This is a genomic window from Pseudomonas sp. AB39(2026) (assembly GCF_059831485.1).
Window position 1 is genome coordinate 397,417 of the sequence record NZ_CP195212.1, and the last position, 56,444, is coordinate 453,860.

Consider the following 56,444-nt stretch of genomic DNA (forward strand, 5'->3'; position numbering starts at 1 on the left):
CTCCAGCGTATTGCCGTAGCCACTCGCAACCAGTACAGGAATATTTGGGCGCAGAAGCAGTGCTTCGCGGGCCAGGTCCAGGCCTGTACGGTCTGCGGCATCGCACAACCCTACGTCTGTCACCAGCAGGTCGACAGGGTTGTCACCTTGAAGCGCCGCCAAGGCCGGGTCCCACCCATCGGCCTCCAATACTTGGAAATCGAGCTCTTCAAGCACGTCCACCATCAGCATGCGAACGATATCATCGTCCTCGACCACGAGGATGGTAGGGGTGTCGGATGAAGACATGGATACATTCCGTAGGTTAGGTAAGGTGCAGGCGACGCAATCAGGGGCAATGGCCTATGAGCCTGGACATTGTCGCGGTGCCTGTGAAGCCTGGCGCGCGTCGCGGGCGCTATCCTACGTTAAATTATGTTGTCTACTAAGCTATTTTAGCCATTCGGCGCCCAGAAAGCGGTGTAGATGAGGACCGCGCACGAAATTTCCGGCAAACTCGCGCCGTTGTCCTCCAACCAGGCCATGGATATGACCAAAGCGTTTTCCCTCAATGAGTTTGCTTTCCGCAAGATTCTCCTGCGCAACGTCGCGCTGCCGCTGGGCGTTGGGTTGCTCAGCATGTTGGTGTTCGCCGGATTGCTGGCGTATCTGTTGAATGTCATCGGCTGGGTGGACCATACCGACAGGGTGATCAATAACGCCAATCAGGCTGTCAAGCTGTCGGTGGACATGGAAACCGGCATGCGCGGGTTTTTGCTGACAGGTGACGAGCATTTCCTGGACCCTTATGAGGTGGCCAAACCGCGTATCACTGCCGAACTCGAAGGGCTCAAGGAGCTGGTCGGTGATAACCCGCAGCAGGTGGACAGGCTGAACCGCCTGCAGGGTTTGCAGAATGCCTGGAACGCGTTTGGGGCAGAAATGATTGCCATGCGCCGGCAGAGCCAGGACTACCGCAGTGCCATACAAGCCGGCCAGGGCAAACGCCTTACGGATGAGATCCGCGTCGAATATGAGGCGTTTGTTGCGACTGAACAGCAACTTCGACTTGAGCGCAGCCAGGAGGTCACGCATACCACCTGGACAGCGATTGCCCTCTACCTAAGCTTTGTACTCATACTCAGTGGGCTACTGGCCTACCGGGGCCGCCGTGATCTGATCAACCTGTCCCACCAGTACGGCGAAATTCTCGATGCCCAGAGCCTGAGCGCCGAACGCCTTGAAGCCCAGGCCTGGTTGCGCAATGGGCAGACCGAGCTGGCCGAAGAGGTGCTTGGCCAGCTTACGCTGCAGGCCTTGGGCAGTAATGTGCTGAAATTCTGCTCGCGCTATCTGGGCTCTGTGGTGGGCGCTGTGTATGTACGGGATGAGCAGAGCAATCTTCGCCGGGTCGCTACCTATGGGTTTTCCCGTGAGCAGGAAGGGCGAGACCATGTCATACGGGGAGCTGAGGGGATTGTAGGGCAAACTGCCCAGCAAGGCCGCCTGCATCGCCTGGATGACGTGCCGACGGATTATTTCAAGGTTAGCTCTGCCTTGGGCGAGGGATTGCCGCGCGCTGTGGCTATATTGCCAGCCTTGGACGACGGTCAGGTCAATGCGGTGCTGGAACTAGGCTTTCTTCGCCCCCTCACGGACCGTGATATTGCCTTCCTAGAACAGGTCAGCGGGAATATCGGCACTTCTGTGGAAGCAGCGCGCTACCGCCAACGCCTTCAGGAAGTGCTGGCCGAAACCCAGCAGCTCAACGAGGAACTGCAGGTTCAGCAGGAAGAACTCAAGACCGCCAACGAAGAGCTCGAAGAACAGTCTCGGGTACTTAAAGAGTCCCAGGCCTACCTGGAGACCCAGCAAGCCGAGTTGGAACAGACCAACGAGCAACTGGCCGAGCGTACCGAGGCGCTGGCCAGCCAGCGAGATGCCCTCAAACATGCTCAGGTACAGTTGGAGGAGCGGGCCGACGAGCTTCAGCGTTCCAGCCGCTACAAATCCGAGTTCCTGGCCAATATGTCTCACGAGCTTCGCACGCCGCTCAATAGTTCGCTGATTCTGGCCAAGCTGCTGGCTGAAAACCCTGATGGCAACTTGAGTGCGGACCAGGTGAAATTTGCCGAGTCCATTTATTCGGCGGGTAATGACCTGCTTAATCTGATCAATGACATTTTGGACATTTCCAAGGTCGAGGCTGGCAAGATGGATGTACGCCCGGAGACGACCAGCGTTAATCGGCTGGCCGACAGCCTCAGAGGGCTGTTCCAACCCGTGGCGGCCAACAAGGGCCTGGACTTCCAGGTGGTGGTTGAAGACGATGCGCCGGCGTCCCTGTTCACGGACCGTCAGCGCGTAGAGCAGATTGTCAAGAACCTGCTTTCCAACGCCATCAAGTTCACCGAACAAGGGCAAGTGCGTCTCACCATTGCGCGGGAAGGCGATGACAGTGTCGCGTTCAAGGTACGCGACTCTGGTATCGGCATTGAACCTGGCCAGCAACAGGTCATTTTCGAAGCCTTTCGCCAAGCTGATGGCACTACCAGCAGGCGTTACGGTGGCACGGGCCTGGGGCTCTCCATTTCCCGCGACCTGGCGAAGCTGCTGGGCGGGACCATTAGCGTAACTAGTACGCTGGGCGGGGGAAGCACCTTTACACTGGTACTGCCTGTCCAGTATGAAGCGGGCAGTACGCCGGCTATTGCCGCCCCCAGCATCGCCGCCAACCGGCAGGCCAGCGCGCCTGCATCCGTTGCCCCGGTACGCCTGCCGGCACCCACCCCTCCGCCGCTCAATATTCCTCGTTTTCCGGACGATCGCGAGCTGGAGTCGTCAGCACAGCGCTGCATCCTGGTAATCGAGGATGAGCCCAGCTTTGCGCGCATTCTGTATGACTTGGCCCATGAGCTTAACTACCGATGCCTGGTCGCCCATGGTGCTGACGAAGGCTACATGCTGGCGGAGCAATTCCTGCCCGATGCGGTATTGCTGGACATGCGCCTCCCGGACCATTCAGGCCTTACCGTGCTCCAGCGGCTCAAAGAGCAGGCCACCACCCGGCACATTCCGGTTCACGTGATTTCCGTGGAAGACAGGGTGGAAGCGGCAATGCACATGGGAGCTGTGGGCTATGCCGTGAAGCCGACATCGCGTGAAGAGTTGAAGTCTGTCTTTGCCCGGCTTGAGGCCAAGCTCACACAAAAGCTCAAGCACATTCTGTTGGTAGAAGATGATGATCTTCAGCGCGACAGCATTGCCCGGCTGATCGGCGACGAAGATATCGAAATTACAGCCGTCGGGTACGCACAGGAGGCGCTCGACCTGCTACGTGACAATATCTATGACTGCATGATCATCGACCTCAAGCTTCCTGACATGCTGGGCAACGATTTGCTCAAGCGCATGTCTACGGATGAGATTCGATCATTCCCGCCCGTTATCGTGTACACCGGCCGCAACCTCACGCGTGAAGAGGAGGCCGAGCTGCTCAAGTACTCGCGCTCGATCATTATCAAGGGTGCGCGCTCTCCGGAGCGCCTGCTTGATGAAGTCACCTTGTTCCTGCACAAGGTCGAGTCGCAACTGTCCCACGAGCGGCAGAAGATGCTTAAAACCGCTCGCAGCCGTGACAAGGTATTTGAAGGCCGCAAGATACTGGTGGTAGACGACGACGTGCGAAACATCTTTGCCCTTACTAGCGCACTGGAGCAGAAAGGGGCAGTGGTCGAAATAGGCCGCAACGGCCGTGAAGCCATTGAGCGCCTGAATGCGGTGGCTGAAATCGACCTGATACTGATGGACGTGATGATGCCGGAAATGGACGGTTTCGAAGCCACACGGGAAATCAGGAAGGACCCACGCTGGCGCAAGCTGCCCATTATCGCTGTCACGGCCAAGGCCATGAAAGACGACCAGGATCGCTGCATCAATGCGGGTGCCAACGATTACCTGGCCAAGCCCATTGAGCTTGACCGTTTGTTCTCGCTGATACGGGTGTGGTTGCCTCAATTGGAGCGCATTTAAGTGTGTATGAGCGGTGATGCGTTCAAGGGGGTACTTCGTTGACAAACAACGACCGTACCCTGGATATCGAAATCAAACTGCTGATCGAGGCGATCTACCTCAAATACAGCTACGACTTCCGGGATTATTCGGGGGCGTCGGTCAAACGGCGCCTGCTCCACGCCTTGCGCCAGTTTAAATGCGAGACCGTGTCCCGTTTGCAGGAGCGAATGCTGCATGAGCCTGGCATGTTTTCCGAACTGCTTCAGTACCTCACTATCCCGGTCAGCGAAATGTTCCGAGACCCGGAGCACTTCCTGGCCATTCGCCGTAATGTGGTACCGGTGCTGGAAACCTATCCTTCCCTCAAGCTCTGGATTGCTGGCTGCAGTACAGGGGAGGAAGTGTACTCCCTGGCCATTCTGCTACGTGAGGAAGGCTTGCTGGAGCGTTCGCTGATTTACGCCACAGACATCAACCCTACTTCGTTGGAGCGGGCCAAGCAGGGTATCTATTCCCTTGAGGCCATTCGGGCGTATACCGAAAGCTACCACCGTGCCGGCGGAAAACGTAGCTTCTCGGACTACTATACGGCCGCTTATGATCACGCGATTCTCGACAGCTCGCTTCGTGAGAACGTGACCTTTGCCGATCATAGCCTGGCTACGGACAGCGTTTTTTCCGAAACCCACATGGTATCCTGTCGCAATGTATTGATTTACTTTAATAAAAAACTTCAGGATCGAGCCTTCGGGTTGTTCCACGAGTCTTTGTGCCATAGGGGCTTTCTAATGCTGGGCGCCAAGGAAACCCTTGATTTCACTGCCTATGCCGGCCGGTTCGAAGCGCTTTCGCGGCCCGAAAGAATCTACCGCAAATTGTGAGGGCTGCAAGCGTGAGACAAGCTTGTGAAGCTGTAGTGTTAGGCGCGTCCGCCGGCGGCGTTGAGGCAATGCTGAGTGTATTCGGCTATCTGCCTGCTGCCTTTGGTCTACCGATCGTCGCAGTATTGCACTTGCCCGAGAACCAGCCCAGCCAATTGGCCAGTGTGTTCGAACGCCGCCTGCGCCGACCCGTTCAGGAGGCCCAGGACAAGGCGCCCCTTGAGCCCGGTATGATCTACGTGGCAGGCCCCGGCTATCACCTCTCCATTGAGCAAGACCGAAGTTTTTCGCTAAGCCAGGAGCCACGAGTGCATTTTTCTCGACCTTCGATCGACGTCCTGTTCGAGTCGGCCGCTGATGCCTATGGGGCTGGCCTAGTGGGGGTGCTTATGACAGGCGCAAGCCAGGATGGCGCGAGCGGGCTGTCATGCATCGCGCAGGCGGGCGGGCTCACCGTGGTGCAGGACCCTGCCGAAGCCAGGATTGCAACCATGCCCGAAGCTGCATTAAACCTTTTTCGCCCCGATCATGTGCTTACCTTGGACCGTATTGGAAACCTGTTGGCCGGCCTGGAAGCGGCCGAATGTTGAGCCAGGAGCCCGCCAAGTTGCTGATCGTGGACGATCTCCCTGAAAACCTTGTGGCTCTGGAGGCACTGATCAGTCGGAGCGACCGCCAGGTGTATAAGGCTCTGTGCGCGGATGACGCCCTGCACCTATTGCTGCAGCATGAATTCGCCTTGGCCATTCTGGATGTGCAGATGCCTGGCATGAACGGCTTCGAGTTGGCAGAGTTGATGCGCGGCACTGAAAAAACCAAGCATATTCCGATCGTGTTCGTGTCTGCGGCGGGCAGAGAACTCAATTATGCGTTCAAAGGGTATGAGACGGGCGCGGTCGATTTCCTGCAGAAACCACTTGATACGTTGGCAGTAAAAAGCAAAGTCAGTGTATTCGTGGACCTGTACCGCCAGCGAAAAACCCTCAACGAGCAGTTGGAAGCGTTGGAGCGCAGCAGGCAACAGCAGGAAGTGCTGCTAGGGCAGTTGCAAGCCACCCAGAAAGAACTTGAACACGCAGTTCGCATGCGTGATGACTTCATGTCCGTGGTTTCCCATGAAGTGCGTACGCCGCTCAATGGGCTGATCCTGGAAACCCAGTTGCGCAAGATGCACCTTGCCAAAGGTAACGCTGCGGCATTTTCCCTGGACAAGATGCAGGGCATGGTGGAGCGGGATGAGCGCCAGATCAAAAGCTTGATCCGGTTGATCGAGGACATGCTCGATGTGGCTCGCATACGTACGGGCAAACTGTCTATTCGCCCCCAGGCGTTTAACTTGTGCGAGCTGGTGAGCAGCGTGGTTGACCGCTTCATACCCCAGGCCACTGCCGCTGGCATGACAATCGACTGCCAAACCCCGGCTGACGTACAGGGTCACTGGGACGAATTCAGGATAGAGCAGGTGGTGGCCAACCTGTTGACCAATGCGTTGCGCTACGGCGGCCAAGGCGCGGTGGACGTCTGGGTCGACACCGATGTGGAGTGGGCGCGGGTACACGTACGTGACCACGGTGTGGGAATCAGTGAGCAAGACCAGCGCCGGATTTTCCAGCAGTTCGAGCGTGCGTCAAACCGTCATGCGATCGCGGGTCTAGGGCTGGGGCTGTTCATTTCCGAGCAGATCGTTGCCGCGCATGGTGGCCACATCAGCGTACAAAGCACTCTGGGCCAGGGCGCTGTATTCACCGTCCATTTGCCACGCGCCGGCCAGTCTGCGTAGCAACGCAACCTCTCTTGGGGGCTGAGGTCACATGGGCAGCCCGAGACAATCTTACATAGGCAATGCAATGAGTGGAGATGCGCAAGACGTAGTGCTGATCGTTGAAGACGAGGCGGTGATACGCCAGATCCTTCGCGACTATCTTCAGGGGGAGGGGTATCACGTTCTGGAAGCAGAGAATGGTGTAGAAGCCTTCGACATTCTGGCACGCAAGCCGCACCTGGACCTGATGATCACCGATTACAGGCTGCCAGGCGGAATCTCGGGCGTCGATATTGCCGAGCCTGCAGTAAAGCTACGGCCTGAGCTCAAAGTGATCTTTATCAGTGGGTATCCCAAGGAGATCCGGGACAGCGTACATCCTATCGCTCAGCGTGCGCCCGTACTTGCCAAGCCGTTTGAGCTGGATGACTTACAGGTCGCTATTCGCAAGGAACTGGCATAACGCGCTGCCACGTGCGATGCCTTGCTCGCAGTTAGAGCCCTTGATCAAGCGCCGGATCATCTGGGTTCTGTTGCTCTAGCTCAGCCAGCAGAACCTGAACATTCTGTAACTGGCCTGCTTGTTTCCAGTAGTCAATCAACAGCACCCTGGCTTTGCGATTGGCCGGGTGGCGCCTCACCAACTGGTCCAGCTGAGCCTGTGCCGCTTCTGGCTGATCCAGGCGGTGCAGGCTCAAGGCCAGGTCCAGGCGGTAAGTGGCGTTCTGGGGGGCACGTTCTACGGCTTTGGTAAGCGCGAGCAAGGCGTAGGCAGGCTGGTCATGGCTGAGTAGCCACAGCCCGAGCTCGTGTTGCAGGAACGCATTGTCGGGCTGCTCTCGCAAGGGCTCGGCCAAGGTTTCCCGGGCTTCATCAGGGCTGCCCAAGCGATCAAGCGCTTTGGCTAATATGACCCGTGCCTGCAGGTTGTCAGGTTGCAAGGCTAATATGGCGCGTGCGCAGGCTTGAGCCAGTGCAGGCTTCCCCTGCTGCAGGCGTAGCGTTGCCAGTTGCAGTTGTGCAGTGGGGTCAGCTGTCTGGCTTTCAAGGTCTCTGGCGAAGCCCTCCAGCACTTGGTCAAGCCTATCACCGTAGGCGCCCAATTGCTGAACGCCAAAGGTTAGCAGCTTTATAGCTGCAGCCTGTCGAACGCCTTCGTCTGCATCATCGAGCAAGGGGCCAAGCACTTGCGGCTGTTCGGCAACCGGCATCAAACTTACCACCGCTTGGGCGGCCGCGAGCCGGACCATGGGGCTGGAGGCCTGCAAGCCCGCCCGTGCGAATGCCAGTGCCCGTGGGCTGGGGTAATCTGGCAATACGGCAAAGAGAGCAGCTCGGCCGGAAGGCGTAAGGTCTGCTCGGTCCAGTTGCTGATACAACAGGCGGGCTGCGCCGGGGCCACCTGCGCGTGCCGCATGCAGTGCACTGGCGTAGCCATGCTCGGCAGCTGCAGGTATTGACACCGGTGCAGGTGTAGAGGCATACCAAAATCCTAGCCCACTGACTATGGCAATGCAGGTTGCTATCAAAAGGCGTGTAACGCGGGTCATTCGAACGTCCGCTGCGGCAAGGCCGACAGCTTCGGCTACATCTACCATCGAGTCAAACCCGGAGGTAGGCCTGCCTGTGTTGCCAATGCCTGTTCACTTCAGGGTATTCGTCGCAATTCATCCAAGTGTGCTCCGGCTGGTTTAACCTTCTATCACCCATTGGGCCCAGGCTCCTTGGCTGTGACGGAGGTTGCGATGGACAATACCCAGGCCGATGAGGTCCTTTCAGTGCTGTGCGAGCGCCTTGCAGGCCAGCCCATCGTGTTGCTAACGGGTGCTGGCATCAGCACGGCTTCCGGTATTCCGGATTACAGGGACGCCGAAGGCGTCCGCCGTGGCAATGCGCCAATGATGCACCAAGAGTTTTTGAGTTCGGTTCAAGCGCGTAAGCGTTATTGGGCACGCGCCATGGTGGGGTGGCAGGGCGTTGATGCTGCTCGGCCAAATGCCGCACACGTTGCAGTGTCACGCCTTGAAGCGGCTGGCCATATCGTTGCGGTGGTCACCCAAAATGTGGATGGCCTGCATGACCGGGCAGGGAGTCGCCATGTCATTGAACTTCACGGCAACCTGCACCGTGTGATGTGCCTTGACTGTGGGGCAAGGCTGCCGCGTACCTGCATGCAGGAAGCATTGGAGGCTGCCAACCCTGCGCTTCAAGAGGTACATGCCGTACTGGCCCCAGACGGAGATGCTCACTTGGCCGCGCATTTTCTGGAGCGCTTCACCTTGCCCGGTTGCCCAGCGTGCGGCGGGGACCGGCTTAAGCCGGACGTAGTCCTGTTCGGCGACGGCGTGTGCCCCCGCGTTGCTCAGGCTGCCTGGCAGGCAGCCGAGCAGGCCGCCCTCATGCTGGTGGTGGGGTCATCATTAATGGCCTATTCAAGTTATCGTCTTTGCCTGGAAATGTCCCGGCAAGGCAAGCCTCTGCTGGCGATCAATCTGGGGAGGACCCGGGCCGATGCCTTGCTGGCACTCAAAGTGAGCCAACCCTGCGAAACCGCCTTGCCCTGGATTGCCGATCACCTGGGCGTACTGTGAAGCACTCGCCTGGCTGGCTCGGTATCTGAGGGAATGATGCCTTCTTTCATGCCGAGCAATACAGCCACTTTATGCGCCTCCCCGCGCCGTCCCTTTTTGCGCCCTGACAGCACCTGATAGGTGGTGGCCGCATCCACATTGTGCTCCCGTGCAAACTGTTGAACCGATTTTCCTTGCCGATCCAGCCAGGCTCTGGCTTGTGCGGCAGTCCGTATACCGTGCATAGTTCAAGTCCGTTTTGTTTGATTTAATAGCGTTTTGGTAAGAAACCCAAACGGATGTTACGAAAAGGATTATACATTCAAATGACTTCAATAGGTCCCCGGATCCGGGAGGAGCGTGAGCGTTTGAAACTTACGCAGCGGGCGTTTGGTGAAATCGGCGGGGTTGAGCCCAATGCACAGGGCAAATATGAAAGTGGCGAGCGCTGGCCAAGGGCGGATTACCTTGTGGCAATTGCAGGCCATGAGGTGGACGTACTCTACGTGTTGACTGGCGAGCGCCACGTTAATCGGGGTGGCGGGCTGGCCGATGATGAAGTTCGCCTGCTGTCCGGTTTTCGCACGTTGCCATCCAAGGTCCGTGCAGCAATGGTGGTCATGGTTGATGCAATGGCAGCGATAGCGCCGGGTGCTGGTAGTGAGCGCAAGCGTGGCCGCTAAGGTTGGCAGCGTTGTTTTCGTTTAGGCCTAGGTAGGACGGATGGATCTTTGTTAATGTACCGTTCTGAACGTAAAGCGTAACGAGAGGTGTCTGCTTGATTAGGGTGCTAGTGGTCGATGATCACGATCTGGTACGCACAGGCATTACTCGAATGCTGTCCGATATCGACGGGCTTCAGGTGGTCGGTCAGGCGGAGTCAGGCGAGGAGGCGCTCAAGGCAGCGCGAGACCTGGGGCCGGACGTCGTGCTGATGGACGTGAAAATGCCGGGAATAGGCGGGCTTGAAGCAACGCGCAAAATGTTGCGCAGCCATCCTGATCTGAAAGTGGTGGTGGTAACGGTATGCGAGGAAGATCCGTTCCCTACGCGCCTGCTGCAGGCAGGTGCGGCCGGTTACCTTACCAAGGGCGCAGGCTTGACTGAAATGGTCCAGGCGATCCGTCTGGTATTTGCCGGCCAGCGCTACATAAGCCCACAGATCGCCCAGCAGTTGGCGCTCAAGTCGTTCCAGCCGCAAACCACGTCATCGCCTTTTGATCTGTTGTCCGAGCGCGAGATCCAGATTGCGCTCATGATCGTGGGATGTCAGAAGGTACAGAACATCTCTGACAAGCTATGCCTTTCTCCGAAGACCGTGAATACCTACCGGTACCGCATCTTTGAAAAGCTTTCCATTACCAGCGATGTCGAACTGACATTGCTGGCCGTTCGCCACGGCATGGTCGACGCCAACGCGTAAACATGACTCTACTCTTTGATCCAGCCGCTTTTCTGTCGACCTGTAGCGGGCGCCCTGGCGTCTATCGGATGTTCGATGAGGGCGGCCGCCTGCTGTATGTGGGCAAGGCGCGCAACCTTAAAAAGCGCCTTGCCAGTTACTTCCGCAAAACCGGGCTAGCGCCCAAGACCGCTGCGCTCGTGGGGCATATCGCCCAGGTGGAAACGACGATCACTGCCAATGAAACCGAGGCGCTGCTACTTGAGCAGACTCTGATCAAGGAGTGGCGCCCCCCGTACAACATTCTTCTGCGCGATGACAAGTCCTACCCTTATGTGTACCTCTCCAATGCCGAGTTCCCCAGGCTCAGTATCCATCGCGGTGCAAAGAAGGGAAAAGGCCGGTACTTTGGGCCTTACCCCAGCGCAGGGGCGATTCGGGAAAGCCTGAGCCTGCTGCAGAAAACCTTCCAGGTTCGCCAGTGCGAAGACAGCTACTTTAAAAACCGCACCCGGCCGTGCCTTCAGTACCAGATCAAGCGGTGCAAGGCACCCTGTGTACGGGCCGTGGAGGGCGCTGAATACGCCGAGGATGTACGCCATTCGATCATGTTTCTGGAGGGGCGCAGCCACCAGTTGACCAACGAGTTGTCCGGCAACATGGAGCGTGCAGCGTTGGATCTGGATTTCGAGAAGGCAGCCGAGCTGCGTGATCAGATCGCTGTGCTTCGTCGCGTCCAGGATCAGCAGAGCATGGAGGGGGGGGCAGGTGATGTAGATGTGGTCGCTGCGTTCACCAACCCAGGTGGGGCATGCGTACATTTGATCAGCGTGCGCGGTGGCCGGGTATTAGGCAGCAAGAATTTCTTCCCTCAGGTAGGCATTGAAGAATCGCTGGATGAAGTGATGTCGGCGTTTCTTTCGCAGTACTACCTTGGTAGCTCTGAGCGTGAGTTGCCGGCAGAAATCATTGTCAATACGTTGCCTGAAGACATAGAAGCACTGATCGAGGCCGTGAATAGCTTGCGCGGGCGCGAACTCACGGTAAGCCACCGGGTGAGAGGCACGCGTGCACGCTGGCAGCAGCTGGCCGTTACCAATGCCGACCAGGCTTTGGCAGCCCGGCTGGCGAACCGGCAACATGTCACGGCCCGTTTCGCTGCCCTTGCAGACGTGCTGGGCATGGATGAACCACCGCAACGGCTGGAGTGCTATGACATTAGCCACTCCAGCGGTGAGGCTACTGTGGCCTCTTGCGTAGTGTTCGGCCCTGAAGGCCCTATAAAGTCGGACTATCGGCGCTACAACATAGAGGGCGTGACCGGTGGTGATGATTATGCCGCCATGCATCAGGCGCTCACCCGGCGCTTCAGCAAGATCAAGAGTGGTGAGGGGAAGCTACCGGACGTATTGCTGGTGGACGGCGGGAAGGGCCAGTTGAACATGGCGCGTGAAGTATTGCAGGCCTTGGAAGTGCCCGAGCTTATTTTGATCGGTGTTGCCAAGGGCGTGACCCGCAAGGCCGGGTTCGAGACCCTTTACCTGAACGACATTACAAACGAGTTCACGCTCAAGGCCGACTCGCCCGCATTGCACCTTATCCAGCAGATACGGGATGAGGCGCACCGTTTTGCAATCACGGGCCACCGCGCCCGCCGCGGCAAGGCACGCAGAACCTCTACGCTGGAAGGCATTGATGGCGTAGGGCCTAAGCGCCGGCGCGACCTGCTCAAGCACTTTGGCGGCCTGCAGGAACTCAGTCGGGCCAGCATCGATGAAATTGCCAAAGCACCTGGCATCAGTAAAAAGCTGGCCGAGTTGATTTATGCCAACCTGCACAGCGAGTAGAATGGCGGCTCAACCCGCTGCCAGTCGTGCCAATGAATATTCCTAATCTCTTGACCCTTCTGCGCGTTGCGCTGATTCCGATCTTCATCCTGCTGTTCTACCTCCCTTATAACTGGAGCTACCTGGCAGCCAGTAGCGTGTTTGCCGTGGCCGCCGCTACGGACTGGCTCGATGGGTATCTGGCCCGGCGTCTTGAGCAAAGCACCCCCTTCGGTGCCTTTCTGGACCCTGTGGCCGACAAGCTGATGGTGGCGGTCGCGCTGGTGCTGTTGGTGGAGAACCACGCTACTATCTGGCTTACCCTGCCTGCGGCCGTGATCATAGGCCGCGAAATCGTGGTTTCGGCGCTGCGTGAGTGGATGGCAGAGCTGGGCGCGCGTGCTCATGTGGCAGTGTCCAACCTCGGCAAATGGAAAACGGCTGCACAAATGGTGGCGCTCATCATCCTGCTCGGAAATCCGCCAGCGCTTACCTTCATCGTGCTGGTAGGCTATGCCTTGTTGCTGATCGCCGCGGCGCTTACCCTGTGGTCGATGATCAATTACCTACGTGCAGCGCTCCCTCATCTGAGTACAGATGTTAAGAAATAAAACTTTTTTCGAATCAAAGGCTTGACGGGGGATACGGTTTCGATAGAATGGCGCCCGTCAACACGATGCGGGAATAGCTCAGTTGGTAGAGCACGACCTTGCCAAGGTCGGGGTCGCGAGTTCGAGTCTCGTTTCCCGCTCCAGTTTTAACATCAGGCAGTTTACTGTTGGATGTTTTGAGGCCGAGTAGCAAAGTGGTTATGCTGCGGATTGCAAATCCGCCTACGCCGGTTCGATTCCGACCTCGGCCTCCATTATTGAAGCCCTGCAGACCTTAGGTTTGCGGGGCTTTTCTTATTGTGGCGGATTTTTTCCGGTAAGCCGTTTGGGGCAATCCTGGGGCGCTGGGAATATTTGCACGTCCCAGGGCTGCACTGCAGGCTCAGCAGCATGGCAACCATCGAATAGCGCCCTCACGGCAATTGGCAGCCGAATATCCGCAAAAAGCTACCTGACTCTTCTCAATACAGCCTTCAAGGCTAGAGGTCATGTGAAGGGTGTGATTTCATTCTGCACTCCAACTGTCAATGGAGTGGTAATAGTGGATAAGAAACAGGTTGAAGCAGTCTCTCAGAACGTTGAGGGGGCAATGTGGCAAGCGGCTCACTGGCTGAATAAACCAAACTTTTACCAGGTCCTGACTGATAGCTCCTTGGAGATAGTTACCGACTTCCAGAGTGACTTTTGGCGTGAAACCCATTATGGATTCGTACGTGACAGTGGACATTTCTTAGGGTTTCCCACTACAGGAAACTTTACAGCTCAGGTCAGAATCAATGCCGATTTTCGCGAGCTTTATGATCAAGCGGGCATTATGCTCAGGCTCGATCAGGAGACCTGGCTCAAGGCGGGGGTGGAAATAAGTGATGGAAGGCCAATGATCGGTAGCGTCCTGACCAAAGGTCAGTCGGACTGGGCGCCTGGCTACTTCATTGGAAACCCGAACGATTTTTGGCTTCGCTTAACCATTTGCGATGGTGTGTTACGTTTGCAGTATTCAACAGACGGGGTGACTTGGCCATTGCTCAGGCTTGCTCCCTTTCCCAAGGCCCAAAGCTATCTAGTTGGCCCTATGTGCTGCACACCACAACGGCAGGGTTTGAAAGCAAGATTTTCTGAATGGTCTTTGAGCCAGGCACTTCAGCGAGACCTGCATGACTTGACCTAGCCCCTGTACCGAGCAGTCCATTTCCGCAGAGGGATCGGGCCGTGCGCTTAGCGATAGGGGTTGATAATGGGGTCGACCTACGGGAATTGCTGAATTTGCAATATCGGCTGTTTAGCCGGCTCGAAGCATTCAGTCAAGAAGGGTACAAGGTGTTCTTCTTCAGGCGTGCACAGTTAACCCTCAGGCTCACTTATAGAAGAGCCTGCATCCTATAGCTCAAGAAGGGCGGGAGGCTAGCAAGAGGTGCCGGAAGGAATAATTGCGGATCAAATGGTTTTTTGCGGGCCGAAAACGCATGCCCTAAAGCGTTCCAAGGGGCCATGAAACCCCAGAAATCACGATGGTGCCCGAACCCGGGGTCGAACCGGGACGCCCAAAGGGCGAGGGATTTTAAGTCCCTTGCGTCTACCAATTTCGCCATTCGGGCGGTAGCGCTGTGGTGTAGCGATGCCGATAAACCCTTGAAGCAGAAGCATTATCGGCGTCAGGCCAAGAATATATACACCCTTCTGCTTGCTGGCAAGGGCATGGGCAAAACACGAGGGTTTCCGGCAGGCGCCGGCGGTGTATCCGAAGGTGGGGGGGCGGAAATCCAAATGAACCGTGCAGCTTCCCAGGTAGTCGCAACCCTATTACTCGACCATGGGAGATGCGCAGTGAAACAGTACCCAACCCCACCATTCCCCAAGCAACCTCAGCCTGTTCCAGGCAGCCAGGCCAAGATGGACCCACTGCCCGATTGCGGTGAAGACAGTTACAAAGGCTCCGGACGCCTGGAGGGTAAAGTCGCCCTGATCACCGGTGGTGACAGCGGTATCGGCCGCGCTGTGGCGATCGCCTTCGCCCGCGAAGGCGCCGACCTGGTTATTGGTTACCTGAATGAGCATGAAGACGCACAGGACACGCAGCGTATTGTGGAAGAGGCCGGCCGCAGGTGCGTGTTGGTGCCAGGAGACCTTTCCTTGAAAGATACCTGCACCGGCTTGGTAGACAAGGCCGTGGCCGAGTTCGGCCGTATCGATGTGCTGGTGAACAACGCTGCCTTCCAGATGACCCACGAAAGCCTGGAGGAGATTCCGGACGAGGAGTGGGTTCGCACGTTCGATGTGAACATTACAGCCATGTTCCGTATCTGCAAGGCGGCGGTACCCCACATGAAAGCTGGGGGTTCCATCATCAATACCTCGTCCGTGAACTCCGACAACCCCACGCCTACCTTGCTGGCTTACGCGGCCACCAAAGGCGCCATCTCCAACTTCAGTGCCGGCCTTGCCCAGATGCTGGGGCCGAAGAACATTCGGGTCAACAGCGTTGCACCTGGCCCTATCTGGACACCGCTGATCGTCGCCACGATGCCTGAAGACCAGGTCGCCGAATTCGGCTCGCAGACGCCACTAGGCCGGCCCGGCCAGCCTGTTGAAGTAGCCCCTATCTACGTGATGCTGGCTTCGGATGAATCCAGTTATATTTCCGGTACTCGGTTTGGTGTAACCGGCGGAAAGCCAATTCTCTAGCCGCTGCGCAATTTGCCCTGTCATTGCGCCTGGAGGCTTGCTCACTAGGTGCCGTGGCAGGGTTTCTCTAGGGTGTCACAGAGGTGTACCTGTACGCAGGCCACACGCAACGAGCCAAGCGTTGACATTAGACTATCAATCCCCGTTTCCAACGATAATAAGCATGAGCACTTGGCGGATCCAAAGTAGCCAGGCGCACATAGCCCTTATCTAATGTTTTATGAATCAACCATCCATTTCGGCAGTAGAATAAGAAATTGAACCTTCGACCTGTGCAGGTTTTTGTACAAGTCTGTTAAGGTATTGTCCAACTTATTAGTACCGTTGCCTTGGAGCATGCAGTGACCCTACGTGAATCGGAACAGGCCCTTGCCGCCGCCATAGAGCAATGCGCACAAGAGCCGATCCAGATTCCAGGAAGCATCCAGCCCCATGGCTTCCTGCTGGTGCTGGACCCCGCCAGCCTTCACGTGTTGCAGGCCAGCGAAAACGTCGAAACCTGGCTGGGGGCATTACCTCTTCAACTGCTAGGCCGCAGCTTGGCCGGGCTGATCACAGCGCCTGAGCTCCTTCAGGCTCGTTTGGCCGCGTTGCCTGCAGCAGATCCGCATCCGTTTCACTTGGGTGACGTCACATTCGCTACCCCAAGCCAGCACGGCCCCTATGCCATGTTGCTGCACCGTTGGGATTCGGTGTTGATCGCGGAGTTTGAACCCGCTTCAGACGTGACAGCCGTTTATGGCCAGCTCTACCCTCTTGTGCGCTCCTTTGTCGCTGAACTCCAGGACCTGGAAGATGTTCAGGGCCTGTGCCGCCGTGCAGTCGCCGAGGTTCGTCGCATTACAGGCTTTGGCAGGATCATGGCTTACCGCTTCGACGCCACTGGCAGCGGCTCTGTGCTGGCGGAGGAGCGAGAGGAGGGCTACGACAGCTACCTGGGCTTGTCGTTTCCAGCCAGCGACATCCCCGCTCAGGCTCGCGCACTGTATTCCACCAATCGCATTCGTGTGATCGAGAGTGCCAGTTATACGCCGTCTCGAATCGTGCCGGCCCTGAATCCGAAAACGTCCCAGGCGCTGGACCTGAGCTATTCGGCATTACGAAGCGTTTCGCCAGTTCACCTTCAATACATGCGCAATATGGGCACGCAGGCGTCCATGTCCATCTCCATCGTGGTGCGGGGCAAGCTGTGGGGGTTGGTCGCTTGTCATCATGCTCATGCACGAAGGGTCGATGTACAGGTGCGCACGGCCTGTGAGCTGTTAGGCAATGTGTTGTCGTTACAGATCGAAGCGCGAGAGGCCCATGCCGACACACAACGGTTGCTGGGCCTTCGTCAGCACGTGGTGCAATTGCTCTCCGCAATGGCGGACCGTGACAGTGTGCCAGAGGGCCTGCTCACAGTGCCTGATACCTTCCTGGGTTTTGTGGAGGCTGCAGGTGCTGCCATCATCAGCGAAGGCCGCTGCGAACTCGTCGGGCAAACGCCGCCTCAGCCGGCGATCGAAGCGCTAGTCCATTGGCTGGGTCGCGAAGGCGCCGATGATGTGTTCCATAGCGACAACGTGGGCCGGGATGTGCCCAGCCACTGCGACATTGCTGAGCACGCTGCGGGGTTGCTCGCCGTTGCCATTTCCAAGATCCATAACCATTACCTGATCTGGTTCAGGCCGGAACAGGCCCGCACCGTCAACTGGGCAGGGCGCCCGGAAAAGAGCGTGGCGCCAAGTGGTGCGCTCAGCCCGCGCAATAGTTTCGAGCAGTGGCAGGAAGAGGTCAGGGGTTTCTCCAAGCCATGGGACCCGCTGGCGGTGGAGGCTGTGGTCGAGCTGCGTACGGCGGTGCTGGGGATCGTGCTGCGCAAGGCCGAAGAGCTGGCGGCCATGGCGGGTGAATTGAAGAAGTCCAACAAGGAGCTGGAAGCCTTTTCCTACAGCGTATCCCATGATCTGCGAGCCCCCCTGCGGCACATCGCCGGTTACACCGAGCTGCTGACAGATTTCGATGGTGACAAGCTGTCTGATCGAGGGCTGCGTTTCCTTGAGCACATCAGCGACTCTGCCCGTTTTGCAGGCACCCTGGTAGACAACCTGTTGAGCTTTTCGCAGATGGGGCGTGCTGCCTTGCGGCATTCAGACGTCAACCTGGGCGCTTTGGTTGAGGCTATCCGTGAAGAAATGGTGCCAGATTACGAGGGCCGTAACGTCGTCTGGAATATCCTGCCGTTGCCTGCTGTACTGGGCGATGCCGCTTTTCTGCACCTGGCTTTGCGCAACCTGCTGTCCAACGCCATCAAGTATACGCGGGAGCAGGACACGGCAGTTATTGAAGTCGGCGCCCTGCGCAGGGAGCAAGCTGGCGAGACGGTCATCTACGTGAAGGACAATGGCGTCGGGTTCGACATGGCCTATGCCGGCAAACTGTTCGGGGTATTCCAGCGCCTGCACCGCATGGAAGAATTCGAAGGGACCGGGATCGGCCTGGCCAGCGTGCGCAGAATCATTGAGCGCCACCAGGGACGGGTATGGGCCGAAGGCGTGCTCGGGCAAGGGGCGACGTTCTACTTTGCCCTGCCAGACAAGCAATAGAAACGGCCACCGCATTTATTCAAGAGGTAAGACATGCTCAAACCGATTCTTCTGGTGGAAGACAACCCTCGCGACCTGGAACTGACCCTGGTTGCTTTGGAGCGAAGCCAGCTGGCCAACGAAGTCATCGTGCACCGTGACGGTGCCGAGGCGCTGGACTACCTGTTCCGTCGCAATCACTACGTTGACCGACCGGAGGGCAACCCGGCGGTGCTGCTTCTGGACCTGAAATTACCCAAGGTCGACGGGCTAGAAGTGCTTAAAGCCGTAAGGGCCGATGAGGGGCTGCGGAGCATTCCTATCGTGATGCTGACTTCGTCCCGAGAAGAGCCGGACCTTACCAGCGCTTATTCCCTCGGAGTGAACGCCTACGTAGTGAAACCGGTCGAATTCAAGGAGTTCGTGGCCGCCATTTCAGACCTGGGTATTTTCTGGGCAGTACTGAACGAGCCACCGCCAGGTTCGCTGCGCCTCAAGCGGCGCCCTGTGAACTGACCTGCCGCCCTACGCCGAGATTATTGCCCCGTGCCCACCCCAGCGCCACTCAAGCTGTTGCTCATAGAAGACAGCGATCGCGACGCCGAGCTTACACTTTTTGCCCTAGAGCGCAGTGGGCTGCAGTTCGAACCCTACCTGGTCCATCACCACAGTAACGTGGCCGATATGATGCGGGCGCATACGTTCGACCTGGTGCTCAGCGACGTGGTGCTGCCAGGGTCGTCGGGCGAGCAGGTGCTGGGCATTGCGCGTGAAATTTCGCCCCAGGTGCCGTTCATTTTCATTTCGGGTGTGTTCGGTGAAGAGCACGCAGTGAAAATGATGCGCCAAGGTGCTACAGACTACGTACTCAAGCAAAGCCTTCCGTTGCTGCCCGCGGCCGTCAAACGCGCCTTGGCAGAAGTTCACGAACGCCGGCAGCGAGAACTGGCCGAGCTCAACCTGCACGAGGCTGAGGCTCGCGCCCGCATTGCCATCGAAGCGGCCCGTATGGGTACGTGGGAGCTGAACCCCCGTACAGGGGTACTGAACTGGGACGAGCGCATGCGCGTCATGTACGAGTTGGAGGCAACCGTACCTGTTACCCTGCCGCTGTTCTATTCAAGCATTCACCCTCACGACCTGCCTGAAGTCACCCGCCGTGTGAACGAAGCCCTCGACGCAGGGCAGGACCACACCTACCACGTGGAATACCGGGTCAGTTTGCCCAGTGGCGCTGAGCGCTGGTTCTCCAGCAGCGGCCAGTCCCATTTCCTGAATGGGGCGTGCGTACGGTTCAGTGGCGTGTTACAGGACATCACCACGCAGAAAGAGGCGACCGAGTCGCTGGAGCGCCTTAACGACCTGCTGGGCGACCGTGTCCAGAAGCGCACCCGAGAGCGTGACCGAACGTGGGAACTGTCCCGTGAACTACTGGCGGTGCTGCACTTCGACATGCAGCCTGCTGCCCTCAACCCTGCGTGGGAAAGCACCCTGGGTTGGCCTCGGGGTGCCTTGTCGCAGCTGGGGCTATGGCACCTGGTACACCCGGACGACCTGGGTGCAACGGGCGACGAAGTCAGCAAGGTCACCGACGGTATCGTTTCCAGCCGTTTCGTCAACCGTATGCGCCATGCCGACGGGGACTACCGGTGGCTGTCCTGGACCATCGTGCCGGACCAGGGAATGATGTATGCCGTAGCCCGTGACATCACCAGTGAGCGCATGGTGCTGGATGAGCTGGCAGCGACCAACGACCGGTTGCGCGAGCAGATCCGTGAGCGGGAGCGAATCGAAGCAGCCTTGCAGCAGATGCAACGCCTGGAGGCCGTCGGGCAATTGACCGCCGGCGTGGCACACGACTTCAACAACCTGTTGACCGTGATTCTGGCCAGCGCCAATTTCTTGATCAGGGACTTGGGGCGTGGCAATTACGCACGCTTTGACAGCCGCCTGCACAGCATTCAGGAAGCCGCCGAGCGCGGCGCCCGCTTGACCAGCCAACTGTTGGCCTTCTCTCGTCGGCAACGGCTTGAACCGGCTGCTGTCAGCCTCAACGATACCGTTTCGGGAATGCTGGACCTGCTTCAACGTACCCTAGGCGGCAGTATCTGGATTGAAACTGAGAAAGACCCTGCGCTGTGGAATGCGCTGGTCGACGCCACTCAAACCGAAATGATCATTCTCAACCTGGCTATCAACGCACGGGACGCCATGACCAACGGCGGCACCCTGCGGTTGATCACAGCCAACGAAACCGTCACCCGAGCAGCTATTCGCCCAGAAGATCCTGAGCCGGGCGATTATGTGGTGCTGACGATCCAGGACTCGGGGCATGGGATGCCACCCGACGTTCATGCCAAGGCCTTCGAACCGTTTTTCACCACCAAGGGTGTGGGCAAAGGGTCGGGCCTGGGCCTGGCGCAGGTCTTTGGCTTTGCCAAGCAGTCCGGCGGTGGCGTGGCCATCGAGACCGCCGTTGGCAAAGGCACTGCTGTAAAAGTATACCTGCCTGGCATGCGTACCCCCGGGTTGAACTTGCCTGAGGTGACACAGGCCGACACATTGCTGCCGCCAGATGGCCTGCGCCATCGGGTGTTGCTGGTCGACGATGATTCCAACGTGCGGCAGGTGACAGCGATGCTGCTCGACGCCCTGGGTTACAGTGTGCTGGAGGCAGACAGTGCTACCCAGGCCCTGGAACGGCTGGACGGTGAAATTGATGTGCTATTGACCGACTATGCCATGCCAGGCGCAACCGGGGCGGAGTTGGCCAGGGAAGCACGTGAGCGCTATCCACTGCTGCCGGTGGTATTCATTACCGGTTATGCCGAAGTGGGTGGCCTGGACGACGAATACCTGATTGTCCAGAAGCCATTCCGCGAAGAGGATCTTGTGCAGAAACTGCGTATGGCGCTTTCCCCGGTTGCCGCACCCTCGTCCAGTTGAAAGGCCATCAGTGAACCATCCTTGTGGGCATCGGTCATTCTGTATACCGATAGAACCCAGACAATAGGGAAACCTCATGGCACACGGACACGAACACGAAGACTGGATGGGCGCCGATCATTCGCCCAAGGAACATACGGAAGTGCTGGATAACGGCACCAGCATCCGTGCCGTAGTGCGTCAGTTGGGGGAACGCGAGTACCAGTCCGAGATATGGGTCATGGACAGCGACGGCAAGGAACTCAATCACAAGTCCAAGCGCCGGGAAGATGATCCGGGCCCGGCGTGCGAAATCCTGAAATTTGCAGTGGATGAGGCCAAGCGCCTTGCTGGTGGCCACCGTGGCGCCCCCCTGGGCGACCACGACCAAGCGACGCCTATTTAACCTTGAGTGCAGCCGATTCGCGGGACGACCCTGTCTTCTTCCTAAAAGGTAGGAGCGGGCAAAGCCCGCGAACACCGGTAATACACTCAGCTCATCGAAGAGCTACACCAGGGTCTGTATCACTCAACCCACCCCCCAGCGCCTTATAGATCGCTACCACCCCATGGTAAAGATCAACTTCCCCTTGGGCCTGCGCATCCTCGGCTACCAACCGTTCCCGCTCAGCATCAAGCAGTACCAGATAGTCGGCTGTGCCTTCCTGATACCGGACCTTTGCCAGCTCGGCTGCAGTGCGGCTGGCTTCGCTCTGCCGAATCAACGACACCAACCGCTGCTGACGTTTCCCGTAGTCGCTAAAGGCGTTTTCTGACTCTTCCAGGGCCAGCAATACCTGCTGTTCATACGTAGCCAGCGCGCCCTCAGCATCTGCGTTGGCACCCCGGATCCGGGCACGGATGCTGCCTAGGTCGAAGGCTGCCCAACTGATGCTAGGGCCTAGGCTCCAAGCCTGAGCGGCGGCCGACCCGATCTGTGAACCACGCCCGGCGGTAAAGCCCAAGAAGCCGCTCAGGCTTACGCGAGGGAACAGGTCTGCTGTAGCCACACCCACGTTGGCAGTGGCTGCCGCCAGGTCACGCTCAGCTGCGCGTATATCTGGGCGGCGTTGCAACAGATCACCAGGGTTTCCGATCGGCAAGGCCTTGGCGATGGCCGGCAGCGGGTGCGGCGCCAGGTCAAGGGCGAGCGCATCTGGGCGCTGGCCCAGCAAGGTTGCAATTCGGTGACGCGCCCGAGCCTGTTCAGCCTGCAGTAGGGGAATGGCGGCTTCAACGCCGGCTAGCCGACCTTCGGCGCGCACTACGTCGAAAGAGTCGCCCACGCCCAGATCGCGCAGCTTCACGGTAATGTCCCGTGAAGCGGACTGGTTGGCGATATTGTCCTGCGCAATGCGTTCGCGCAGCTGAGCCCCGCGCAGTTGCCCATAGGCGTCAACCAAGTCGGCAATCAGGGTGACTTGCAGTTGCTCAAGCTGCGCCTGTGCGGCACCTTCCCGGGCGTCGCTGGCTTCCAGCTGGCGCTGAATCCGCCCGAACAGGTCCACCTCCCAGGCCATGTCCAGGCCCAGGTCATAACGTTCGATGTTCACGCGCTTGTCAGTTTGCCCCGGCACCTGGCCTCGGCCTACCTGGCTGCTGGCTCCGGCCGTTACCACGGGCAGGTTGTCATTGGCCACGTCGTCACGGATGGCGCGCGCGGCCTTTACACGGGCGAACGCCACGCGTAGGTCACGGTTTCCATCCAGTGCCTGAGCCACAAGCTGGTTCAAGGCGGGATCATCGAACTGCTGCCACCACAGCCGTTCGAATCGCGAACGGTCGTACTGAGCAGCGCCCTGGGGCACTTCAGTCAGGTTGGCCGGTGCCGAGGCGGGCGCCTTGTAATCTGGGCCTACAGCACAGCCCGCCAGCGTCAGCACCAGCAAGGTCGGTGTGAAACGGGTCAGCGACATCATGGCTGCGTCTCCAGGCGAGCAGAGGAAGCGTGGGCAGCATGCTTCTGTTGACGACGCTCCACGAAACGACGAATGAGGAAGAAGAACACCGGCGTCAGCAGCAGGCCAAAGAACGTAACCCCCAGCATGCCCGAGAATACCGCTACACCCATGGCATGGCGCATTTCGGCACCCGCGCCACTGGAGAGCACCAGCGGCACTACACCCATGATGAAGGCGAAGGACGTCATGAGAATAGGGCGCAGGCGAAGGCGGCAGGCTTCCAGTACCGCGGCCAGTGGGTCCAGGCCTTCAAGCTGCTTGTCCTTGGCGAACTCCACGATCAGGATCGCGTTCTTGCAGGCCAGCCCTACCAGTACGATCAAGCCGATCTGGGTAAAGATGTTGTTGTCGCTGCCAGCAATGATCACCCCGGCAATGGCCGACAACAGCGTCATGGGCACGATCAAGATCACCGCCAGCGGCAGGCTCCAGCTTTCGTACTGGGCGGCCAGCACCAGGAAAGCCAACAGTACGCACAGCGGGAACACGAAAAGTGCGGTGTTGCCTGAAAGAATCTGCTGGTAGGTCAGCTCGGTCCATTCGTAGGTCATGCCATTGGGCAACTCGTCGCGCAGCAGTTTTTCCATGGCAGCCTGAGCCTGGCCCGAGCTGTAACCCGGTGCAGCTGCGCCGTTTATTTCAGCCGTCACGAAACCGTTGTAGTGCATCACACGGTCGGGCCCGGCGGAGTTCTCTACTTTGATCAAAGTAGACAGCGGAATCATCTCGCCACGGTCGTTGCGCACCTTCAACTGGCCAATCTGCTCGGCATCCAGGCGGAAGCGCTGGTCTGCCTGCACGTTTACCTGGTAGGTGCGGCCAAAGCGGTTGAAGTCGTTGGCGTATAGCGAGCCCAGGTACACCTGCAAGGTGTCGAAGATATCGCTGATGGCCACGCCATGGGTCTTGGCCTTGTCACGGTCGATGTTGGCGTCCACCTGAGGCACGTTCACGGTGTAGCTAGTGAACAACGCAGCCAGCTCCGGCACGCTGCGGCTTTTAGCGATAACGTTCTGGGTTTCCTTGAACAGCTCGTCATAGCCCAGGTTGCCCCGGTCTTCTACCTGCACCCGGAACCCACCAATGGTACCCAACCCCTGGACCGGCGGCGGTGGGAAGATGGCCATGTACGCTTCCTGGATAGCCGCGTACTTGCCATTCAAGGCGCCTGCAATGGCCGCCGCCGACTCGCTCGGGTCGGTACGCTCGTCGAAGTCCTTGAGGGCTACGAACACCACGCCACTGTTAGGGCTATTGGTGAAACCGTTGATGGACAGGCCTGGGAACGCGATGGCGTTGGCCACGCCCGGTTGCTCCATGGCGATGGACGACATGCGCTTGATCACGTCCTCGGTGCGGTCCAGGCTGGCAGCATCCGGCAGTTGCGCAAAGGCTACCAGGTACTGCTTGTCCTGGGCCGGTACGAACCCGGTGGGTGTATGGGCGAAGCCAAACCAGGTGAGCACGATAAAGCCTGCGTACACGATCAATGCAATGCCACTGCCACGGATCACCCGGCGCACAGTGCCGACGTAGCCATGGCTGGCCTTTTCGAACAAGCGGTTGAAGGGGCGGAACAGCCAGCCGCCGAACAGCTTGTCCAGTATCCGCGAGAAGCGGTCCTTGGGCGCGTCGTGACCTTTGAGCAACACAGCGGCCAGTGCAGGGGAGAGGGTAAGTGAGTTGAACGCCGAGATCACCGTGGAGATGGCAATGGTGAGCGCGAACTGCTTATAGAACTGCCCGGTAAGGCCAGAGATAAAGGCTGCGGGGATGAACACTGCGCACAGCACCAGCGCAGTCGCAATGATCGGGCCTGTCACTTCGGACATGGCCTGATGGGTTGCGGCTTCTGGTTCTAACCCCAGCTCAATGTTCCGCTCCACGTTCTCCACCACCACGATGGCGTCATCCACCACGATGCCGATGGCCAACACCAGCCCAAACAGCGACAGCGCATTGAGGGAGAAGCCAAAGGTGTGCATCACGGCGAAGGTGCCGATGAGCGACACCGGTACAGCCGCCAGGGGAATGATGGACGCGCGCCAGGTCTGCAGGAACAGCACCACGACCAGCACCACCAGGATCAGGGCTTCGAACAGGGTGTGAATCACCGCCTCGATGGAGCCCCGTACGAAAATGGTCGGGTCGTACACGATGCTGTAGTCCATGCCTTCGGGGAAGCCTTGTTTGAGCTCCTCCATGCGGCTGCGCACCTGGTTGGAAATGTCGATGGCGTTGGAGCCAGGGCGTTGGAAGATCGGGATTGCCACCGCAGGCTGGTTGTTGAGCAGCGAGCGCAGGGCGTACTGGCTGGAACCCAACTCTACGCGGGCAATATCACGCAACCGGGTGATCTGGCCATCGGCACCGGCACGCACAATGATGTTTTCGAACTCGTCTTCGGTGACCAGGCGGCCCTGGGTGTTGATCGACAGCTGGAAGCTGCTGGCATTGGGGGCCGGTGGCGCACCCAACTGGCCGGCGGCGACCTGGCGGTTCTGTTCACGAATGGCATTCACCACGTCTGTGGCGGTCAGGTTGCGCGAAGCAGTCTTGTTCGGGTCCAGCCAGACACGCAGGGAGTAGTCGCCCATCCCGAACAGTTGCACATCGCCCACGCCGTTGAGGCGCGCCAGCTCATCCTTGATGTTGAGCACGGCGTAGTTGGACAGGTACAGCATGTCGTAGCGCTGATCGGGCGAGGTGAGGTGCACCACCATGGTCAGGTCTGGCGAGGCCTTGTCCACCGTAATACCGATGCGCGTCACTTCTTCGGGCAGCTTGGGTTCACTGCGTGTCACGCGGTTCTGCACCTGCACCTGGGCGTTATCCAGGTCGGTGCCCAAAGCGAAGGTGATCGTCAGGGTGAGCTTGCCATCGGCAGTGGCCTGGGAGGACATGTACAGCATGTTCTCCACCCCTGTGATCGCCTGTTCCAAAGGCGAGGCGACGGTTTCACCGATCACCTTGGGGTTGGCGCCAGGGAAGTTAGCACGCACCACCACCGTGGGCGGCACCACTTCCGGGTATTCACTGATTGGGAGTTTGAACAGGGCGATGGCACCGCTGATCAGGATCAGCAATGACAGCACAGCCGCAAAGATCGGCCGTTTGATGAAAAAGCCTGAGAAGGTCATGGCGCTGATCCTTTAGCCGCGAGGGGTGGCGGTGGCGGCCACGTTTTGCTGATGAGGCGGGGTTGGTGGATTGCTAGCCTCCAGCGCCTGGCGCTGGCTGGCCAGGGCAGCCAAGGTCTGGTCACTGGCCATGGGCACGGTTTGTGGGTCGACGGTGGAGCCTGGGCGAACACGTTGCAGGCCGTTCACTACAATCCTGTCACCCTTGGCCAGGCCGCTGCGCACGATACGCAGGCCTTCAAGCTTGGGCCCCAAGTCTACCGTGCGGTAGGTGGCCTTGTTGTCCTTGTCCATCACCAGCACAAACTTCTTGCCCAGGTCCGTGCCCACGGCTTCGTCCTTGATAAGCACGGCTTCATACACACCGCTGCCTACCAGCTTGAGGCGGGCATACAGGCCTGGGGTGTAGTCGCCGTTGCGGTTATCGAACACGGCACGGCCACGAATGGTGCCGGTTTGCGGGTTGACCTGGTTGTCCAGGAAGTTGAGCTGGCCCAGGTGCGTGTCGCCGTCTTCATTGGACAGGCCCATGTACACCGGCGCTGCTTCATTCACGCGGCCTTCGCGGGTCAGCTGGCTGTATTTGAGGAAGGCGCGCTCGTCCGCATCGAAGTAGGCATACACCTTGTCCGTGGACACCAGGCTGGTAAGCAAGCTGCTGTCCGCTGTTACCAGGTTGCCGGCAGTGATTTCTGCACGGCCCACGCGGCCGCTGATGGGCGCAGCCACACGGGTGAAGCTCAGGTTCAGGCGGGCCAGCTCAAGCTGGGCCTGAATGGCGGCGACACCTGCACGGGCAGCCAGGGCAGCGCTTTTGCGACCGTCGGCCAGCTCGGTTGAAATGGCATTGGCGCTGCGCAGGCGTTCGCCCCGGCTGGCTTCGCTCTCGCTGTTGGCAGCGTTGGCGCGGGCCTGTTGCAACTGGGCCTCAAGGCGGTTTACCTCCGCCTGGAACGGGCGGGGATCAATCTGGTACAGCAGGTCGCCTTTCTTGACCAGCGCGCCTTCGTTGAAGGCTACGCGGTCAATCTGGCCAGACACACGTGGGCGCACCTGCACAGTTTCCGGCGCTTCCAGGCGGCCTGTGAACTCGTCCCACTCGTTCACGGGCTGGTCCAGCACTTCAGCCACGCTCACCTTGGGAGCCTGAGGCGCCTGTGCGGTCTCTGGCGCCTTGCTGCAGGCGGCAAGCACCGCAAGCGCCAGTACCGCAAGAGGGTAGTGCAAAGGTTTGAATGACTGTTCCAAAGGAGGCCCGCCCAGTTTGTTTATCAGGAATGGAGCGGATCATGGCCGGGCGCGGGACTATCGACGAATCGAATGGTTCGAAGATAACTATCAGTCACAATGATTCAGATTGTGAAAGGGTGTCTTTCCGGGTTAAGAACAATAGGTACAACGCTGAACCCTGTTATGGGACCAGGCAACGCCTTGGCATAAAGCTCCCATGGTCTGCTGTGATTACGCCGGGAACCCCTTCGCAACATCCAGCGCCCATTCCATAAACATCCTCACTGCTGGCAATCGCTCCCGGCCAGGCAGGCAACTTAGCCGATAGGTCGCCGCAGGCAGGCGCAGGTGTGGCAGGTAAGGTTGTAGCAACCCTTTATTCACACTGTCCGCTACCAGCACGTCACTGGCCAGCACCAGCCCATGGCCGGAAATGGCGGCCAGCAGCCCATGCTGCTCATCGGCATAGGAGCGGCGCCCAGGGCGAGACAGCCAATGCGGGTGTTGGGCGAGGGCGCACCATTGAGGCCAGTCCGGGGTACCCGGCACGCTACTGGCCCAAGGCATGTCAATCAGCACTGGCGCTTGGGCCACGGAGGGGGACCAGCCGTGGGGGGTATACACGGCAAAATGTTCTTCCAATAGCGTGACCTGGTGCAGGTCCGGCTCTGGGCGAAAGGTGGCGCGTATCGCCAGGTGCACCGACGCGTCTCGCGCTAAGTCGGTCAGTGCGTCGGACGTTTCGACCCTCACATTCACGTGCGGGCAGCGGGCGTAGAAGTCGCCCAGTCGCGGAATCAGCCACAAGCTGGCGAACGCTGGGGTCGTGGTAATGACCAGCGTATTGGAGGCTTCGTCTGGCAAGAGAGGCTGCACAGCAGCGTGTATTCCGGCGAACGCCTGGTGCAGCCCGGCCTGCAGGCACCGGCCGGTTTCGCTTAGCCGTACCCCTTGGCCGGTCCGTTCGAACAGCAGCGTGCCCAGCCATTGCTCCAGGGACTTGATTTGATGGGAAATAGCCGCCGGTGTGACGCTCAGCTCATCGGCTGCAGCAGCAAAGCTGCCCAAGCGGGCGGCGGATTCGAAGGCGCGCAGGGCAGTGAGGGGAAGCTGGGCAAACACTCGTTAGCCTCGTTAAGGGTGGCTTAAATCTACTGGCTTGCACGCACGGCCTCAAGCCATGAAACTCAATGCCCTGTTCAAGGAGCTTTTGTCATGCAAGGCGTACCCCGCAAGGTCCTTCAAGCCGTGCTGTACGAAGCCGGCGCGCTGGTGTTCGTGGCCCCTGCGCTGGCCGCTGTGTTCGGGCAGGGCATGGGGCACTCTACGGTGCTATCGGTGGTACTCAGTGCCGTAGCCTTAGGCTGGAACATGGTGTTCAACCACCTGTTCGAGGCGTTCGAGCGACGCCGGGGCTGGCGCGAGCGTACGCCCTTAAGGCGGCTGCTGCATGCCGTGGGGTTCGAAGGCGGCCTTGTGGTGATGCTCACGCCCATCATGGCGTATGGGTTGGGCGTTACGCTGGCCGTCGCATTTCTCGCTGACCTGGGGTTGTTCGCGTTCTTCTTCGTGTACGCCTATGGCTTCCAATGGATGTTCGACAAGGCCTTCGGGCTGCCAGTGCAGCCAGCCGCCGGGCATACGGCGCACGCCACCCTTGATTGACCTTGCACCTGGCACTGCGTAGGCTTGCCCCTTCGAGGTGCTTTGCCGGGAATGAGTTCTCCGGCAAGGCTAAGATGGGAACGCGGTAACAAGCCGCGGCTGCCCCCGCAACTGTGAACGGAAAAGCTTGGCCGATGCCACTGCGCACTGCGCGGGAAGGCGCCAGGCCGCTACAGTCCCTTTGGCCTGTGGCGCCGTGAGCCAGGAGACCTGCCTCGTGCCGATTTTTCCATTCAACCGGGCGGGGTGATCCGGTGCGAACCTGCTCGCAGGCCTTGCCTGCAGTGCTTTCGCGCCTGTCCGCCGTCATGTCAGGGGCACCCATGAAAACGCTCAGCAAACTTCCCGTTACCATCGTCACCGGCTTTCTGGGCTCGGGCAAAACCACCTTGCTCCGCCATATACTCGACAACGCCGAAGGCCGTCGCATTGCCGTGATCGTCAACGAATTCGGCGAGCTGGGCATCGATGGTGACCTGCTCAAGCAATGCAGCATCGGCTGTACTGAAGAAGAAGCCGTAGGGCGCGTGTTTGAGCTGGCCAATGGCTGCCTGTGCTGCACGGTACAGGAAGAGTTCTTCCCCGTGATGCGCGAGCTCGTACAGCGCCGGGGCACCCTGGACCACATCCTGATCGAAACCAGCGGCCTTGCTTTGCCAAAGCCGTTGGTGCAAGCGTTCCAATGGCCGGAAATCCGCAATGCCTGCACGGTAGACGCGGTGATCACTGTGGTGGATGCGCCAGCGGTGCTGGCCGGCACCTTTGCAGCGTTCCCGGATGCGGTCGATGCCCAGCGCAAGCAAGACCCCAACCTGGACCACGAATCCCCGCTGCATGAGTTGTTCGAGGACCAGCTGGCAAGCGCTGACCTGGTTATCCTGAACAAAGTGGACCTGATCGACGCCGCCGGCCTGGAACGCGTACGTGCCGAGGTGAGCGAAGAACTGCCTGCGGCTGTAAAAGTGGTAGAGGCTAGCGCGGGCCAGCTGCCGATTGCCGTGCTGCTGGGCCTGGGAGCCGAGTCCGAAGCCCATATCGACAGCCGGCTCACCCACCACGACACGCACCATGACGGCGAGGAAGCCGACCATGACCACGACGCTTTCGACTCCATCTGGGTCGAGCTACCTGAAGCGCCAGAAGCGGTGCTGATGGCGGCCCTGAGTGAAGTCGTAAAGCGCCACGACATTCTGCGCGTAAAAGGCTTCGCCGCTATTCCGGCCAAACCCATGCGCTTGCTGGTGCAGGGTGTTGGTAGCCGCTTTGACCGCCATTTCGACCGCCCCTGGGCAGCAGGCGAAGCGCGCATAAGCCGCCTGGTGCTCATTGGCCAGAACCTGGATGGCGAGCTGTTGCGCGCTGAATTGAACACCGCATTGCAAGGCTGACCCAATGCACCTGCTGCGCACCCAGCCCGGTGGCTTCGTCCCCGATGACAGCATTGCCGACCTGGGCCAGAGCCCAGCGGACCTAGTGATCCTGTGCAGCGGTGATTCCCACTTGGCGCTGCTGGCCGAAGCCGCCAGGCACCTGCCGGCAGACTATCCCAGCTTGCGCCTGGCCAATCCCATGCAGGTACAGAACCACGCTTCTGTAGACCTGTACGTGGACCAGGTGCTGCGCCATGCCAAGCTCATCGTGCTGTCGTTGCACGGTGGCGCCAGTTATTGGCGCTACGGTGTGGAGCAGTTGTTGCAGCTGGCCGAGCAGGGCGTGCAACTGGTGATGGTGCCAGGTGATGACCGGCCAGACCCTGAGCTGAGTGCGCTGAGTACGGTGCCTGGCGAGGTAACCAATAACATCTGGCAGTACCTGCGCCAGGGGGCAATGGGCAATGCCCATTCGCTGTATGGTTACCTGGCCGCCGAGCTGTTTCCGAGTGTGCTTGAGCGGCCCATGCCCTGGCAGCCACCAGCGGCCCTGCCCCGTGTCAGCCTTTACCAGCCAGGTTCGGCCACGGCTACGCTTGAGCAGTGGAAGGCCAGGTGGGCCGCTGGGGCGCCTGTAGTGCCCTTGGTGTTCTACCGCTCCCATCTGCAGGCGGCCAATACTGGATTCATCGATACTTTTTGCACGGTACTGGCCGATGCCGGCCTGAACCCGATGCCGGTGGCGGTCGCCAGCCTCAAGGACCCGGAGTGCCTGGCGCAGTTACAGGGCTGGATGGACGAGGTCGAGGCGGCCCTGGTCATTAATACTACGGGGTTCGCGCTGGCCAGCCCGGACGCGCCCAAGCAACGCCCACTGCGGCGCGACATCCCCGTGATCCAGGCCATCTGTGCCCAGGATAACCAGCCGATGTGGGAAAGCAGCGCCCAAGGCCTGGGCGCGCGGGACCTGGCCATGCATGTGGCGCTGCCGGAGCTGGACGGCCGAATCATCAGCCGCCCTATAAGCTTCAAGGATCTGGCCTGGCGCAGCGAGCGTAGCCAAAGCGACGTGGTGTGCTACCGCGCCCACCCCGAGCGCATGGCCTTCGTGGCGCAACTGGCGGCCCGTTGGATAGCCCTGGCCCGTACGCCTGCAGCCCACAAGCAGGTGGCGTTGATCCTGGCCAACTATCCCACCCGTGACGGCCGCATCGGTAACGGGGTAGGGCTGGATACCCCCGCCGCCGCCTTGAACATTCTGCAAACCATGCAAGCACAGGGCTACCCCGTCAGCGAACTGCCTGGCACCGGTACAGCCCTTATTCATGCCTTGCTGGGTGGTGTCACCAACGACCTGGACCAGAATGACCAACGCCCGTGTGGGCAAAGCCTGAGCCTGGAGGCCTATACCGCTGCCTTCCAGGCGCTGCCCGCCAGTTGCCAGGAGGCTGTGATCGCCCGTTGGGGCGCGCCTCAGGCCGATCCCATGTTCCGCAGCGGCCGCCTGATGGTGGCGGGCTTGCGCTTTGGTAACACCTTTGTGGGGATTCAGCCGGCCCGTGGCTATCAGCTCGATGCCAGCGCGGTGTACCACGACCCGGACCTGGTGCCGCCTCACGGCTACCTGGCCTTCTATTTGTGGTTGCGCCAGGCCTACGGGGCACATGCGGTGATCCACGTGGGCAAGCACGGCAACCTGGAATGGCTGCCCGGCAAGGGCGTAGGCCTGTCCGACAGTTGCTGGCCAGACGCTTTACTGGGGCCGCTGCCCAATATCTACCCCTTTATCGTCAATGATCCGGGCGAGGGGGCTCAAGCCAAGCGCCGTACGCAAGCTGTCATTATCGATCACTTGATGCCGCCCCTGACCCGAGCTGAAAGCTATGGCCCGCTGCGGGACCTGGAGCGGCTGGCGGACGAGTACTACGAAGCACAGTTGCTCGACCCTCGCCGCGCCGTAGAGCTGCAGGGCGAGATCCTGGCGTTGGTGCGTGAAACCCGGCTGGACCACGAGCTGGGGTTGGCGGAAAGCGCCTTGAAGGATGCCGATGCGTGGCTGCCCAGGTTGGACACTTACCTATGCGACCTCAAGGAATCGCAGATCCGCGACGGCTTGCATGTGTTCGGAGAGTCGCCTGCCGGGCGGCTGCGTACCGACACCTTAAGCGCCTTGCTACGCGTGCCGCGGGGCACGGGGAAGGGCGCTGAGGCCAGCTTGCCCAGAGCCTTGGCTGCCGCGCTGAACCTGGGGTTCGACCCCCTGGACTGTGCCTTTGGCGACCCTTGGCAGGGGCCACGCCCCGCCATGCTGGCCGATGTGGATAGCAGCCCCTGGCGAACACTAGGCGATACCCGGGAACGGCTGGAGTTGTTAGCCACCCAAATGATCGAGCAGGCCATGGCCGGCGAATGGGCCTGCCCGCAAGCGCCGGCCTGGGAGACCACGGCCGCCATCCTGCAGGGCCTGGTTACGCAAGTGGCCCCCACGCTGGACGCCTGTGGCCCCGCAGAGCTTGCTATGTTGCTGGCCGCCCTCGAAGGCCGCTTCGTGCCGCCAGGCCCTAGCGGTGCGCCCAGCCGAGGCCGCCTGGATGTGCTACCCACAGGCCGCAATTTCTACAGCGTGGACGTGCGCAACCTGCCCACACCCACGGCCTGGCGCCTGGGGTTTGCCTCCGCCAACCTGGTGCTGGAACGCCACCTTCAGGACGAAGGCGACCATTTGCGCAGCCTTGGGCTGTCCGTCTGGGGCACAGCCACCATGCGTACCGGGGGTGATGACATCGCCCAGGCCATGGCTTTGCTGGGTGTGCGGCCGGTATGGGCAACCGGCAGCCAGCGCGTGGACGATTTCGAGATTCTGCCGCTGAGCCTGCTGGATCGCCCACGCGTAGATGTGACCTTGCGGGTGTCTGGCTTTTTCCGCGATGCTTTCGGCAACCTTATCAAATTGTTCGATGCGGCGGTGCAAGCCGTGGCCGGGCTGGACGAACCCGAAGACATGAACCCCCTGGCCGCCCGTGTACGGCGTGAAGTTGCGCAGTTGGTCGCCGCAGGCACCGGTGCCGACGAAGGGCGTCGCCAGGCTGGTTGGCGGGTATTTGGTGCCAAGCCTGGCGCCTACGGTGCAGGCGTACAGGGTGTGATCGAATCACAGCAGTGGGCCGAGCGCAGTGACCTTGCCGATGCCTACCTCAACCATTCCGGGTATGCCTATGGCGGTGCCGACGAAGGTACGGCCGCGCGGCCGGCACTGGCCCTGCGCCTGAGTACGGTGCAGGCCGTGCTGCACAACCAGGACAATACCGAGCACGATCTGCTCGATTCCAACGACTACTACCAGTTTCAGGGCGGCATGCTGGCCGCGGTCCAGCAACAAAGCGGGCAGGAAGCAGCCAGCTACCATGGGGATCACAGCCAAGCCGATGTGCCGCGCATTCGCACCCTCAAGGAAGCGCTGAATCGCGTGATCCGGTCCAGGGCAGCCAACCCCAAATGGATCGAAGGGGTAAAGCGCCACGGCTATAAAGGGGCGTTCGAAATGGCCGCCACCCTAGACAACATGTTTGGCTTTGACGCGGCCACAGGCTTGATCGATGACCACCAATACGCGTTGCTGGCCGACGCCTACCTGTTGGATGCACACACGCGTGCGTTTCTACAGGAACACAACCCTGATGCCTTGCGGGACATGACCGAACGCTTGCTGGAGGCGCAACAGCGTGGCCTCTGGCAACGGCCGGGCGCCTACCGTGAGGCGTTGGAAGACCTGCTGTTGGACAGTGAAGAAGAGGGCTGACATGGCGTTTCATTATCCGCTGGCGGCCGTGGTAGGGGCTGAGCGGCTCAAGCTGGCCCTGTACCTGGCGGCCATCGACCCCAAGATCGGTGGTGTGTTGATCGAAGGGCCGCGTGGCATGGCCAAGAGCACCCTGGCCCGTGGGCTGGCCGACCTGCTGGACGGCGCGCCCTTCGTGACGCTGCCCCTGGGCGCCAGCGAAGACCGGGTGGCCGGCACGCTGGACCTGGATGCGGCGCTGGGCCAGGGCCAGGTGCGTTTTTCACCTGGGGTACTGGCCAAGGCAGATGGTGGTGTGCTGTATGTGGACGAAGTGAACCTGCTACCTGATGGCCTGGTGGACCTGCTGCTGGACGTGGCGGCCAGCGGTGTTAACCGCGTAGAGCGAGACGGCATTTCCCATGAACATGCTGCCCGATTCGTGCTTATCGGCACCATGAACCCCGAGGAGGGCGAGCTTCGGCCGCAAATGCTAGACCGTTTCGGCTTGAACGTAGCCTTGGATCACCGCCCGGAACCGACAGACCGTCAAGCCGTTATTCTGCGACGGCTGGCCTATGACAGTGACCCTGCAGCCTTCTGCGCGCAATGGCAGGCTGAGCAAAACGCCCTTGCGCAGCGCTGCCGGGCGGCCCGTGTACGGTTGAGCCAAGTGCCCCTGGACAGCGAGGCCCTGCAGACCATCAGCGAGGCCTGCCATCAAGCCGGCGTCGATGGGCTGCGGGCAGACCTTGTCTGGCTACGTGCCGCCCGCGCACATGCTGCCTGGCGCGGTGGCGACCACATCGCTGTAGAGGATATCGATGCCGTTGCAGAGTTTGCGTTGCGTCATCGCCGACAGGTGCCCGCACCGCCTTCAGCGACACCGCCACCGCAAGCAGGGCAGCCACCTGCACCTGAAAAGCCGCCTGAACAGGCGCAAGGGCAAAGCGGGGACTGGGGGCAACTACCTGCCCAGCCGGTGAGCACCGGCCCGCGCACTGGCTTGCCGGGGTGGCCAAAAAAGCCCTGAGCCCCCAATCAGGCCGAGTGGGGGCCAAGCGCACACAGGCCATGAGTGCTTCGGGCGGGCGAACGGGTGGTCAGCACCCGTCACAGCGCATTGCGTGGGTGCCTACCTTTGCCAAGGGCCGGCCCAGGGCCCGGGCGGACCTGCGCTGGCAAGGCGGCCGTGCGCCGGTGCCGCCGTTATGGCTGGTGTTGGTGGATACGTCCGCCTCTACCCGCCGCAACGGTGCATTGGCACGTGCCAAGGGGTTTTTGCAGGCCCTGTTTGACCAAGCCTACCGGCAACGCGCCCGGCTGGCGCTGCTCACCGCCAGCGGTGCGGGTGCCCGCTGGGAGCGACACGCTGTCAAAGCATCTGCCGCGCTTCATCCCTGGCTTGGCCAGCTGGGCGCGGGCGGTGGCACGCCCTTGCACTTGGCGCTGGATGAGGCACGCAGCTGGCTGGCGCGCCAACAGGGTCACACCGTGCGCTGTGTGGTGGTCACCGATGGCAGGCTTAAACGCCTGGAGGGGATCGATAGCCTGGGATGCGACACCTTGCTGGTAGACATCGAACTAGGCGCGGTGCGCGTGGGCAAAGGCAGGCAGTTGGCTCAGGCCCTGGGCGCTGACTACGTGCACATTGACACCTTATAGCGGGGTTCAGGCTCTGGGCCGTGTCAGGGCAGGGCTCCACAGCTGGTGCATGCACCGAGGGCAGGCGAGCCGCTGGTGGCCGGCCAGTTGCTCTACGGCCCCGCAATGCTCACAGGCATACAGCCCGCTGGCGCTGGGCTGCTCAGTGGGTGCGCAGAACTCGCGCGGAAGAATCGACAAGCCTGGGCGCACTTCGTCGCGCTCGTAGAAGTACAGGCTTACATCACCATTGACCTCCAGGAAGGCCAGTCGAATCTGTCCCAGATGTTCTGCACCATGCAGTCGCAGTTCCATCAGAAACTCATCGTGGGTCACGTTTGCCTTGTCCAGGGTTTCCCGTTCGAAAGCACCGTCCTTGATGATCAGGATCGCCTTGCCTTCGAGCCACTCGCCAAACCGCCGGTTACGCTCGATCGCAAACGTCGTAAGGCGGTACAGCAGCGTCATGACCAGGAACACGGTAAGCACAGGCAGCACCGGTACATCATCGTAGAAGGTGACGTCCCCTGCAGCTGACCCCAGCGTAAGGATGACGACCAACTCGAACAGCGACAGCTGCCTCACACCACGCCGCCCGGCAATTTTGAGGAATACGAACACCACGGCATACGCCAGCAGCGTTCGCCCTGCCACTTCCCATAGGAACGTCAGTGTCTGTTTGTCTAGCAATACCCGTTGCCAGTCGATGGAGGTCATCGGGCGGCCTCGACACCGCCCATGGCTGCCCGGCTCAGCGTGCTGACCCTGGCATGGTCCAGGGCTGAAGGCTGTACCCGTGGCGGGACAGCCCTGCGCGAACTTCCTCTAGCGCATTGGCCAACCGGCGAGGGTCGGAATAAGCACTGGCAGGCAACTGCGCGCGGCAAAGGTTGTGGCTGGTATGGTCGTCCACTACGGTTAGGCTAAGGGCGCCGTCACCGTCTTGTTGTGTCCAGGCCACACAATGGAAAGGTTCGAAAGCATGGCCGGCGATCAGAAGGGCTTCGTTGACACGCAGCATTGCGTCCATGGGGTAGGGGCTCTCTTGTAGGGCATGCCAGGATGGCAGGGCCGCCTGAGTCTCAGCGGCGGCAGTTGAAATACTGATGCCCGGATGCGACCCGCAAGTCACAACTGCGGTAACAATTTTTTCCAATAATCTGCAGGGTAGGTGAGCGGTGGCCTGGGCTTAAGGCCTGCCAGCCGCCGGCAGGGCCAATCGCGCAATAGCGACCCTTGCCTGGGCCAGGCGTGTTGGCCAGTCACCTTCGATCACTGCGTAAGGTTGATGGTGGCTGTCAAGCCAATCACGGCACTGGTTGAAAAAATGTAGGCGATCTTCCAGCGCAGGTTGGCAGCGCTGGCCATCGGCTACCCAGTCGATGCCTGTGGGCGAGAGCAACAGGTGCAGGTCGTAGTGGCGTGCAAGCAGTGCCGGCTCCAACCAATGAGGGCTTTCACCGAAGAGCACCTGGCTCCATAGCTGGTTGCTCAATAAATGCGTGTCTAGCCAAAGCCAGGGAGGCGCCGTAGCCCTGGCGGCATCTTCACGGGCCAGCTGGCGGGCCGCAATCACCGTTACATCCGCCAAGGTGGTGTCGCGTGGGTTGGCATCGACAAATTCACGCACGTACTCGTGGCAGAGCACACCGCCGTAGGTGAGTTGGAGGTAAGCGGCAAGCGTGCTTTTACCTACCGATTCCGGCCCAGTCAGTACCACTGTTTTCATTTATTCCCTGTCAGGTTCAAGCGGCGTTTCACAGGATGACGTTAAAGGTGTAAGGCGTTTATCGGAAAAATGCCCTATGGCCAGGTTTGCACGCAGCCCCAAGGCACCAGCGCTGGCATTGCCGTCAAGGTTCAGTCAGAATCGCCGCGCGCAGGGGATGTTGCAAGGAAATTGTTGAAAAAACTCAGGAACTTGCTTCGTTTGACCATGGGTTATCAGGCTGAGCATGCAGCCTTCTGGAACGACATTTTTCGGAGGAATGTGAATGGATATGTGGACGGCCGCTTCGGCCATGGTGTTGGGTATTGTCGAAGGGTTGACCGAGTTTCTGCCTATTTCCAGTACTGGGCACCAGATCATCGTAGCGGACCTGCTGGAATTCAGTGGCGAGCGGGCCATGGCGTTCAATATCATCATTCAGCTAGGCGCGATTCTGGCCGTTGTCTGGGCGTTTCACGAGAAAATACGTGCTGTAGTCACCGGGCTACCCACCCAACCGAAGGCGCGGCGATTTACCTGCAATCTGCTCATTGCCTTCCTGCCCGCAGTAGTACTGGGCGTACTGTTTTCGGATTTCATACACCATTACCTCTTCAACCCAATTACCGTGGCCGTGGCCTTGATTGTAGGGGGGCTGGTGATGTTGTGGGCTGAGCACCGTGACCACCCCGTGCGCATCCATAATGTAGATGACATGTCGTGGGTTGATGCATTGAAAATTGGCTGTGCACAATGCCTGGCCATGATTCCCGGCACGTCCCGTTCAGGGTCTACCATCATCGGGGGTCTGCTTTTCGGCCTGTCCCGTACAGCAGCGACGGAATTTTCGTTCTTTCTGGCAATGCCAACCATGGTAGGCGCGGCGGTGTACTCAGGTTATAAATACCGGCACCTGTTTCAGCCTGCTGATCTGCCCTTGTTCGCACTGGGGTTTGCAGTGTCGTTCCTGTTCGCCATGATCGCCGTGCAAGGGTTGCTCAAATTCATTGCCAGCCATAGCTACGCAGTATTTGCGTGGTACCGAATCGCCTTCGGCGTGATCATCCTCCTCACATGGCAATTCCACTGGGTTGACTGGGCCACCGCTCAGGGATAACGGCTGAACTTGGGTTCAACTTACGTAGTCGGTAATAACATAAGGTATCGCGTAGGTTTGGACGTACCGCCGCTTGGCGCAAGATGTGCTTGTACACCCACACGATTGGCAAGATGGAAGGGGTAGCGTTCAGAACGCGCCCTGGAAGGAGCGAGGGCCTTAATATGGGGCGTTTGTGGGTCGTTTTGGGGCTGGTAATGCTATTCAGCCTGCCCTCGATGCACGTGCAAGCAGGACCACGGGCTCACTATGGCGTGGGCGTGCACCGGCTTACCTTCGTTGACCCGCTCGACGGCAACCCCATGCATGCCTACGCATTCTACCCAGCCGCCGCAGATGGGGTGCACAGCGCTCGGCTCGATGGTTTCCAGGTAAGTGCTTCTGAAGATGTTGCTGTAGCCATTGGTCGGTTCCCTTTGCTCATGTTGTCCCATGGCAATACGGGCACCCCTCTTGCCCTGCACGATGTCATCACCTCGATCGCCGCGAAAGGCTTTGTCGTGGTTGCCGTGTTGCACCCAGGTGACAATTACCTTGACCAAAGCCGCTTGGGTACCCTGAGCAATCTATACGGCCGCCCGTTGCAGGTGTCGGCTGCGATCTCCGCCGCATTAGACGAACCCATGCTCTCGCCGTTCGTAAATGCCAAGCAGGTAGGTGTTATTGGCTACTCCGCAGGTGGAGAGACGGCGCTGATTCTATCAGGCGCCCGGCCGGAGCTGTCACGCCTGAAGCTGTACTGCATCGAAAGGCCTTATGACAAGGACGCCTGCAAAGGCCACGGGGAACTGGTAGCAGATCGCAAAGACCTAAGCGCACAGGCAGATCCCAGGGTGCACGCGCTGTTGCTGATGGCGCCTTTGAGCCTGATGTTTGGCCGGCAGGCGCTGGCAACGGTCCATGTACCTACCCTGATTTATGCAGGCGACAATGATCAGTTGGTCGCCGTGGACAAAAATGCCGAAGCGCTCGCTCGCAAACTGCCCACCAAAGCGCGTTATCACCCCCTGGCTGGCGCTGGCCATTTCGTGTTCATGGCACCTTGCACGGCCGAACAAGAGCGAGAAATACCGGCCTTGTGCAAAGACGCGCAAGGAGTAGACAGGGTGGGCATTCACCGAAGCTTGATCGATGAAGCGGGACGGTTTTTCACTCAGGCGCTCGGCCAGCCAAGCCGTGCAGGCTTGCAGACGGCTGACCAGCAGGATTAGCGGCGTTCGCTGGCTTTCGACAGCCAACCTATCAGTGCCAATCCCATGATCGCTAACCCTGCTGCGCACAGAAAGATCGAGGCGTACCCCGTGCTTGCAGCAAGTGCCCCCATCACCGGGCCTGCAATCGCCAGTGCAATGTCGAAGAACACCGCAAAGGCGCCAAGGCCGGCACCGCGACTGCCCGGGGGCACTTGAGCAATGGCCAGTACCCCCAGAGCCGGGTAGACCAGCGACAGACCGAAGCCTGCGAGGCTGGCGCCGATCAAGGCGAATATGGGCGAGGGCGCCAGCCATAGGAATACGAAGCCTATCAGCTCCACCCCCAGGCACGCCGAAGCCACTATAAAACCACCGTAATGGTTGATGGCGTTGATGAACAGCAGCCGCGCTAGCACGAAGCATGCTCCGAAAGCGGTGAGGCAAAACGCTGCGCCTTGCCACCCTTGCTCCAGGTAGTAAAGCGTAATGAAGGTGGTGAGGGTGCCATAGCCAATGGAGGCCAGGCACAGCCCTAGGCCATAAGGCGCCACGCGCCCGAAGGCCGACCAGAATGGCAAGCGCTCACCCCTGGTAACCGGCACCGAAGCTCGTTTTCGCAGCATGAAAAGGGCTAGCGCCGACAGCATGAACAGCGCGATGCCTAAAGTATGAAAGCCCAGGTCACTGGTCATGACCACACCCAGCGGTGCACCTATGGCGATGGCGCCGTAGGAGGCAATGCCGTTCCATGAAATCACTTTGGCAGTGTGTTCAGGCCCCACCTGGCTGATCCCCCAGCTACTGGTACCCACGCCAATCATACCCTGGCCTGTACCCAGCAACAGCCTCGCCACCACCAGCACGCCAAGGCTGACATCGGCCCAACCGTGAAACAGTGTGGCAAGCAACGTCAGTGCACCGCTACCAGCCATCGCATACAAGCCATAGGTGATGGTGCGTTTGGTGCCCAGGCTGTCCGCCAGCCGGCCAGCCAGCGGGCGAACCAGCAACGTTGCCAAGTACTGGGCGCCTATAACTACCCCTGCGATGACCGCACTGAAGCCCAAAACGTCATGCACATAGCCAGGCAACACTGCGATGGGTAAGCCGATGCAGAAAAAGGCGACAAAGGTGTAGAAAACAATGGAGAGGATCTGCGCAGTAATACCGGCAGATGAGGGGGGAAGGGTGCCGGAAGGGGACGTCATAGTACGCTCACAAGCTGAAGGGGCGCACCTATGATCGCCAGCGGGCGAGAAAATTGAAAGTTGCCTGACCCTTTTCTCGCCCAAGCGCTTATGGGTTACACCACGCCTTGGCTGCGCAGGTACTCATCGTAAGTACCGCTGAAGTCCACAATGCCTGTGGGGGTGATTTCAATAATACGTGTGGCCAAAGAGGACACGAACTCACGGTCATGGCTGACAAACAGCAGTGTGCCAGGGTAGTTTTCCAGCGCCAGGTTCAGTGCCTCGATGGATTCCATATCCAAGTGGTTAGTAGGCTCGTCCATCACCAGCACGTTTGGCTTTTGCAGAATCAGCTTGCCAAACAGCATCCGGCCTTGCTCACCACCGGAAATCACTTTCACGGACTTGGTGATCTCATCACTGGAAAACAGCATCCGGCCCAACGTGCCGCGTACAAGCTGCTCGCCGCCCTGGGTCCACTGGCCCATCCAGTCGAACAGGGTGTCGTCACGTTCGAAGTCCGAAGCATGGTCTTGAGCGTAGTAGCCCAGTTCTGCCGCATCCGTCCATTTGATGCTGCCCTTGTCCGGCTGCAACTCACCCATCAACAGGCGCAGCAACGTGGTTTTGCCAGCACCGTTGGGGCCGATGATGGCCACGCGCTCACCGGCTTCGATCTGGAAGCCAAGGCGTTCGAACAGCGGCTTGCCATCGAAGCCTTTGGCCAGGTTGTCGAGGGTGACGGCCTGGCGGTGCAGCTTTTTATTCTGTTCGAAGCGGATGAATGGGCTTACTCGGCTGGAGGGCTTGACCTCGGCCAACTGGATCTTGTCGATCTGCTTGGCGCGCGATGTGGCTTGCTTGGCCTTGGAGGCGTTGGCCGAGAAGCGGCTGACAAAGGTCTGCAGCTCAGCAATCTGGGCTTTTTTCTTGGCGTTGTCCGACAGCAACTGTTCACGCGACTGGGTGGCCGCTGTCATGTACTCGTCGTAGTTGCCGGGGAACAGCCGCAGCTCGCCGTAGTCCAGGTCCGCCATATGGGTGCAGACGCTGTTGAGGAAGTGGCGGTCGTGGGAAATGATGATCATGGTGCTGTTACGCGCCGTGAGAATCGTTTCCAGCCAGCGAATGGTATTGATGTCCAGGTGGTTGGTGGGTTCGTCCAGCAACAGTACGTCTGGGTCCGAGAACAGCGCCTGGGCCAGGAGCACGCGCAGCTTCCAACCCGGCGACACTTCGCTCATGGGGCCAAAGTGCTGCTCCAGAGGAATGCCAAGGCCCAGCAGCAGCTCGCCCGCACGCGATTCAGCGGTGTAGCCGTCCATTTCCGCGAATTCGGTTTCCAGTTCGGCCACTGCCATACCGTCGTCTTCGGTCATTTCTGGAAGTGAGTAGATGCGATCACGCTCTGCCTTGACCTTCCACAACTGTTCGTGACCCATGATGACGGTATCGATCACCGAAAAGGTTTCATAGGCGAACTGATCCTGACGCAGTTTACCCAACCGTACGTTGGGCTCCAGCATGACCTGCCCGCCGCTGGGTTCCAGGTCCCCACCCAGGATTTTCATAAAGGTGGACTTGCCGCAACCATTGGCGCCGATCAGCCCATAGCGGTTGCCGTTGTTGAATTTGACCGAGACGTTCTCGAACAGCGGCTTTGGGCCGAACTGCATCGTGATGTTGGCGGTGGAGATCAAGTGCTTATCCTGCGTGGGTTTGAGCGGTGGTAATTACAGCTATCCAGCTTCTTGGGCCAATTTTGGGCCAATGTCGATTCGTGCCGGTAGCTTGTGAAGCTCGCGCCAATCCGACGCGGAGCTGATCCATTTGGCATAGGTGGAGAGCAACATCTCTACGCTGTGGCCTAGCTGGTTTGCGATGAAGGCGGTATTCATGCTCGCCATCAAGCACAGGGTCGCGTAGGTGTGCCGGGTGTCGTACTGTCGCCTGGGCGAATGCCCAAGGCCTTCAGTGCGTCCTTGATGTGCTTGATTGTAACACTCGGCGCCTTGATCCACAGCCCGCCCTTGACGGGAGGAAATACAAAAGGGCTGACCGCAGACGCTGATACCGAACCTAGCACTTTGAGTTTTGCAGCATGCCTGGCCTGCTCCAATGCATGCGGTGCCCGCTCGTTGAGCACCATCACGCGTTTGTCTTTCGTACCTTCAAGTAGCGTTTTAGTGCAGTCGCTTGGAGCTTAAATAATCGAAAAGTGCCCTGAGATGGCGGCCTGTAATCACAACAACTAAGGCTTGGCTCTCACTGAATATCGAGAAGGGAGTCCGCAATACCCAGTGCCGTTGCGATTTTCACCCGCGTAGCCTTACGCGGTTTCGTAGCCTGCTCCTGCTGGGCGTACGCCGACTGGGTAATGCCGATTCGAGCAGCAACCTCGGCCTGCGACAGGCCCAAGTGCTTGCGCCAAGCGGCAATTGGGGTCAGATCTTCTTTCACCATGTACCCGACTACTGCATTGGGCACGAGGTCCTCAATCGGGTGATCCTTGACGTACTGGGCGTAGGGGATGACCACGAATGCAGGTGCACCATCAGGACCGTTAATGATTTGCACGTTAGTAGGTATGCTCATCGCGTTTGCTCACCTCTTCGATGTTGACGATTTTTACCGAGCCTTCCCAATCGAATAGCACACGGTACCTGCCTACGCGTAGCCGGTACCCGAATTGATGTCGGGTGAGGGCTTTCACGTTTTGAACATTGGGCATATGGCTCAAGGTCTGGGCCGCATCGAAGATCCTGACCTGATCAGGCTTCGCGATCTTGGACAACTGCTTGGTTGCCTTTCGTGTCCAGTTGACCTGATTCATTCTTGCCTCACTGCTTTCAGCGGCATTATAAGTATTATTATAAGCCTTCTGAAGCGTTGCTTTGGCCGGACGCAGCTGGGCCGATGCCGTACACACTCAGACCCAGGCATCGCCTGGTATGAACGCATTGGCGTTTTGTCAGGCGCAGGCACCCCACATTGCCATAAGCCGTACCGAGACTGTGCAAGACGGTTGCGTTGGGGGTAACAAGAAGTGCTACTGCGTAGGTGTTTGAGGGAGGTGCTGACTGAGGCATCGCCAGCCTGAGTGAGGATGCAGTGGTAGAGGTAGGGCAGAGCGCACACGAGTGCCAAATGACGGCTCAGGAGCCAGGCGTGCAATCTTAGCGCGCTGGTATAAGCCTACATGCAACAAAGGCCGGCATCGCCAGCCCTGCTTTATGCAACGCTCAGCGCTGTTTACGCCGTTGAATGCTGAGAATGCTCGAACGCAGAAGGTCCGTAAGTTCACCAATCTGCCAAGGCTTTTGCAAAAAGCGAATGTTGCCTTCGCTTTCGCCAGCAGACCCGGTGGTGAGAATGACAGGAATATCAGGCCACTTCTTGCAGACCAGCTTGGCAAACTCCCAGCCATCAAGTTCACCTGGCATGATGTAGTCAGTCACCACAATGGCAACGTCCTCGGGGTTGGCACGCATGTGACGTATTGCTTCGTCGGCGCTTTCGAAGCTGACGACAGCCAGCTCAAGCTGCTCAACAACCTCTTCGGCAATCCACCTGAGCAGTTCATCGTCTTCGGCGATCAATACCTTCATGCGGGCTGGTTCTGCTGACAAGGGCCCCTCGGTCACTGCATTGAACTCCACGATGGCAATTTGTCCTTGGCTGGTCACCTGCAAGCCTATGACCGCCGAGCGCTGAAGGGTTCCGCACCAGGCTGGATTTTTCACACGGTGTGTCTGTGATACGTGGCGGCAGAGACGGCGCTCACTTTGGCGTGTCAATGCCTGAACTGATGGGAGGCGCTGTTACGGCCAGCCGACCTTGGGCCAGATCTTCGGCATGCTTGCCCAACCGGGTTTCTCCTTCCTTGAAAACACCGATCATGCGCAGCAGTGCCTGTGCATCGCTTTTATGGGTGCTCTGCTCAAGCCGTTGTGCGATGTTGGCAAGCTCTACAATGGACCATTTCAGATCGGAGGCGATACCGGAGAGGTCGCGCCTGAGCTGTTCGTTGGTACTGCCAATGTTCATGTGCTGCTACGCCTCCATTGCGTGAATAACGGGACCCTATGGCTGCCCCGAGCTTCAATGGCATCATCCTCAGGGCACCCGCCTGTGGCAAGCTTGCGCGACAACCGGATGCGCCCACTCTCAGGACGCCTTGCGAGACTTGCGAGGCGTTCTGGACTTGGCAGGCTTCGAAGCGGCTGGCTTTTCACGGGCAGCCTTTGTCGCAGGCTTGCCAGTTTTACCACTCAGGCTGCGTTTGAGCAATTCAGTAAGGTCAATCACGTCCGCGCCTTCCTTGTGGGCAGCCTCAACCGTCTCCACTACTTCAACCTTGCCCTCCTTAGCCTTGCGCTCTACCAGTGCCATGATCTTGGCCTCAAACTGGTCTGTGTAATCCTCAGGGGTCCATTCACCGCTCATGTCTGCAACAAGGCGCTTAGCCATGTCCAGTTCCCCTTTCTTGAGCTCCACCTTAGTGGTTTCAGGGCCGAGTTCCAAAATGTCCAGGCCGCGAACCTCGGATGGCCATCGCAATTTTACCAATACGAGCGCGTCTTCCAAGGGCATGAGTGCAGTCAGGTATTGCCGTGTATGCAACACCACAAGTGCAAGCGCCACTTTATCGGTCTGCCGCAAGGTCTCGCGTAGCAAGGCATACACTTTCTCCCCACGCCGGTCAGGCGCAAGGTAGTAAGGGGTGTCTATGTTGGGTAAGGGAATCTGGTTCCTCTTCACGAACGAGATGATGTCGATGGTTTGGGTGGAAACTGGATGCGCGGCTTTGATTTCCTCTTCGCTCAGTACCGCATACTTGCCTTTTTCGTATTGAACACCTTTTACGATGTTCTCGCGCTCCATCTCCTCACCCGTCACCTTGTTGATCCGCTTGTACCCCACAGGATCCATGCTGCGTTTGTCCAGCCAATCGAAATCGATTCCTGTTGAGGCGGTTGCCGAGACAATCGCAACAGGGATGTGAACAAGGCCGAAGCTGACAGCGCCTTTCCAGATAGCACGCGGCATGGGCAAACCTGCTTATGAAGGTGTGAAGTGTTCAATCGACTCATGGATTTCGAATGAAGTTCAGCGCGCTCCAACCGGGCAGATCGTGCAGGTTGCAAGCACGACCGCACTACATTCATGCGTTCTGCATGGCAGCTTTCACAGGTCTTCTGAGGAGTGTGCGCTAACTGCTTGATTTTTAAGATCAGACAAATGGTTCTGCTTTCGGCGCGAAAGCTGCTTGAAGTGGGGAAGCTTTCAAGCGCCGAATCATGATGAATCGGTCACTCGTAGGTGTGGGCTCGTTTTGAACCCCGCGAGCGAACGTTTGGGGCAATAACTCGTTAGGGAGAGCCACAATGCTGTCTACACTAGAATTACGTAACATTATTGAAAGCAGCTTTTTGCCCCAGCGGTGCCAATGCACTCAGAGCGCTGATCAAAAGCTCACCGTACGCGTCTTTGGCGCAAGCGCTGACCGTTCCGATTTTACGGTTACGGGCATCAATCTGCGTGAGCTGAACAGCAGCCGCGCTATTTCCAACCTGATCGCAGGCCTGCGCAGGGACCTGTCTTCCAGCCAGGTTTCACAACCCTCCCAGCAGCGCCGCTACGCTGCCGCCAGCGCTTGACACCCCCCCTGTTTTTCAAAAACCCGCACGGCAATTGCCTGCGGGTTTTTTAGTCCCTGTAAAACACCTGCACCAAGTGATAGCCGAAGCGGCTTTTAACCGGCCCATGCACGACCCTCAGTGGTTTTTTGAAAATCACCTGATCAATCGCAGGTACCAGTTGGCCTGGGCGCACTTCGCCTAAGTCCCCGCCCCGCTTGCCGGACGGGCAGGTTGAATACTTTCGTGCCAGTACATCAAAGGCTTCGCCCTTGGCCAAGCGCTGGCGCAAGGCCTCGGCTTCTTCTGCAGTACGAACGAGAATATGGCGAGCCTGGGCTTTCATAGGGCAAAGAACACGGTTGGGAGGGGCGAGCATGATACTCGCTTTGTGAAGGCCAAACCTGTGGTCGGCCCAAGATCACTCCCCAATCATTGAACGCAACTTGCTGGCCAGGGTTTCCAGCGTAAAGGGCTTGCCCAAGATGTCCATGCCTTCTTCCAAGTAGGCATCCCGGTCAGCCGCCTTATCGATATACCCCGTCATGAACAGCACCTTTAGGCCGGGCCGGCGGCGTCGGGCAATCTCTGCAAGCTGTCGGCCGTTGACGCCGGGGAGCCCTACATCGGTGACCAGCAAGTCAATGCGCAAGGCTGAGTCCAGCAGCGGGATGGCCACATCGGCGTCGGCGGCTGGATGGCCTCGATAGCCCAACTCGTCCAGCACATTGAGAATCAGCATGCGCACAGCGGGATCGTCTTCAACCACCAGCACGCTTTCACCGTCCTGGGCCAAAGGGGCCTGAGCTTCGGCTTCGGGGGCGACCGGTAACGCCAGAGGCTCCAGATAACGAGGAAGGTACAGGCACACTTCAGTACCAACACCCGGCTCACTCTGCAAACTCACGTGCCCGCCACTTTGCTGCGCAAACCCATAGATCATTGACAGGCCCAAGCCGGTCCCTTGCCCTGTAGGTTTAGTCGTAAAGAAGGGGTCGAATGCCTTGGCGCGGGTAGAGGCTGACATCCCGCTGCCGGTATCTCTTACGCACAACGTTACATACTGGCCTGGTCGCATAGCCTCCATGGGGAAGTTTTCCCGAGGCGCATCGAATCCTCTGTTTTCGGTGGCAATAACCAGGCGCCCGCCGTCGGGCATGGCATCCCTGGCATTGATAACAAGGTTCAGCAACGCGCTTTCCAGCTGGTTGGGGTCGGTATGCACAGCCCACGCCTGGGCGTCGAGCGCCAGGCGCAGTTCGATATGTTCACCGGTGGTACGGGCCAGCAGGTCCTCAAGGGAGTGCACTAGCGCATTGAGGTCCACGTGTTGCCGGTCCAGTGACTGGCGGCGGGAAAACGCCAGTAAACGATGGGTAAGGGCTGCAGCACGCTGGGCCGAAGACAGGGCTGCATCGGCAAATCGGCCGATCTCGCTGCTTCGTCCCTTGGCAATGTAGCGGTTCATCAGGTCCAGGCTGCCCATGATGCCTGTGAGCATGTTATTGAAATCGTGCGCGATACCGCCGGTCAATTGCCCTACAGCTTCCATTTTCTGGGCATGGCGGAGTAATTCTTCTGCCCGTTCGCGCTCCTGCGCCTCGGCAAGCAGGCGACGGTTGGCGTCGGCCAGCGCTCGGGTACGCTCCGCCACGCGTTGTTCCAATGTTTCATTGAGCTCGCGCAACGCCTGCTCTGCCAGTTTGCGCTCGGTGATGTCTATGGAGGCACCGATGAGTCGCTCAGGCCGGCCATGATCATCGCGGAAGCAACGGCCCCGAGCGAACACCCAGCGCCAGTGCCCGCCTGGCTGGAGCAGGCGGTATTCCTCGGCGAACTCGCCTGTACCGTGTACACACACTTTTATCTGTCGTGCTACGAACGTTCGGTCCTCAGGGTGTACCGCCGTCAGGTAATCGCCAATAGGGCGCTGGCCTGCCGGGGAAGGGTCCACGTTATGCATGTTGGCAAAGTGGGCATCAGCAATGAAGCGGTCTTCGCGGATGTACCAGTCCCAGGTGCCGACGGCGTGGGTGGCATCCAGGGCTAGTCGCAAACGCTCCTCGGAAGCGCGCGTGGCGCGCTGCTGGTCGGCGAGGCGAGCTTCCATCACTGTGTCGGCCATGGGCAGCTTTGGTGTCACCAGCAGGCTGCAGAGCGCGCCCACTATGCTACCGGCGTCGTCCCGCAGAGGCGAAAGGTGCGCGGTGGCCTGGGTATTCACGCGCAATACAAGGCCTGAAGAGGTGCCAAGGTCGTTGACTACCGCGTGTTCATCTCGTTCAACTGCCTGTAGGGCTGCCCTCAGGCGCCCTATCAAGTTGGGGCAGCGCTCTAGCAGCGCCTGCCCCTGGTTGCTTGGCGGCAAGCCTAGCGCCTCCCAGAAGGAGGCATTGGCAAGTGCATTGCATTGGTTGCCGCACAGCACGGCCGTGGGCACCGGGGCGGCCAGGGCAATGTCTATGGCCATGCGCAACGCAGGCGGCCACACGGCCGTTGCCCTGGAGGCATTGTCGGCGCTGCCGTCACTGGCTCCGCTGGCAAGCGCTGCGGCTAAAGGATTCACTGTCATCGGCCTACCTTTACGTACCATTCGATTTGCGCCGCTGGGCCATTACCGGCCAAGCTACACGCAATTGCGCTTTCTGTTCCCACTGTATTACAGGCGACTATCACCCATGGATCTTTCAGCCCTGCTAAAACTCCTGGCTACCCAGGATGGCTCCGACCTGTACCTGTCCACGGGTGCGCCACCCTGTGCGAAATTCAATGGCGTGTTACGCCCTTTGACAACTGAAGCCCTGAAGCCTGGCGAGGTTGCGCAGGTTGCCGCTAGCATCATGGATGCCGAACAACAGGCGGACTTCGAGCGTGAGCTGGAAATGAACCTGGCGCTGTCACTGGCAGGCGTGGGGCGCTTCAGGATCAACATCTTCAAGCAGCGCAACGAAGTGTCGTTGGTAGCCCGCAACATCAAGTTGGATATTCCATTATTCGATGACTTGAAGCTTCCACCGGTGCTACTGGATGTGATCCTACGCAAACATGGCCTGGTGCTGTTCATTGGCGCTACGGGCTCCGGCAAGTCCACATCCCTTGCAGCGTTGATCGACCATCGCAATCGTAGCAGCAGCGGCCACATTATTACGATTGAAGACCCCGTGGAGTATATCCATCGCCACAAGAAGTGCATCGTTAACCAGCGTGAAGTGGGCGTTGATACACGCAGCTTCCGGGCGGCCTTGAAAAATACGCTGCGCCAGGCCCCCGATGTCATTCTCATCGGAGAGATTCGGGACCGGGAAACCATGGAGCATGCGCTGGCCTTCGCCGACACCGGGCACCTGGCCATTTCCACGCTGCACGCCAACAATGCCAACCAGGCGCTGGACAGGATCATCAACTTTTTTCCCGAAGACCGCAGGGCGCAATTGCTCCAGGACCTGGGCAACAACCTGCAGGCATTCGTCTCCCAGCGGCTTGTCAAGACCGTAGACGGCAAGCGCCGTGCGGCCGTTGAGGTCATGCTCGGTTCGCCGACTATTCGTGACCTGATCCACCGGGGCGAATTCCTGGAGCTCAAGGGCATCATGGAGAAGTCCGTGAACCTGGGCATGCGAACCTTTGACATGGCCTTGTTCGACCTGGTGATCGAAGGTGCAATCAGTGAGGAGGAGGCGCTCAGTAACGCTGATTCAGCCAACAACCTGCGTTTGCGGCTTAAGCTCCATGCTGATAGCCCAGGCGAGAGAACCAGTGCGCCGGCAGCGCCGCAGCCCGCCGCCAGGCCGCGCCACCGTGACTGGGGCCTGGTCGAGGACAGTGACGACATTGATGGGGCATGACAACGCACTGGCCTGATCTACACCATTCTCAGGCGCTGCTTGCGCCCGGGCGGGGGAAAGGCTGCATCCAGTTCTGCCAAGTCTTCTGGCACGAGCGTCAACTGGGCCGCTCGCGCGTTCAAGCGAACGTGAACAGGGTCAACCGCTTTGGGAATCGCCATCACGTGACCACTGCGTATGACCCAAGCCAGGCACACTTCTGCGGGCGTGACGGTTAGCCGCGCGGCGATCCGCTGCAAGGCAGGGTGGTCCAGAAACCGGCCCCCTTGCCCGAGGGGGCAGTAAGCCATCACCGGCATCCCTTGCTGCTCGGCCCAAGGTAAAAGGTCGAATTCGACACCACGGGCTTCTGGGTTGTAGAGCACCTGCTGAGTCGCACACCCGTTTAGCGCTACACTTTGGAGGTCGGGTACATCGAAGTTGGACAGTCCCCACGCGGCGATCTTGCCCGCATTACGCAGCCGCTCGAACCCCTCCAACGTTTCTTCAAGGGGGTATTGGCCAGGCCAGTGCAACAGGTACAGGTCGAGGTGCTCAACACCTAGGCGTTGAAGGCTGCGTTCGCACGCTTTTACTACGCCGTCGCGGCTAGCGTTATGGGGGTATACCTTACTGACCAGGTAAAATGGGTCGGTCACCCCCCGAATAGCCTGCGCCACGACCCGTTCGGATTCACCGTCGGCGTACATCTCAGCCGTATCGATCACGGTCAGGCCCAACTCAAGGCCCAGGCGAAGGGCGGCAATTTCATCCTGACGCCGATGAGAGGCTTCGCCCATGTGCCACGTACCCTGGCCTATCGGTGGCAGGGCATGGCCAGCAAGCTGCACAGGCTGCATAAAGTGGTCTCCTGGAAAGGCGTGATTAAGGCTTGGCAGTGGTCATCAACACATCGTGCAACCCCTGCGCTGCGCTGGAGAGCTGATGATCGGCCAGTCGCATCAATCCGATTCGTCTTTCAATGCGAGGTTCCTCCAGAGGAAGGCATTGGGCGCCAGACGCACTCATCTGCGGAGCGCAAAGTGCCGGTACAGCGCTCACACCAAGGCCGCACGCCACCATGCGCCCCACCGTACTAAGCTGGTGGCTTTCAAACGCCACCGTCAGGCGCCCATGGCGTTCGCGAAGGTCCGCCTCCAGCAGCAGGCGCACTGCAGAGGGCCGCTGCAAGGTGATGAAATCAGCTTCCAGCAACTGCGCCCATGTGACACAAGGCAGGCTGGCCAAGGGAGAATCCTTGGGCACCACTGCCACGAAGCGGTCCATGAATAACGGTTCGAACACCAACGCGCGGGTGGACTCGGGTTCAAAGCCGATGCCCAGTTCGACCCGCCGTTGCCGAACCATTTCCACGACCTGCTCATTGACCACGTCATGCACGGCTACATTGACGCTGGGGTGAAGGTGCTTGAACTGTTGCAAAGCCGTAGGTAGCAGGTTACTGGCGAAGGAGGGCATGGCGGCCACCGATACCTTGCCACGTTGCAGCGTGAAGTGCTGGCGTAACAGCTCCTCTGCGTTATCCCAGTCCGCCAGCAATTGGCGGGCTAGCGGTAGCAGCGTTTCCCCTTCGGGGGTCAGGCTTACCCGGCGAGTGCTGCGTACCAGCAGCGGGCCGCCCAAGTGCTCTTCCAGAGCCTTGATGGTCAGGCTAAGGGCGGGTTGCGACAAATGAACCCGTTCGCCGGCTTGAGCAAAATTCAGCGTTTGCGCAACGGCCACGAAGGCCCTCAACTGGCGGGGATTCATTGGCTTTCCAAATTAATCGCGGCTAGAAAACAAAATTAACAAATCGCCTGCCTAGACGGAAGATAGGGCTCCAATAACATCAAGAAGGGCAACCCCATGGCAGGGCTCGACAAGCGGGTTTACACCTACGAGGAGGCCCTCGCCGGGCTGACCGACAATATGACCGTGTTGGCGGGCGGTTTCGGCTTATGTGGTATCCCGGAAAACCTGATTGCCCACATCAAGCACTTGGGCGTCCGTGGGCTTACGGTTGTTTCCAACAACTGTGGAGTGGATGGGTTTGGGCTTGGCGTGCTGTTGGAGGACAGGCAGATCCGCAAGATGATTGCGTCTTATGTGGGCGAGAATGCGCTGTTCGAACGGCAGTTGCTTGATGGCGAGCTGGAAGTGGAGCTTACCCCCCAAGGCACTCTGGCGGAAAAAATGCGCGCGGGAGGTGCCGGCATTCCGGCTTTCTATACCGCCACCGGCTACGGGACGCCCGTTGCCGAGGGCAAGGAAGTCCGTAAATTCAATGGCCGCCACTACATTCTCGAACAGGCCATCACGGGTGACTTCGCCATCGTCAAGGGGTGGAAGGCTGATCATTTCGGCAACGTCGTTTACCGCCACACCGCACAGAACTTCAACCCATTAGCGGCAACGGCAGGGCGGATCACGGTCGTAGAGGTTGAGGAAATCGTCGAGCCAGGGCAGTTGGAGCCCAGCCAGATTCATACCCCCGGCATTTTCGTGGACCGGGTCATTCAGGGCACCTTTGAAAAGCGTATTGAAAAACGCACCTTGAAGGCCTAACGGCAGTGAGTGGAGAGTGTTGACCATGGCTTTGACCCGCGAACAAATGGCGCAGCGTGTAGCGCGCGAGCTGCAGGACGGCTTTTACGTGAACCTGGGCATTGGTATTCCTACGCTGGTGGCCAACTACGTGCCCCAAGGCATGGACGTGATGCTGCAATCTGAAAATGGCTTGCTAGGCATGGGCGAGTTTCCCACCGAGGCGACAGTGGATGCCGACATGATCAATGCCGGCAAACAGACCGTGACGGCGCGTACTGGCGCCTCCATCTTCGACTCCGCCACGTCCTTTGCAATGATCCGGGGCGGGCATGTAGACCTTACCGTGCTAGGGGCTTTCGAGGTGGATGTGCAAGGCAATATTGCCTCCTGGATGATCCCCGGCAAATTGGTAAAGGGCATGGGTGGTGCCATGGACCTGGTAGCTGGCGCCGATAACATCATCGTTACCATGACCCATGCTTCCAAGGAGGGGGAGTCCAAGCTGTTACCTCGCTGCAGCCTTCCTTTGACAGGGGCAGGGTGCATCCGCAAAGTGCTGACGGACCTGGCTTGGCTAGAAATCGAAGACGGAGCCTTTATTCTGCGCGAGCGTGCCCCTGGCGTGAGTGTGGAAGAGATTGTGGCTAAAACAGCGGGAAAACTCATTGTGCCGAACGAGGTCCCGGAAATGGTGTTCTGAGCCCAGTTACGGATATGCCGCTTTACCAAAACCACAATAAAAAAGGTATTTCGTACAATGCCACCTACCTTGCAAGACAGTTTCTTCGCCAGGTTTGCCCTGCGTTGCTCGCACATTGCCGAGCGCTGGTTCCCCGATGCCTACGTTTTTGCGGTGTTGGCAGTCATTGTGGTAGCAATCGCCGCCCTCAGTATCGGGGGAGCACCGGCCGCTACAGCGGCCGCGTTCGGTGACGGTTTCTGGAGCCTGATTCCCTTCACCATGCAAATGGCGTTTGTGGTGATTGGCGGTTATGTAGTCGCCAGCTCCCCACCAGCGGCACGGTTGATCGAACGGCTGGCGCGCGTGCCCAGCAATGGCCGTACCGCCGTGGCCTGGGTGGCCTTGATCGCGATGGTTGCCTCGTTGCTTAACTGGGGGCTGTCCCTGGTCTTTGGCGGGCTGCTGGTACGCGCCCTGGCACGGCGTGAAGACCTGCACATGGACTATCGCGCTGCAGGCGCCGCCGCCTATCTTGGCTTGGGCGCCGTGTGGGCATTGGGGTTGTCATCCTCGGCAGCCCAATTGCAGGCCAACCCGGCTAGCCTGCCGCCTTCCATTCTCGCAATTACGGGCGTAATCCCGTTCACCCAGACCATTTTCCTGTGGCAGTCCGGTGTATTGTTGCTGGCGCTGGTGCTGGTGTCGTTGCTTATTGCGTATGTCACGGCGCCGGGACCTGGCACGGCCAAAGGCGCGCGGGCCTGTGGCATCGACCCTGTTTTCAGCCTGCCGGCCCTTCCCAAGCGCGAACGCCCAGGCGAGTGGCTGGAATACAGCCCTGTGCTGACACTGATACTGGTTGCACTGGCAGCGGGCTGGCTGCTGCGCGAGTTTTCCAGCAAACCTGCCATCACCGCCATTTCCGGGCTCAACACCTACAATTTTCTGTTCATCATGCTCGGAGCGCTGTTGCACTGGCGGCCTCGCAGCTTTCTGGATGCCGTGGCACGCGCGGTGCCCACCACTACAGGCGTGCTTATCCAGTTCCCGCTGTACGGCTCCATTGCTGCCATCATGACCACGGTCAAAGGGGGAGAAGGGCAAACGGTCGCGCACCACATTTCTGCGTTCTTTGTACAGGTGGCTAGCCATGACACCTATGCACTGTTGATGGGCGTGTACTCAGCAGTGCTGGGCTTTTTCATTCCTTCAGGGGGCGGCAAATGGATCATTGAAGCGCCCTATGTGATGCAGGTCGCCAACGACCTGCACTACCCCCTAGGGTGGGCCGTTCAGATCTACAACGCCGCCGAGGCGTTGCCTAACCTCATTAACCCTTTTTACATGCTGCCGTTGCTGGGCGTGCTAGGGCTCAGGGCCCGGGAGCTGATTGGGTTTTCGTTCGTGCAACTGCTGGTGCATGCGCCACTGGTGCTGACGTTGCTGTGGGCCCTGGGCAGTACGCTGGAGTATGTGCCCCCCATGATGCCTTAATAAAGGGCAAGCGACTGAACCAGAAGCCAGCAACGGGCCGCCCGGAAACGACACTGCCCTTGCAATGCAAGGGCAGTAGGGGCAGGCCGGGGCCTTTACAGCTAGCATGCTAGCGCCGTGCACTAGCCGCCATCGGTATCAATGTCCGCATCTTTGGGCTTGATCAGTTTCTCTTCGTCGTAGTCAGGCTCGAAGTCTGGGCTGAATGGGTTGCCTTCGGCCGTGCTTGGGTCTGCTTCGGTGTCAGGCTGCTCAGGCGCTTTAGTATCAGTCATGCAGGCCTCCGCTTACTTGGTGCCACCGGCACCTTCAGACCCTGTACCACCCATGCCAGTTTTGCCATTGATTGGCTTGGTGTCGCTAGCTTGTGGGGTAGACACATCAGTGCTGCTACTTGGGGTAGCAGGGGCACTAGAACCATCAGTGTTGCGGTTAGGCATCGCACCGGTGCCTGTGCCCGTTGCACCGCCTTTGTCAGCAGGCAAGCTGCCAGCAGGCGCTGGGTGAGTGGTCCCTGTGCTGGCGTCAGCCAACGCAAGCGTGCTGCCTGCACCCAGTGCAACAGCCAGTACCAGCGTAGCGATTCGGTTCGTCATCATGTTCGTCTCCAGGGTGAGGGCACATGACTTAGGTGCGGAAAGGGGTACGAAGGTGCCCTTAAAACGACGAACGGTTAAAAAAGCGAGGGCTGCACCTGTACAGAAGGTTGCAGCCCTGCTAGAGGGGGCTGTCTAGAGCGGATCAGACGACCGTGGACAGCAGCATGATCAACACGATGCCGACTACTGAGAGGATCGTTTCCATCATGCTCCAGGTCTTGAAGGTCTCCTCAACGGTCATGTTGAAGTACTGCTTGACCAACCAGAAGCCGGCATCGTTTACGTGGGACAAAATCACAGAGCCCGCACCGGTGGCCAGCACCAGCAACTCACGGTTGACGTCAGGAATAAGCGTGACCACAGGCGCCACAATGCCCGCCCCTGTAATCGTCGCTACCGTAGCCGAGCCAGTGGCAATACGAATGACCGCTGCCACCAGCCACG

The 56,444-nt window shown here is 59.3% G+C and carries 52 protein-coding genes, 3 tRNA genes, 1 pseudogene and 1 riboswitch (2 of these 57 only partly in view); of the genes and pseudogenes, 30 read left to right on the top strand and 26 right to left on the bottom strand.

From position 1 onward, the window contains the following. Positions 1-288, bottom strand: partial view of a response regulator gene (locus ACSAMW_RS01695; RefSeq protein WP_500592373.1) — the 5' portion only. It extends 102 nt beyond the left edge of the window; 288 of the gene's 390 nt are visible here — the first part of the coding sequence; it begins with the start codon at positions 286-288; its stop codon lies beyond the left edge, outside the window. A gap of 240 nt (positions 289-528) precedes the next feature. On the opposite strand from ACSAMW_RS01695, the gene ACSAMW_RS01700 reads away from it, so the two are divergent. From ACSAMW_RS01700 to ACSAMW_RS01720, 5 genes are all read left to right on the top strand, one after another. Continuing rightward, on the top strand, positions 529-4,011 hold the full coding sequence (locus ACSAMW_RS01700) for a response regulator (protein ID WP_500593937.1): 3,483 nt from the start codon (positions 529-531) through the stop codon (positions 4,009-4,011). 38 nt (positions 4,012-4,049) lie between these two features. After that, on the top strand, positions 4,050-4,874 hold the full coding sequence (locus ACSAMW_RS01705; protein WP_500592374.1) for a CheR family methyltransferase: 825 nt from the start codon (positions 4,050-4,052) through the stop codon (positions 4,872-4,874). A gap of 68 nt (positions 4,875-4,942) precedes the next feature. After that, the gene (locus ACSAMW_RS01710; RefSeq protein WP_500592375.1) at positions 4,943-5,464 is read left to right on the top strand and encodes a chemotaxis protein CheB; all 522 of its coding nucleotides are present in this window, start codon (positions 4,943-4,945) and stop codon (positions 5,462-5,464) included. Then, positions 5,458-6,654, top strand: a complete 1,197-nt coding sequence (locus tag ACSAMW_RS01715) for a hybrid sensor histidine kinase/response regulator (RefSeq protein WP_500592376.1) — start codon at positions 5,458-5,460, stop codon at positions 6,652-6,654. The genes ACSAMW_RS01710 and ACSAMW_RS01715 overlap by 7 nt, the downstream gene beginning before the upstream one ends. Positions 6,655-6,721: 67 nt before the next feature. Continuing rightward, positions 6,722-7,099 (top strand): response regulator, encoded by a 378-nt coding sequence (locus tag ACSAMW_RS01720; RefSeq protein WP_500592377.1) that lies wholly within the window; start codon positions 6,722-6,724, stop codon positions 7,097-7,099. 31 nt (positions 7,100-7,130) lie between these two features. Here the strand turns inward: ACSAMW_RS01720 and ACSAMW_RS01725 are convergent, their stop codons facing one another. Beyond that, on the bottom strand, positions 7,131-8,186 hold the full coding sequence (locus tag ACSAMW_RS01725; protein WP_500592378.1) for a tetratricopeptide repeat protein: 1,056 nt from the start codon (positions 8,184-8,186) through the stop codon (positions 7,131-7,133). 195 nt (positions 8,187-8,381) lie between these two features. Here ACSAMW_RS01725 and ACSAMW_RS01730 point away from each other — a divergent pair, with 195 nt between their 5' ends. Beyond that, positions 8,382-9,227 carry an NAD-dependent protein deacetylase gene (locus ACSAMW_RS01730; protein WP_500592379.1) on the top strand — a complete coding sequence of 282 codons (846 nt, stop codon included), beginning with the start codon at positions 8,382-8,384 and terminating at the stop codon, positions 9,225-9,227. Here ACSAMW_RS01730 and ACSAMW_RS01735 read toward each other — a convergent pair. Then, complete coding sequence (locus tag ACSAMW_RS01735) at positions 9,209-9,451, bottom strand: DNA-binding protein (RefSeq protein ID WP_168080950.1); 243 nt, start codon at positions 9,449-9,451, stop codon at positions 9,209-9,211. The two genes, ACSAMW_RS01730 and ACSAMW_RS01735, sit on opposite strands and share 19 nt — an antisense overlap. 81 nt (positions 9,452-9,532) lie before the next feature. Here ACSAMW_RS01735 and ACSAMW_RS01740 point away from each other — a divergent pair, with 81 nt between their 5' ends. From ACSAMW_RS01740 to ACSAMW_RS01770, 7 genes are all read left to right on the top strand, one after another. Further along, entirely contained in the window at positions 9,533-9,889 is a 357-nt protein-coding gene (locus ACSAMW_RS01740) for a helix-turn-helix domain-containing protein (RefSeq protein WP_500592380.1), read from the top strand. A 95-nt stretch (positions 9,890-9,984) separates the two neighbouring features. Next, positions 9,985-10,629, top strand: coding sequence for a response regulator transcription factor GacA (gene gacA, locus ACSAMW_RS01745; RefSeq protein ID WP_168080954.1), 645 nt, complete (start codon positions 9,985-9,987; stop codon positions 10,627-10,629). 2 nt (positions 10,630-10,631) lie between these two features. Beyond that, positions 10,632-12,455, top strand: coding sequence for an excinuclease ABC subunit UvrC (gene uvrC / locus ACSAMW_RS01750; protein ID WP_500592381.1), 1,824 nt, complete (start codon positions 10,632-10,634; stop codon positions 12,453-12,455). A gap of 32 nt (positions 12,456-12,487) precedes the next feature. Further along, positions 12,488-13,045 (top strand): CDP-diacylglycerol--glycerol-3-phosphate 3-phosphatidyltransferase, encoded by a 558-nt coding sequence (pgsA, locus tag ACSAMW_RS01755; protein WP_168080958.1) that lies wholly within the window; start codon positions 12,488-12,490, stop codon positions 13,043-13,045. Between the two features lie 67 nt (positions 13,046-13,112). After that, a tRNA-Gly gene (locus ACSAMW_RS01760) sits at positions 13,113-13,188 on the top strand. Between the two features lie 37 nt (positions 13,189-13,225). Beyond that, positions 13,226-13,299, top strand: a tRNA-Cys gene (locus ACSAMW_RS01765). 335 nt (positions 13,300-13,634) lie between these two features. Continuing rightward, the gene (locus ACSAMW_RS01770; protein ID WP_500593938.1) at positions 13,635-14,213 is read left to right on the top strand and encodes a DUF1349 domain-containing protein; all 579 of its coding nucleotides are present in this window, start codon (positions 13,635-13,637) and stop codon (positions 14,211-14,213) included. Between the two features lie 341 nt (positions 14,214-14,554). On the opposite strand, the gene ACSAMW_RS01775 is transcribed toward ACSAMW_RS01770, so the two are convergent. Then, a tRNA-Leu gene (locus ACSAMW_RS01775) sits at positions 14,555-14,640 on the bottom strand. Between the two features lie 229 nt (positions 14,641-14,869). Here ACSAMW_RS01775 and ACSAMW_RS01780 point away from each other — a divergent pair. From ACSAMW_RS01780 to ACSAMW_RS01800, 5 genes are all read left to right on the top strand, one after another. Continuing rightward, positions 14,870-15,727 carry an SDR family oxidoreductase gene (locus tag ACSAMW_RS01780; protein ID WP_500592382.1) on the top strand — a complete coding sequence of 286 codons (858 nt, stop codon included), beginning with the start codon at positions 14,870-14,872 and terminating at the stop codon, positions 15,725-15,727. 341 nt (positions 15,728-16,068) lie between these two features. Further along, complete coding sequence (locus tag ACSAMW_RS01785) at positions 16,069-18,315, top strand: ATP-binding protein (RefSeq protein WP_500592383.1); 2,247 nt, start codon at positions 16,069-16,071, stop codon at positions 18,313-18,315. 33 nt (positions 18,316-18,348) lie between these two features. Beyond that, positions 18,349-18,810 carry a response regulator gene (locus ACSAMW_RS01790; RefSeq protein ID WP_500592384.1) on the top strand — a complete coding sequence of 154 codons (462 nt, stop codon included), beginning with the start codon at positions 18,349-18,351 and terminating at the stop codon, positions 18,808-18,810. 30 nt (positions 18,811-18,840) lie between these two features. Further along, positions 18,841-21,240, top strand: coding sequence for a response regulator (locus ACSAMW_RS01795; RefSeq protein ID WP_500592385.1), 2,400 nt, complete (start codon positions 18,841-18,843; stop codon positions 21,238-21,240). 76 nt (positions 21,241-21,316) lie between these two features. Further along, on the top strand, positions 21,317-21,625 hold the full coding sequence (locus ACSAMW_RS01800; RefSeq protein WP_500592386.1) for a hypothetical protein: 309 nt from the start codon (positions 21,317-21,319) through the stop codon (positions 21,623-21,625). Positions 21,626-21,716: 91 nt separating this feature from the next. On the opposite strand, the gene ACSAMW_RS01805 is transcribed toward ACSAMW_RS01800, so the two are convergent. From ACSAMW_RS01805 to ACSAMW_RS01820, 4 genes are all read right to left on the bottom strand, one after another. Next, complete coding sequence (locus ACSAMW_RS01805) at positions 21,717-23,135, bottom strand: efflux transporter outer membrane subunit (protein ID WP_500593939.1); 1,419 nt, start codon at positions 23,133-23,135, stop codon at positions 21,717-21,719. After that, on the bottom strand, positions 23,135-26,320 hold the full coding sequence (locus ACSAMW_RS01810; RefSeq protein WP_500592387.1) for an efflux RND transporter permease subunit: 3,186 nt from the start codon (positions 26,318-26,320) through the stop codon (positions 23,135-23,137). Before ACSAMW_RS01810 ends, ACSAMW_RS01805 begins: the two co-directional genes overlap by 1 nt. Before the next feature lie 12 nt (positions 26,321-26,332). Beyond that, complete coding sequence (mexE, locus tag ACSAMW_RS01815) at positions 26,333-27,568, bottom strand: multidrug efflux RND transporter periplasmic adaptor subunit MexE (RefSeq protein ID WP_500592388.1); 1,236 nt, start codon at positions 27,566-27,568, stop codon at positions 26,333-26,335. Positions 27,569-27,781: 213 nt separating this feature from the next. Next, the gene (locus tag ACSAMW_RS01820) at positions 27,782-28,672 is read right to left on the bottom strand and encodes a LysR substrate-binding domain-containing protein (protein WP_500592389.1); all 891 of its coding nucleotides are present in this window, start codon (positions 28,670-28,672) and stop codon (positions 27,782-27,784) included. A gap of 93 nt (positions 28,673-28,765) precedes the next feature. On the opposite strand from ACSAMW_RS01820, the gene ACSAMW_RS01825 reads away from it, so the two are divergent. The 5 genes from ACSAMW_RS01825 (at position 28,766) to ACSAMW_RS01845 (ending at position 36,028) form a co-directional block, all read left to right on the top strand. Beyond that, positions 28,766-29,215 carry a PACE efflux transporter gene (locus tag ACSAMW_RS01825; RefSeq protein ID WP_500592390.1) on the top strand — a complete coding sequence of 150 codons (450 nt, stop codon included), beginning with the start codon at positions 28,766-28,768 and terminating at the stop codon, positions 29,213-29,215. An 18-nt stretch (positions 29,216-29,233) separates the two neighbouring features. Continuing rightward, positions 29,234-29,447, top strand: a riboswitch (cobalamin riboswitch). Between the two features lie 91 nt (positions 29,448-29,538). Beyond that, positions 29,539-30,603 (top strand): cobalamin biosynthesis protein CobW, encoded by a 1,065-nt coding sequence (gene cobW / locus ACSAMW_RS01830; RefSeq protein ID WP_500592391.1) that lies wholly within the window; start codon positions 29,539-29,541, stop codon positions 30,601-30,603. A 4-nt stretch (positions 30,604-30,607) separates the two neighbouring features. Then, positions 30,608-34,384, top strand: a complete 3,777-nt coding sequence (gene cobN, locus ACSAMW_RS01835) for a cobaltochelatase subunit CobN (RefSeq protein WP_500592392.1) — start codon at positions 30,608-30,610, stop codon at positions 34,382-34,384. A gap of 1 nt (position 34,385) precedes the next feature. Continuing rightward, on the top strand, positions 34,386-35,396 hold the full coding sequence (locus ACSAMW_RS01840) for a magnesium chelatase ATPase subunit I (RefSeq protein ID WP_500592393.1): 1,011 nt from the start codon (positions 34,386-34,388) through the stop codon (positions 35,394-35,396). Between the two features lie 41 nt (positions 35,397-35,437). Then, complete coding sequence (locus ACSAMW_RS01845; protein WP_500593940.1) at positions 35,438-36,028, top strand: vWA domain-containing protein; 591 nt, start codon at positions 35,438-35,440, stop codon at positions 36,026-36,028. A 6-nt stretch (positions 36,029-36,034) separates the two neighbouring features. Here ACSAMW_RS01845 and ACSAMW_RS01850 read toward each other — a convergent pair whose 3' ends face one another. From ACSAMW_RS01850 to ACSAMW_RS01860, 3 genes are all read right to left on the bottom strand, one after another. Further along, positions 36,035-36,724, bottom strand: coding sequence for a DUF421 domain-containing protein (locus ACSAMW_RS01850; protein ID WP_500592394.1), 690 nt, complete (start codon positions 36,722-36,724; stop codon positions 36,035-36,037). 34 nt (positions 36,725-36,758) lie between these two features. After that, the gene (locus ACSAMW_RS01855) at positions 36,759-37,037 is read right to left on the bottom strand and encodes a hypothetical protein (RefSeq protein WP_500592395.1); all 279 of its coding nucleotides are present in this window, start codon (positions 37,035-37,037) and stop codon (positions 36,759-36,761) included. 159 nt (positions 37,038-37,196) lie between these two features. Further along, a complete protein-coding gene (locus tag ACSAMW_RS01860) occupies positions 37,197-37,736 on the bottom strand; it encodes an AAA family ATPase (protein WP_500592396.1) in 540 nt (179 codons plus the stop codon). Positions 37,737-38,001: 265 nt separating this feature from the next. On the opposite strand from ACSAMW_RS01860, the gene ACSAMW_RS01865 reads away from it, so the two are divergent. Then, entirely contained in the window at positions 38,002-38,832 is an 831-nt protein-coding gene (locus ACSAMW_RS01865) for an undecaprenyl-diphosphate phosphatase (protein ID WP_500592397.1), read from the top strand. Positions 38,833-38,996: 164 nt separating this feature from the next. Then, entirely contained in the window at positions 38,997-40,043 is a 1,047-nt protein-coding gene (locus ACSAMW_RS01870; RefSeq protein ID WP_500592398.1) for an alpha/beta hydrolase family protein, read from the top strand. Here the strand turns inward: ACSAMW_RS01870 and ACSAMW_RS01875 are convergent. The 8 genes and pseudogenes from ACSAMW_RS01875 to ku all read right to left on the bottom strand — a co-directional run bounded on the left by ACSAMW_RS01875 (position 40,040) and on the right by ku (position 46,264). Continuing rightward, entirely contained in the window at positions 40,040-41,233 is a 1,194-nt protein-coding gene (locus ACSAMW_RS01875) for an MFS transporter (RefSeq protein WP_500592399.1), read from the bottom strand. The two genes, ACSAMW_RS01870 and ACSAMW_RS01875, sit on opposite strands and share 4 nt — an antisense overlap. 95 nt (positions 41,234-41,328) lie before the next feature. Next, positions 41,329-42,915 carry an ABC-F family ATPase gene (locus ACSAMW_RS01880; protein WP_500592400.1) on the bottom strand — a complete coding sequence of 529 codons (1,587 nt, stop codon included), beginning with the start codon at positions 42,913-42,915 and terminating at the stop codon, positions 41,329-41,331. Next, positions 42,912-43,367: pseudogene (locus tag ACSAMW_RS01885) on the bottom strand (site-specific integrase). Before ACSAMW_RS01885 ends, ACSAMW_RS01880 begins: the two are co-directional and overlap by 4 nt. A gap of 113 nt (positions 43,368-43,480) precedes the next feature. Next, complete coding sequence (locus ACSAMW_RS01890) at positions 43,481-43,810, bottom strand: helix-turn-helix domain-containing protein (protein WP_500592401.1); 330 nt, start codon at positions 43,808-43,810, stop codon at positions 43,481-43,483. Further along, a complete protein-coding gene (locus ACSAMW_RS01895; RefSeq protein WP_500592402.1) occupies positions 43,794-44,048 on the bottom strand; it encodes a type II toxin-antitoxin system RelE family toxin in 255 nt (84 codons plus the stop codon). The genes ACSAMW_RS01890 and ACSAMW_RS01895 overlap by 17 nt, the downstream gene beginning before the upstream one ends. 409 nt (positions 44,049-44,457) lie before the next feature. After that, positions 44,458-44,958 carry a response regulator gene (locus ACSAMW_RS01900; protein ID WP_500592403.1) on the bottom strand — a complete coding sequence of 167 codons (501 nt, stop codon included), beginning with the start codon at positions 44,956-44,958 and terminating at the stop codon, positions 44,458-44,460. A gap of 37 nt (positions 44,959-44,995) precedes the next feature. After that, positions 44,996-45,262 (bottom strand): hypothetical protein, encoded by a 267-nt coding sequence (locus ACSAMW_RS01905; RefSeq protein ID WP_500592404.1) that lies wholly within the window; start codon positions 45,260-45,262, stop codon positions 44,996-44,998. 120 nt (positions 45,263-45,382) lie between these two features. Further along, complete coding sequence (gene ku, locus ACSAMW_RS01910) at positions 45,383-46,264, bottom strand: non-homologous end joining protein Ku (RefSeq protein WP_500592405.1); 882 nt, start codon at positions 46,262-46,264, stop codon at positions 45,383-45,385. 338 nt (positions 46,265-46,602) lie between these two features. Here ku and ACSAMW_RS01915 point away from each other — a divergent pair, with 338 nt between their 5' ends. Beyond that, entirely contained in the window at positions 46,603-46,875 is a 273-nt protein-coding gene (locus tag ACSAMW_RS01915) for a DUF1652 domain-containing protein (RefSeq protein ID WP_500592406.1), read from the top strand. A gap of 49 nt (positions 46,876-46,924) precedes the next feature. On the opposite strand, the gene ACSAMW_RS01920 is transcribed toward ACSAMW_RS01915, so the two are convergent. Both ACSAMW_RS01920 and ACSAMW_RS01925 read right to left on the bottom strand, forming a co-directional pair. Beyond that, the gene (locus tag ACSAMW_RS01920) at positions 46,925-47,200 is read right to left on the bottom strand and encodes a peptidylprolyl isomerase (protein WP_500593941.1); all 276 of its coding nucleotides are present in this window, start codon (positions 47,198-47,200) and stop codon (positions 46,925-46,927) included. 75 nt (positions 47,201-47,275) lie between these two features. Next, a complete protein-coding gene (locus tag ACSAMW_RS01925) occupies positions 47,276-49,426 on the bottom strand; it encodes a hybrid sensor histidine kinase/response regulator (protein ID WP_500592407.1) in 2,151 nt (716 codons plus the stop codon). Between the two features lie 106 nt (positions 49,427-49,532). Between ACSAMW_RS01925 and ACSAMW_RS01930 the strand changes: the two genes are divergently transcribed. Continuing rightward, positions 49,533-50,699 carry a PilT/PilU family type 4a pilus ATPase gene (locus tag ACSAMW_RS01930; RefSeq protein WP_500592408.1) on the top strand — a complete coding sequence of 389 codons (1,167 nt, stop codon included), beginning with the start codon at positions 49,533-49,535 and terminating at the stop codon, positions 50,697-50,699. A 17-nt stretch (positions 50,700-50,716) separates the two neighbouring features. On the opposite strand, the gene ACSAMW_RS01935 is transcribed toward ACSAMW_RS01930, so the two are convergent. Together ACSAMW_RS01935 and ACSAMW_RS01940 are read right to left on the bottom strand one after the other, a co-directional pair. After that, positions 50,717-51,538 carry an aldo/keto reductase gene (locus ACSAMW_RS01935; RefSeq protein ID WP_500592409.1) on the bottom strand — a complete coding sequence of 274 codons (822 nt, stop codon included), beginning with the start codon at positions 51,536-51,538 and terminating at the stop codon, positions 50,717-50,719. 25 nt (positions 51,539-51,563) lie between these two features. Then, positions 51,564-52,448, bottom strand: coding sequence for a LysR family transcriptional regulator (locus ACSAMW_RS01940; protein WP_500592410.1), 885 nt, complete (start codon positions 52,446-52,448; stop codon positions 51,564-51,566). Positions 52,449-52,544: 96 nt separating this feature from the next. On the opposite strand from ACSAMW_RS01940, the gene ACSAMW_RS01945 reads away from it, so the two are divergent. The 3 genes from ACSAMW_RS01945 to ACSAMW_RS01955 are packed head-to-tail and all read left to right on the top strand — an operon-like array spanning position 52,545 to position 55,401. Continuing rightward, the gene (locus ACSAMW_RS01945; RefSeq protein ID WP_500592411.1) at positions 52,545-53,243 is read left to right on the top strand and encodes a CoA transferase subunit A; all 699 of its coding nucleotides are present in this window, start codon (positions 52,545-52,547) and stop codon (positions 53,241-53,243) included. Positions 53,244-53,268: 25 nt separating this feature from the next. After that, complete coding sequence (locus ACSAMW_RS01950) at positions 53,269-53,925, top strand: CoA transferase subunit B (protein ID WP_500592412.1); 657 nt, start codon at positions 53,269-53,271, stop codon at positions 53,923-53,925. 57 nt (positions 53,926-53,982) lie between these two features. Continuing rightward, positions 53,983-55,401 (top strand): short-chain fatty acid transporter, encoded by a 1,419-nt coding sequence (locus tag ACSAMW_RS01955; RefSeq protein ID WP_500592413.1) that lies wholly within the window; start codon positions 53,983-53,985, stop codon positions 55,399-55,401. A gap of 122 nt (positions 55,402-55,523) precedes the next feature. Here the strand turns inward: ACSAMW_RS01955 and ACSAMW_RS01960 are convergent, their stop codons facing one another. The 3 genes from ACSAMW_RS01960 to ACSAMW_RS01970 form a co-directional block, all read right to left on the bottom strand. Continuing rightward, positions 55,524-55,676: a hypothetical protein gene (locus ACSAMW_RS01960; protein ID WP_500592414.1), complete on the bottom strand. Its 153-nt coding sequence runs from the start codon at positions 55,674-55,676 to the stop codon at positions 55,524-55,526. 12 nt (positions 55,677-55,688) lie between these two features. Continuing rightward, positions 55,689-56,000 carry a hypothetical protein gene (locus tag ACSAMW_RS01965; protein ID WP_500592415.1) on the bottom strand — a complete coding sequence of 104 codons (312 nt, stop codon included), beginning with the start codon at positions 55,998-56,000 and terminating at the stop codon, positions 55,689-55,691. A 142-nt stretch (positions 56,001-56,142) separates the two neighbouring features. Next, on the bottom strand, positions 56,143-56,444 hold the 3' portion of the coding sequence (locus tag ACSAMW_RS01970; protein WP_500592416.1) for a GntP family permease. Its footprint extends 1,051 nt past the window's final position; 302 of the gene's 1,353 nt are visible here — the last part of the coding sequence; the start codon falls outside the window, past its right edge — the gene reads right to left on this strand; the stop codon is at positions 56,143-56,145.

Excerpts from the sequence above, each read along its gene's own strand:
- ACSAMW_RS01875 (WP_500592399.1), bottom strand. The coding sequence starts at position 41,233 with ATGACGTCCCCTTCCGGCACCCTTCCCCCCTCATCTGCCGGTATTACT.
- ACSAMW_RS01920 (WP_500593941.1), bottom strand. The coding sequence starts at position 47,200 with ATGAAAGCCCAGGCTCGCCATATTCTCGTTCGTACTGCAGAAGAAGCC.
- ACSAMW_RS01870 (WP_500592398.1), top strand. The coding sequence starts at position 38,997 with ATGGGGCGTTTGTGGGTCGTTTTGGGGCTGGTAATGCTATTCAGCCTG.
- ACSAMW_RS01700 (WP_500593937.1), top strand. The coding sequence starts at position 529 with ATGACCAAAGCGTTTTCCCTCAATGAGTTTGCTTTCCGCAAGATTCTC.
- ACSAMW_RS01710 (WP_500592375.1), top strand. The coding sequence starts at position 4,943 with ATGCTGAGTGTATTCGGCTATCTGCCTGCTGCCTTTGGTCTACCGATC.
- ACSAMW_RS01850 (WP_500592394.1), bottom strand. The coding sequence starts at position 36,724 with ATGACCTCCATCGACTGGCAACGGGTATTGCTAGACAAACAGACACTG.
- ACSAMW_RS01840 (WP_500592393.1), top strand. The coding sequence starts at position 34,386 with ATGGCGTTTCATTATCCGCTGGCGGCCGTGGTAGGGGCTGAGCGGCTC.
- ACSAMW_RS01955 (WP_500592413.1), top strand. The coding sequence starts at position 53,983 with ATGCCACCTACCTTGCAAGACAGTTTCTTCGCCAGGTTTGCCCTGCGT.
- ACSAMW_RS01715 (WP_500592376.1), top strand. The coding sequence starts at position 5,458 with ATGTTGAGCCAGGAGCCCGCCAAGTTGCTGATCGTGGACGATCTCCCT.
- uvrC (WP_500592381.1), top strand. The coding sequence starts at position 10,632 with ATGACTCTACTCTTTGATCCAGCCGCTTTTCTGTCGACCTGTAGCGGG.
- ACSAMW_RS01735 (WP_168080950.1), bottom strand. The coding sequence starts at position 9,451 with ATGCACGGTATACGGACTGCCGCACAAGCCAGAGCCTGGCTGGATCGG.
- ACSAMW_RS01865 (WP_500592397.1), top strand. The coding sequence starts at position 38,002 with ATGGATATGTGGACGGCCGCTTCGGCCATGGTGTTGGGTATTGTCGAA.
- ACSAMW_RS01805 (WP_500593939.1), bottom strand. The coding sequence starts at position 23,135 with ATGTCGCTGACCCGTTTCACACCGACCTTGCTGGTGCTGACGCTGGCG.
- ACSAMW_RS01965 (WP_500592415.1), bottom strand. The coding sequence starts at position 56,000 with ATGATGACGAACCGAATCGCTACGCTGGTACTGGCTGTTGCACTGGGT.
- ACSAMW_RS01915 (WP_500592406.1), top strand. The coding sequence starts at position 46,603 with ATGCTGTCTACACTAGAATTACGTAACATTATTGAAAGCAGCTTTTTG.
- pgsA (WP_168080958.1), top strand. The coding sequence starts at position 12,488 with ATGAATATTCCTAATCTCTTGACCCTTCTGCGCGTTGCGCTGATTCCG.
- ACSAMW_RS01790 (WP_500592384.1), top strand. The coding sequence starts at position 18,349 with ATGCTCAAACCGATTCTTCTGGTGGAAGACAACCCTCGCGACCTGGAA.
- ACSAMW_RS01950 (WP_500592412.1), top strand. The coding sequence starts at position 53,269 with ATGGCTTTGACCCGCGAACAAATGGCGCAGCGTGTAGCGCGCGAGCTG.
- ACSAMW_RS01960 (WP_500592414.1), bottom strand. The coding sequence starts at position 55,676 with ATGACTGATACTAAAGCGCCTGAGCAGCCTGACACCGAAGCAGACCCA.
- ACSAMW_RS01860 (WP_500592396.1), bottom strand. The coding sequence starts at position 37,736 with ATGAAAACAGTGGTACTGACTGGGCCGGAATCGGTAGGTAAAAGCACG.
- ACSAMW_RS01930 (WP_500592408.1), top strand. The coding sequence starts at position 49,533 with ATGGATCTTTCAGCCCTGCTAAAACTCCTGGCTACCCAGGATGGCTCC.
- ACSAMW_RS01770 (WP_500593938.1), top strand. The coding sequence starts at position 13,635 with ATGTGGCAAGCGGCTCACTGGCTGAATAAACCAAACTTTTACCAGGTC.
- ACSAMW_RS01810 (WP_500592387.1), bottom strand. The coding sequence starts at position 26,320 with ATGACCTTCTCAGGCTTTTTCATCAAACGGCCGATCTTTGCGGCTGTG.
- ACSAMW_RS01725 (WP_500592378.1), bottom strand. The coding sequence starts at position 8,186 with ATGACCCGCGTTACACGCCTTTTGATAGCAACCTGCATTGCCATAGTC.
- cobW (WP_500592391.1), top strand. The coding sequence starts at position 29,539 with ATGAAAACGCTCAGCAAACTTCCCGTTACCATCGTCACCGGCTTTCTG.
- ACSAMW_RS01925 (WP_500592407.1), bottom strand. The coding sequence starts at position 49,426 with ATGACAGTGAATCCTTTAGCCGCAGCGCTTGCCAGCGGAGCCAGTGAC.
- ku (WP_500592405.1), bottom strand. The coding sequence starts at position 46,264 with ATGCCGCGTGCTATCTGGAAAGGCGCTGTCAGCTTCGGCCTTGTTCAC.
- ACSAMW_RS01905 (WP_500592404.1), bottom strand. The coding sequence starts at position 45,262 with ATGAACATTGGCAGTACCAACGAACAGCTCAGGCGCGACCTCTCCGGT.
- ACSAMW_RS01720 (WP_500592377.1), top strand. The coding sequence starts at position 6,722 with ATGAGTGGAGATGCGCAAGACGTAGTGCTGATCGTTGAAGACGAGGCG.
- ACSAMW_RS01945 (WP_500592411.1), top strand. The coding sequence starts at position 52,545 with ATGGCAGGGCTCGACAAGCGGGTTTACACCTACGAGGAGGCCCTCGCC.
- ACSAMW_RS01730 (WP_500592379.1), top strand. The coding sequence starts at position 8,382 with ATGGACAATACCCAGGCCGATGAGGTCCTTTCAGTGCTGTGCGAGCGC.
- ACSAMW_RS01800 (WP_500592386.1), top strand. The coding sequence starts at position 21,317 with ATGGCACACGGACACGAACACGAAGACTGGATGGGCGCCGATCATTCG.
- ACSAMW_RS01890 (WP_500592401.1), bottom strand. The coding sequence starts at position 43,810 with ATGAGCATACCTACTAACGTGCAAATCATTAACGGTCCTGATGGTGCA.
- ACSAMW_RS01845 (WP_500593940.1), top strand. The coding sequence starts at position 35,438 with ATGAGTGCTTCGGGCGGGCGAACGGGTGGTCAGCACCCGTCACAGCGC.
- cobN (WP_500592392.1), top strand. The coding sequence starts at position 30,608 with ATGCACCTGCTGCGCACCCAGCCCGGTGGCTTCGTCCCCGATGACAGC.
- ACSAMW_RS01825 (WP_500592390.1), top strand. The coding sequence starts at position 28,766 with ATGCAAGGCGTACCCCGCAAGGTCCTTCAAGCCGTGCTGTACGAAGCC.
- ACSAMW_RS01895 (WP_500592402.1), bottom strand. The coding sequence starts at position 44,048 with ATGAATCAGGTCAACTGGACACGAAAGGCAACCAAGCAGTTGTCCAAG.
- ACSAMW_RS01740 (WP_500592380.1), top strand. The coding sequence starts at position 9,533 with ATGACTTCAATAGGTCCCCGGATCCGGGAGGAGCGTGAGCGTTTGAAA.
- ACSAMW_RS01940 (WP_500592410.1), bottom strand. The coding sequence starts at position 52,448 with ATGAATCCCCGCCAGTTGAGGGCCTTCGTGGCCGTTGCGCAAACGCTG.
- ACSAMW_RS01855 (WP_500592395.1), bottom strand. The coding sequence starts at position 37,037 with ATGGACGCAATGCTGCGTGTCAACGAAGCCCTTCTGATCGCCGGCCAT.
- ACSAMW_RS01935 (WP_500592409.1), bottom strand. The coding sequence starts at position 51,538 with ATGCAGCCTGTGCAGCTTGCTGGCCATGCCCTGCCACCGATAGGCCAG.